41 protein-coding genes and 1 pseudogene (1 of these 42 running past the window's edge) are annotated in these 57671 nt (G+C 72.1%); 23 read left to right on the forward strand and 19 right to left on the reverse strand.

What is annotated here, in order from left to right; genetic code table 11:
• Window positions 1-99 precede the first annotated feature (99 nt).
• Window positions 100-1278 carry a M20 metallopeptidase family protein gene (locus Dsi01nite_RS25445; protein WP_203848771.1) on the reverse strand — a complete coding sequence of 393 codons (1179 nt, stop codon included), beginning with the start codon at window positions 1276-1278 and terminating at the stop codon, window positions 100-102.
• Window positions 1279-1384: 106 nt separating this feature from the next.
• Here Dsi01nite_RS25445 and Dsi01nite_RS25450 point away from each other — a divergent pair, with 106 nt between their 5' ends.
• Both Dsi01nite_RS25450 and Dsi01nite_RS25455 read left to right on the forward strand, forming a co-directional pair.
• Window positions 1385-3709 (forward strand): MMPL family transporter, encoded by a 2325-nt coding sequence (locus tag Dsi01nite_RS25450; protein WP_203848772.1) that lies wholly within the window; start codon window positions 1385-1387, stop codon window positions 3707-3709.
• A gap of 65 nt (window positions 3710-3774) precedes the next feature.
• Window positions 3775-4956 carry an MFS transporter gene (locus Dsi01nite_RS25455; protein ID WP_203848773.1) on the forward strand — a complete coding sequence of 394 codons (1182 nt, stop codon included), beginning with the start codon at window positions 3775-3777 and terminating at the stop codon, window positions 4954-4956.
• On the opposite strand, the gene Dsi01nite_RS25460 is transcribed toward Dsi01nite_RS25455, so the two are convergent.
• Complete coding sequence (locus Dsi01nite_RS25460) at window positions 4946-5515, reverse strand: TetR/AcrR family transcriptional regulator (protein ID WP_203848774.1); 570 nt, start codon at window positions 5513-5515, stop codon at window positions 4946-4948. The genes Dsi01nite_RS25455 and Dsi01nite_RS25460 overlap by 11 nt on opposite strands.
• Before the next feature lie 117 nt (window positions 5516-5632).
• On the opposite strand from Dsi01nite_RS25460, the gene Dsi01nite_RS25465 reads away from it, so the two are divergent.
• Window positions 5633-6601 carry an SDR family NAD(P)-dependent oxidoreductase gene (locus Dsi01nite_RS25465; RefSeq protein WP_203848775.1) on the forward strand — a complete coding sequence of 323 codons (969 nt, stop codon included), beginning with the start codon at window positions 5633-5635 and terminating at the stop codon, window positions 6599-6601.
• 114 nt (window positions 6602-6715) lie between these two features.
• Entirely contained in the window at window positions 6716-8098 is a 1383-nt protein-coding gene (locus Dsi01nite_RS25470) for an AAA family ATPase (RefSeq protein WP_203848776.1), read from the forward strand.
• 46 nt (window positions 8099-8144) lie between these two features.
• Here Dsi01nite_RS25470 and Dsi01nite_RS25475 read toward each other — a convergent pair whose 3' ends face one another.
• On the reverse strand, window positions 8145-9032 hold the full coding sequence (locus tag Dsi01nite_RS25475; protein WP_203848777.1) for a GNAT family N-acetyltransferase: 888 nt from the start codon (window positions 9030-9032) through the stop codon (window positions 8145-8147).
• 333 nt (window positions 9033-9365) lie between these two features.
• Between Dsi01nite_RS25475 and Dsi01nite_RS25480 the strand changes: the two genes are divergently transcribed.
• A complete protein-coding gene (locus Dsi01nite_RS25480; RefSeq protein WP_203848778.1) occupies window positions 9366-9806 on the forward strand; it encodes a hypothetical protein in 441 nt (146 codons plus the stop codon).
• A gap of 7 nt (window positions 9807-9813) precedes the next feature.
• Here the strand turns inward: Dsi01nite_RS25480 and Dsi01nite_RS25485 are convergent.
• Window positions 9814-10504: pseudogene (locus Dsi01nite_RS25485) on the reverse strand (response regulator transcription factor).
• Complete coding sequence (locus Dsi01nite_RS25490; RefSeq protein ID WP_203848779.1) at window positions 10501-11940, reverse strand: sensor histidine kinase; 1440 nt, start codon at window positions 11938-11940, stop codon at window positions 10501-10503. Before Dsi01nite_RS25490 ends, Dsi01nite_RS25485 begins: the two are co-directional and overlap by 4 nt.
• A 109-nt stretch (window positions 11941-12049) precedes the next feature.
• On the opposite strand from Dsi01nite_RS25490, the gene Dsi01nite_RS25495 reads away from it, so the two are divergent.
• The 4 genes from Dsi01nite_RS25495 (at window position 12050) to Dsi01nite_RS25510 (ending at window position 20959) form a co-directional block, all read left to right on the forward strand.
• The gene (locus tag Dsi01nite_RS25495; RefSeq protein ID WP_203848780.1) at window positions 12050-12760 is read left to right on the forward strand and encodes an ABC transporter ATP-binding protein; all 711 of its coding nucleotides are present in this window, start codon (window positions 12050-12052) and stop codon (window positions 12758-12760) included.
• Between the two features lie 4 nt (window positions 12761-12764).
• Window positions 12765-13424 (forward strand): ABC transporter permease subunit, encoded by a 660-nt coding sequence (locus Dsi01nite_RS25500; protein WP_203848781.1) that lies wholly within the window; start codon window positions 12765-12767, stop codon window positions 13422-13424.
• Between the two features lie 231 nt (window positions 13425-13655).
• Window positions 13656-20081, forward strand: a complete 6426-nt coding sequence (locus tag Dsi01nite_RS25505; protein WP_203848782.1) for an RHS repeat-associated core domain-containing protein — start codon at window positions 13656-13658, stop codon at window positions 20079-20081.
• The gene (locus Dsi01nite_RS25510) at window positions 20081-20959 is read left to right on the forward strand and encodes a WD40 repeat domain-containing protein (RefSeq protein WP_203848783.1); all 879 of its coding nucleotides are present in this window, start codon (window positions 20081-20083) and stop codon (window positions 20957-20959) included. Before Dsi01nite_RS25505 ends, Dsi01nite_RS25510 begins: the two co-directional genes overlap by 1 nt.
• A gap of 75 nt (window positions 20960-21034) precedes the next feature.
• Here the strand turns inward: Dsi01nite_RS25510 and Dsi01nite_RS25515 are convergent, their stop codons facing one another.
• The 3 genes from Dsi01nite_RS25515 to Dsi01nite_RS25525 are packed head-to-tail and all read right to left on the reverse strand — an operon-like array spanning window position 21035 to window position 26038.
• Window positions 21035-23458 carry an Hsp70 family protein gene (locus Dsi01nite_RS25515; RefSeq protein WP_203848784.1) on the reverse strand — a complete coding sequence of 808 codons (2424 nt, stop codon included), beginning with the start codon at window positions 23456-23458 and terminating at the stop codon, window positions 21035-21037.
• 1 nt (window position 23459) lies between these two features.
• A complete protein-coding gene (locus Dsi01nite_RS25520) occupies window positions 23460-25358 on the reverse strand; it encodes a sensor histidine kinase (protein WP_203848785.1) in 1899 nt (632 codons plus the stop codon).
• Complete coding sequence (locus Dsi01nite_RS25525) at window positions 25355-26038, reverse strand: response regulator (protein WP_203848786.1); 684 nt, start codon at window positions 26036-26038, stop codon at window positions 25355-25357. Before Dsi01nite_RS25525 ends, Dsi01nite_RS25520 begins: the two co-directional genes overlap by 4 nt.
• A gap of 158 nt (window positions 26039-26196) precedes the next feature.
• Between Dsi01nite_RS25525 and Dsi01nite_RS25530 the strand changes: the two genes are divergently transcribed.
• Together Dsi01nite_RS25530 and Dsi01nite_RS25535 are read left to right on the forward strand one after the other, a co-directional pair.
• Window positions 26197-26577, forward strand: a complete 381-nt coding sequence (locus tag Dsi01nite_RS25530; protein WP_203848787.1) for a hypothetical protein — start codon at window positions 26197-26199, stop codon at window positions 26575-26577.
• Window positions 26578-26719: 142 nt separating this feature from the next.
• Entirely contained in the window at window positions 26720-27658 is a 939-nt protein-coding gene (locus tag Dsi01nite_RS25535) for a peptidoglycan-binding domain-containing protein (RefSeq protein ID WP_203848788.1), read from the forward strand.
• Window positions 27659-27668: 10 nt separating this feature from the next.
• Here Dsi01nite_RS25535 and Dsi01nite_RS25540 read toward each other — a convergent pair whose 3' ends face one another.
• Both Dsi01nite_RS25540 and Dsi01nite_RS25545 read right to left on the reverse strand, forming a co-directional pair.
• A complete protein-coding gene (locus Dsi01nite_RS25540; protein WP_203848789.1) occupies window positions 27669-30104 on the reverse strand; it encodes an Hsp70 family protein in 2436 nt (811 codons plus the stop codon).
• 42 nt (window positions 30105-30146) lie between these two features.
• Window positions 30147-31886, reverse strand: a complete 1740-nt coding sequence (locus Dsi01nite_RS25545; RefSeq protein ID WP_203848790.1) for an RICIN domain-containing protein — start codon at window positions 31884-31886, stop codon at window positions 30147-30149.
• 241 nt (window positions 31887-32127) lie between these two features.
• Here Dsi01nite_RS25545 and Dsi01nite_RS25550 point away from each other — a divergent pair, with 241 nt between their 5' ends.
• The 3 genes from Dsi01nite_RS25550 to Dsi01nite_RS25560 all read left to right on the forward strand — a co-directional run bounded on the left by Dsi01nite_RS25550 (window position 32128) and on the right by Dsi01nite_RS25560 (window position 37093).
• A complete protein-coding gene (locus Dsi01nite_RS25550) occupies window positions 32128-34449 on the forward strand; it encodes a rhamnogalacturonan lyase family protein (RefSeq protein ID WP_275423415.1) in 2322 nt (773 codons plus the stop codon).
• A 376-nt stretch (window positions 34450-34825) separates the two neighbouring features.
• Window positions 34826-36055: an enolase C-terminal domain-like protein gene (locus Dsi01nite_RS25555; RefSeq protein WP_239136163.1), complete on the forward strand. Its 1230-nt coding sequence runs from the start codon at window positions 34826-34828 to the stop codon at window positions 36053-36055.
• 48 nt (window positions 36056-36103) lie between these two features.
• Window positions 36104-37093 carry a LacI family DNA-binding transcriptional regulator gene (locus Dsi01nite_RS25560; RefSeq protein WP_239136164.1) on the forward strand — a complete coding sequence of 330 codons (990 nt, stop codon included), beginning with the start codon at window positions 36104-36106 and terminating at the stop codon, window positions 37091-37093.
• Between the two features lie 23 nt (window positions 37094-37116).
• Here the strand turns inward: Dsi01nite_RS25560 and Dsi01nite_RS25565 are convergent, their stop codons facing one another.
• The 3 genes from Dsi01nite_RS25565 to Dsi01nite_RS25575 all read right to left on the reverse strand — a co-directional run bounded on the left by Dsi01nite_RS25565 (window position 37117) and on the right by Dsi01nite_RS25575 (window position 40234).
• Complete coding sequence (locus Dsi01nite_RS25565; RefSeq protein ID WP_239136165.1) at window positions 37117-38115, reverse strand: zinc-binding dehydrogenase; 999 nt, start codon at window positions 38113-38115, stop codon at window positions 37117-37119.
• 29 nt (window positions 38116-38144) lie between these two features.
• Window positions 38145-39401 carry a glycoside hydrolase family 27 protein gene (locus Dsi01nite_RS25570; RefSeq protein ID WP_239136166.1) on the reverse strand — a complete coding sequence of 419 codons (1257 nt, stop codon included), beginning with the start codon at window positions 39399-39401 and terminating at the stop codon, window positions 38145-38147.
• A 77-nt stretch (window positions 39402-39478) separates the two neighbouring features.
• Window positions 39479-40234, reverse strand: coding sequence for a FadR/GntR family transcriptional regulator (locus tag Dsi01nite_RS25575; protein WP_203848793.1), 756 nt, complete (start codon window positions 40232-40234; stop codon window positions 39479-39481).
• 167 nt (window positions 40235-40401) lie between these two features.
• Between Dsi01nite_RS25575 and Dsi01nite_RS25580 the strand changes: the two genes are divergently transcribed.
• From Dsi01nite_RS25580 to Dsi01nite_RS25600, 5 genes are all read left to right on the forward strand, one after another.
• A complete protein-coding gene (locus tag Dsi01nite_RS25580) occupies window positions 40402-42720 on the forward strand; it encodes a glycoside hydrolase family 95 protein (protein ID WP_203848794.1) in 2319 nt (772 codons plus the stop codon).
• Window positions 42721-42724: 4 nt separating this feature from the next.
• Window positions 42725-44245: an arabinosylfuranosidase ArfA gene (gene arfA, locus Dsi01nite_RS25585; RefSeq protein ID WP_203848795.1), complete on the forward strand. Its 1521-nt coding sequence runs from the start codon at window positions 42725-42727 to the stop codon at window positions 44243-44245.
• Between the two features lie 301 nt (window positions 44246-44546).
• On the forward strand, window positions 44547-45857 hold the full coding sequence (locus Dsi01nite_RS25590; RefSeq protein ID WP_203848796.1) for an ABC transporter substrate-binding protein: 1311 nt from the start codon (window positions 44547-44549) through the stop codon (window positions 45855-45857).
• 2 nt (window positions 45858-45859) lie between these two features.
• Window positions 45860-46849 carry a carbohydrate ABC transporter permease gene (locus tag Dsi01nite_RS25595; protein ID WP_203848797.1) on the forward strand — a complete coding sequence of 330 codons (990 nt, stop codon included), beginning with the start codon at window positions 45860-45862 and terminating at the stop codon, window positions 46847-46849.
• A complete protein-coding gene (locus Dsi01nite_RS25600; RefSeq protein ID WP_203848798.1) occupies window positions 46846-47748 on the forward strand; it encodes a carbohydrate ABC transporter permease in 903 nt (300 codons plus the stop codon). Before Dsi01nite_RS25595 ends, Dsi01nite_RS25600 begins: the two co-directional genes overlap by 4 nt.
• A 32-nt stretch (window positions 47749-47780) precedes the next feature.
• On the opposite strand, the gene Dsi01nite_RS25605 is transcribed toward Dsi01nite_RS25600, so the two are convergent.
• Entirely contained in the window at window positions 47781-48464 is a 684-nt protein-coding gene (locus Dsi01nite_RS25605; protein WP_203848799.1) for a FadR/GntR family transcriptional regulator, read from the reverse strand.
• Between the two features lie 123 nt (window positions 48465-48587).
• Here Dsi01nite_RS25605 and Dsi01nite_RS25610 point away from each other — a divergent pair, with 123 nt between their 5' ends.
• The 4 genes from Dsi01nite_RS25610 (at window position 48588) to Dsi01nite_RS25625 (ending at window position 51705) form a co-directional block, all read left to right on the forward strand.
• On the forward strand, window positions 48588-49517 hold the full coding sequence (locus tag Dsi01nite_RS25610; protein ID WP_203848800.1) for an aldo/keto reductase: 930 nt from the start codon (window positions 48588-48590) through the stop codon (window positions 49515-49517).
• Window position 49518: 1 nt separating this feature from the next.
• The gene (locus tag Dsi01nite_RS25615; RefSeq protein ID WP_203848801.1) at window positions 49519-49848 is read left to right on the forward strand and encodes an L-rhamnose mutarotase; all 330 of its coding nucleotides are present in this window, start codon (window positions 49519-49521) and stop codon (window positions 49846-49848) included.
• A gap of 85 nt (window positions 49849-49933) precedes the next feature.
• On the forward strand, window positions 49934-50959 hold the full coding sequence (locus Dsi01nite_RS25620) for a zinc-dependent alcohol dehydrogenase (RefSeq protein WP_203848802.1): 1026 nt from the start codon (window positions 49934-49936) through the stop codon (window positions 50957-50959).
• Window positions 50956-51705, forward strand: a complete 750-nt coding sequence (locus Dsi01nite_RS25625; RefSeq protein ID WP_203848803.1) for an SDR family oxidoreductase — start codon at window positions 50956-50958, stop codon at window positions 51703-51705. Before Dsi01nite_RS25620 ends, Dsi01nite_RS25625 begins: the two co-directional genes overlap by 4 nt.
• 57 nt (window positions 51706-51762) lie before the next feature.
• On the opposite strand, the gene Dsi01nite_RS25630 is transcribed toward Dsi01nite_RS25625, so the two are convergent.
• The 5 genes from Dsi01nite_RS25630 to Dsi01nite_RS25650 form a co-directional block, all read right to left on the reverse strand.
• A complete protein-coding gene (locus Dsi01nite_RS25630; protein WP_203848804.1) occupies window positions 51763-53190 on the reverse strand; it encodes an RICIN domain-containing protein in 1428 nt (475 codons plus the stop codon).
• A gap of 23 nt (window positions 53191-53213) precedes the next feature.
• Window positions 53214-54593 (reverse strand): family 43 glycosylhydrolase, encoded by a 1380-nt coding sequence (locus tag Dsi01nite_RS25635; protein ID WP_203848805.1) that lies wholly within the window; start codon window positions 54591-54593, stop codon window positions 53214-53216.
• Between the two features lie 607 nt (window positions 54594-55200).
• Complete coding sequence (locus Dsi01nite_RS25640) at window positions 55201-56142, reverse strand: sugar ABC transporter substrate-binding protein (RefSeq protein ID WP_203848806.1); 942 nt, start codon at window positions 56140-56142, stop codon at window positions 55201-55203.
• 57 nt (window positions 56143-56199) lie between these two features.
• Complete coding sequence (locus Dsi01nite_RS25645; protein ID WP_203848807.1) at window positions 56200-56961, reverse strand: ATP-binding cassette domain-containing protein; 762 nt, start codon at window positions 56959-56961, stop codon at window positions 56200-56202.
• On the reverse strand, window positions 56958-57671 hold the 3' portion of the coding sequence (locus Dsi01nite_RS25650; RefSeq protein WP_203848808.1) for an ABC transporter permease. Its footprint extends 324 nt past the window's final position; 714 of the gene's 1038 nt are visible here — the last part of the coding sequence; its start codon lies off the right edge, out of view — the gene reads right to left on this strand; the stop codon is at window positions 56958-56960. Before Dsi01nite_RS25650 ends, Dsi01nite_RS25645 begins: the two co-directional genes overlap by 4 nt.

Consider the following 57671-nt stretch of genomic DNA (forward strand, 5'->3'; position numbering starts at 1 on the left):
GGGCCATTCGGCCCGCGCCGCCGCCGTGACTCGTAGGGTGGGTGGCGGATGACCCGCGCCCGGGAAAGGCGCTGCTCGAAGACGCGCCGCGGATCTCCGTCACGACGCTGCGGTGACGTCCCGCGCCAGGCGCCGCTCGGCCAGGGCGGCGAGCAGCACGGCACCGTCGTGCAGGACGTCGTCGTCGAAGACCACGCGCGGCGAGTGGTTGTGGTGCACCACCGGCTGGTCGCCGCCCGCGGCGCCGAGGAAGAGATAGGCGCCCGGCACCCGCTGCAACACGAGGGAGAAGTCCTCCGAGCCAGGGTCGGGGTGCTCCATGTGGTGGAACCGTTCGGCGCCGAAGAGGTCGGCGGCGGTGTCGGCGACGAACGCGAACTCGGCGTCGTCGTTGACGGTCACCGGGTATTCGGTCTCGAACCGCACGTCGGCGTGCAGCCCGTGTGCGGCCGCGATGCCCTCGCACAGCCGGACCGAGTCCTCGGCGATCTGCTTCGCGGCGGATGCGCTGAACGTGCGCACCGTGGCCTCGAAGACCGCCTCGTCCGGGATGACGTTGCGCAAGGTGCCGGCGTGGAAGGCGCCGACCGTCACGACCACCGGCTCGAACGGGCTGAACCGGCGCCCGACCATGGTCTGCAGCGCCAGCACCATCTCGCAGGCGGCCGGGATCGGGTCGCGGGCGTCGTGCGGCGCCGAACCGTGCCCGCCCAGGCCGACGACCCGCACGAACAGCCCCGCCGCGGCGGACATCAGCGGACCGGGCCGGCCCGCGAACACCCCTCGCGGGAAGTCGGTCACCACGTGCAGCCCGTAAGCGGCGTCGGCCGGCCGCCCGGCGGCCTCCAGCACCCCCTCGTCGATCATCAACCCGGCGCCGTTGTGCCCCTCCTCGCCCGGCTGGAACATGAACACGACGTCGCCGGCGAGCCCCTCGCGCCGCGCGGCGAGCAGGTGCGCCGCACCGACCAGCCCGGCGGTGTGCAGGTCATGACCGCAGGCGTGCATGACCCCGGGGACCGTGGACGCGAACGGCACGTCGGCCAGCTCGGCGACCGGCAGGGCGTCCATGTCACCGCGCAGCAGCACGACCGGCCCGGGCCGCCCGCCGCGCAGCACCGCCGTGACCGACGACAGCGCCCGGCCGGTGCTCACCTCCAGCGGTAGGCCCTCCAGCGCCGCGAGGACCCGCCGCTGGGTGCGCGGCAGGTCCAGGCCGATCTCGGGGTGGCGGTGCAGGTCGCGGCGCAGCTCGATGAGGTCTTCACGCAGTCCCATCCCGGTACGGTACCGACTCGGGCCGCGTCCATCAGGGGCATCCGTTTCCGTCCGTCCCGCGCAGGGTACCCGCGTGCACACGCGACGGACGATCGGAGCACGACCGGTGACCGAGCCCAGCACGCCCAGCACGCCCCGCAGCCGGTGGTATCCGAGCCGGCTGCTGCAGTGGTATGCCCGGGCCGTCGTCGCGCTGCGCTGGCCGATCGTCGCGTTCTGGGTGGCCGCGGTCGCCGCGACGGTCGCCTGGTTCCCGGCCTACGGCAACAGCGGCAACGACCTGGAGCAGCTGATCGCGGTCGACAACCCCGCGGTCCGCAGCGAGCTGCAGTCGCTCGACAAGTTCGGGTTCCCGGTGCTGAGCCGGGTCGCCGTGGTGCAGCGCAACCCGGCCGGGCTGTCGACCGCGACGCAGACGAAGGCGGTCGCGCGGGCCAAGGCGGTCACCGACGGCGCCTACCCGGACGCCAAGCCGATCGTCGCCGCGGTGCCGGTCATGAACACCCTCGGGCTGTTCCCCGGCTCGGCCGAGGACGGCACGACCATCGTGACGCTGCTGTTCACCGACCCGAGCGTCACGTTCGTCGGCCAGCACGAGGCGGCCGAAGCGTTCGTGGCGAACCACTTCGACGCCGACGAGGGCGTGGTCGGCATCACCGGCTCCGTGCCGGCCCGGGTCGAGCAGACCCGGCTCGTGCTGTCGTCCCTGCCGAGGCTCGAACTGATCACCGTCATCGCCGTGTTCCTGATCATCGCGTTCGTGTTCCGCTCGTTCGTCACGCCCGTGCTCGCCCTGGCGGTGGCCGGCGTGGCGATCATCCTCACGCTGCACCTCGGCGGCGCGCTCGCCGACCGGCTGGGGGTGCCGGTCCCGCAGGAGACCCAGCCGCTCCTGGTCGCCCTGCTGCTCGGCGTCGTGACCGACTATGTCGTCTTCTATTTCGCCGGTGTACGGACACAGCTGGCCGAAGGCGCGTCCCGGCTCGACGCGGCCCGGCAGGCCACCGCCCGGTTCACGCCGATCGTCGCGACCGCCGGGGCGACCGCAGCCGCCGGCACCGCCGCGCTGCTCGTCGCCGACTCACCGGCGTTCCGGGCGTTCGGGCCCGGCATGGCCCTTGCCATCCTTATCGGCATGCTCGTCGCGATCACCCTGGTGCCGGCGCTGCTGGCGATCGCGGGCTCCGCCGCCTTCTGGGCGCCCTTCCGCCGCCGGCGCCCCGTCGCGCCGGTTGCGGAGGGCGCGTCCTCGCCGTTCTCCAAGCCGGTGGAAACGTCGGAACGCCCGCGCAAGGGCTGGTCGTGGCTGCTGACCCGCCGCTGGTTCGCCGCCCCGGCGCTGCTGGTGCTCGTCGCCGCCCTGCTCACCATGGCCTCGCCGGTGCTGCACATGCGGCTCGGCGTGTCGTTCGTCGAGGCGCTGCCGACGAACAACTCCACCCGCCAGGCCGCGACCCAGGCGCAGACCGGCTTCGCCGACGGCATCCTGTCACCCACCGAGCTGCTGGTGCAGGGCAACGGCGTCGCCGGCCGCGCCACCGAACTGGCCGCCCTGCAACAGTCGCTCACCCAGGTGCCCGGGGTCGCCGGCGTGCTCGGACCCGCCACCGATGAGCTCCCACCGGGATTCAACCTGTTCCGGGCCGAGGACGGCACCGCCGTGCGGTTCCTGCTGGTCCTGTCCGACGAGCCGCTCGGCGCCACCGCCGTGCGGACCCTGACCCGGCTGGACCGCGACCTGCCCGGCCTGCTGCGGACCGCCGGCCTCGACGGCACCCAGGCCAGCATGGGCGGCGACACCGCCGTCGCCAAGGTCATCGTCGACCAGACCATGCACGACCTCGGCCGCATCGCCGTCGCGGCCCTCATCGCCAACCTCGTGTTCCTGATGCTGTTCCTGCGCGCCCTCATCGCCCCGATCGGCCTGCTCGCCTGCAGCGTCCTCGCCATCGGCGCGACCCTGGGCCTGACGACCTGGCTCTTCCAGGACGTCTACCACGCCGACGGGCTCACCTTCTACGTCCCGTTCGCCGCGGCCGTCCTGCTGGTCGCACTCGGCTCGGACTACAACATCTTCGGCATCGGACCGGCCTGGCGCGAGGCCCGCGGCCGCCCACTGCGCGAGGCGCTCGCGATCACGCTGCCACAGTCGGCACACGCCATCCGTACCGCCGCCGTCACCCTCGCGGTGAGCCTCGGCCTGCTCGCCCTCGTGCCGTTGCGACCCTTCCGGGAACTCGCCTTCGCCCTCGCGGTCGGCATCCTCATCGACGCCTTCATCGTGCGCTCCCTGCTGGCCCCGATGCTGCTGTCCATGCTGGGCCGCGCGGTCGAGCCCGCGTCCGCCACCGAGCCGCCGCCCGTCGTCCCGGCCGCCCGGGCGCCGGAGCCGGCGGCCCTGCCGACGGAGGCGCCACCCGAACGGGCCTGAACCTTCGACGCCGATCGCTACGCTGTGACCATGGGGGCGGCGGGCGTCGTGTCGCATGATCCGCCATGACGCTCCTGACGCGACGCGTGGCCATGCCTGCCGTGCTGTCCGTCCTGCTGTCCCGCCGCGCGTTCCCCGTCGCCTGCAGTTCCCTGATCGCCAGGCTGCCCAAGGGCATCACGCCGCTGGCGGTCGTCATCCTCATCCACCAGACGACCGGCTCCTACGCGATCGCCGGGGCCATCGCCGCCGGGACCGCGTTCGGCGACGCGCTGACCACCCCGGTCCAGGGCCGCCTGCTCGACCGGTTCGGCCGCGGCGCTGTCCTGATTCCTTCGGCCATGGTGTACGCGGTCGCGCTGGCCCTGTTGCCCCTGCTGGCGCTGCGCCACGCGCCGACCGCCGCCGTGCTCGCCTGCGCCCTGCTCGCCGGATCGGGCTTCCCACCCATCTCCGGCAGCATGAAGGCGCTGTGGCCACGGCTCGTCACGGACACCGTGGCCGTCGGCACCGCGTACGCCGCCGAATCCCTGATCCAGCAGATCCTGCTGCTGATCGCGCCGCTGCTGGCCAGCGCGCTGATCACCTGGTTCGCGCCGGCCGCCGCGCTGTGGGCTGCGGCGGCCGCGACCCTGCTCGGCACGGTGTCGTTCGTGGCCTTCGCCGCCCGCGTCGACGCGGGCACGGCACCGGGCCCGCACCGCCCCGGCAGCGCCCTGCGGGTGCCGGCCATCCGGCTGCTGGTCGCCGCCACGTTGGTGCAGGGCCTGATCTTCGGCGCCCTTCCCGTGGTGCTGTCCGGCCTGGCCGCGCACGCCGGCGCACCCGACGTCGCCGGGCTGCTGCTGGCCGCCTGGATCTGCGGTGGCGTGCTCGGCAGCTTCCGCGCCTCCCGGGCCGCGTTCCCGTCCGCCCTGGCCCGGCTCGCCGCCGCGCTGGCGGCACCGGCGGTCGTGGCGGCGGTCACCGGTGGCCGCCTCGTGCCGGTGGCGCTCGCGTTCGGGGTGGCCGGACTGTTCCTCACCCCGGTCGCCGCGGCCAGCTACGTCATCGTCGACGACACCGCGCCGCCCGGGCGCCGCACCGAGGCGTTCACCTGGCTGTCGACCGCCCTCGCGGTCGGCGGCTCGGCCGGGTCGGCGCTGGCCGGGGCGAGCATCGACGGGCTCGGCATCCTGCCCGCCGTGTTCCTGCCCACGGCCGCCGCGGGCCTCGCGGCCCTGGTCGCCACCCGTCTCAGGAGGTGAGGCCCGGGGCCCGCACACCGTGGAGCAGCAGGTCGATGAGGCGGGTGGCCAGTGCGCGCTGCCCCTCTTCCCCGGCGATCATCGTCACGCCGCCGAGCGCCATCAGCACGTCGTTGGCGTCGACACCGGGCCGGATCACGCCGGCGGCCGCGCCGGCGTCGAGGAGCGTGGCGATCGCGGCGCGCAGCCGGGCGCGGGTGTGCAGCCGGTCCGCCTCGGACAGCAGCACCGGCCGCAGCAGGTCGGCCATGCCGTGCTTGGCGGCCATGAAGTCGACGAACCGCTCCATCCAGCCCCGCAGCGCGTCCGCCGGGCCGAGCGCCCGCAGCAGCTCGGCGGCGGCGTCGCACAGCACGGTGACCTCGTGCTCGTAGACCGCCTCGACCAGTGCCTCGCGGGTCGGGAAGTGCCGGTAGAGGGTGCCAACCCCCACGCCGGCCTCCTTGGCGACGGCCTTGAGCGACGTCTGGGTCCCGTCCCGGGCGAACGCCACCGCGGCGACCGAAAGCAGTCGCTCCTGGTTGCCGCGCGCGTCGGCCCGCAGCGGCCGTTCGGTCATCGCATCCTCCGTCGAGCTCCACCGGGTGGTAAACGGACGCGGGTCCGGTTATGCTCGAAGTAACCGGACGCGGGTCCGTTTCTAGCGTAACTCCCCACGGAGCACGGAGGTGCTGCCATGCCCATCCCATTCGGTGCCACATCCACGGCGGCCGAGGTCCTTGCCGGCGTCGACCTCAGCGGCAAACGCGTGATCGTGACCGGCGCGTCGTCCGGCCTCGGCGCCGAGACCGCCCGTGCCCTCGCCGCCGTCGGTGCCGAGGTCACCCTCGCCGTCCGGGACGTCGCCGCCGGTTCGCGGGCCGCCGCCGCCATGGCCGGCCGGGTGTTCGTCGCCCCACTCGACCTCGCCGACCCCGGTTCGGTGGCCGCGTTCGTCGCCGGCTGGTCCGGCCCGCTGCACGCGCTGGTCAACAACGCCGGGATCATGGCGACCCCGTTGCTGCGCACCCCACAGGGCTGGGAGCTGCAGTTCGCCGTCAACCACCTCGGGCACTTCGCGCTCGCGACCGGGCTGTGCGCCGCCCTCGCCGCCGCCGGCCGGTCCCGGGTCGTCGTCGTCAGCTCGGTCGGCCACGTCAACGCCGGTGTCGACTTCGACGACGTCAACTTCGACCACCGCCCGTACGACCCGTGGCTGGCCTACGGCCAGTCCAAGACGGCCAACGTCCTCTTCGCGGTGGAAGCGGCCCGGCGGTGGGCCGGCGACGGCATCGCGGTCAACGCGCTCAACCCCGGCCGGATCACGGCGACCAACCTCGGCCGGCACGTCGGCGACCTCGGCAACGCACCGGCGTCGTTCGACCCCACCAGCTCCGACGTGTCCTGGAAGAGCATCGAACAGGGCGCGGCCACCTCGGTCCTGCTGGCCGGCTCCCCACTGGTGGACGGCGTCACCGGCCGCTACTTCGAGGACTGCCAGGAAGCCGGCCCGCACCAGCCGGGCATCCGCCGCGGCGTGGCGGCCTATGCCATGGACCCTTCCGCGGCCGCCCGGCTGTGGCAGCTCTCGATCGACCTGCAGCTGCACCTCGACGCCCATTTCCGTGAGCGCGACGGCCTCCAGATCCACCGGGTCGGACCGTAGGGCGGCCCGTGCCCAACGGCAACCATCAATCCGTGCGGGCGGGCGCGGCGGCACCACGGGGCGGCGGCGATGGGGGATGATGCGGGAGGCTCGCGACACACTCGGGGGAGCGTCATGGATGAGCGTGCGTCGGACTTCGTCACCACCTTCAAGGCCTTCCTGGAGGAGGTCATCAGCACGCACCGGGCTCCGCAGGACAGCGACGGCCCGGCGCTCCTGCCGGTCCTCAGCGGGCACCTCGGCGCCGATCCGCGGCGGCTGCCCGTCGTCACCGAGGACGTCCCGCCGCACCAGTTCGTCGACCTCGACATCGCGCTCGACGAGGTGCAGCGGCGGGCCGAGGTGCACGAGACCATCGGGATTGGTGGCGGGGATCAGCGCCGGCACCAGTCGTTGAGCGAGATCCTGCACCACGCGGGGCAGTACGGGCAGTATCCGGTCGGCGCGGTGGACTACGCCAGCATCGCCACCGGGCCGGACACGTCGCGCCAGGCCGTGTCGTTCGGTTTGCGGTTGTTCCGGCACGACGGTGCCGCCGTCGCCGTGCTGCAACGCACAGCGGAGCCCCGATTCGGTCAGGCCACCGCGCGGATGGAGATCGTCACCACGGTCGACGGCGTCGCGGCGGGGCTGATCGAGACCGTCCGGGCGCTGATGCTGGAGCGCTCGGTGCTGCGCGGGCAGGTGCTGTCGCTGGGCGTTTCGGCCTACGAGCGCGGCGTCGGCCAGATCACGTTCCACCGCCGTCCCGCCGTGGTGCGCGCCGACATCATCCTGCCGGAGGGCGTCCTGGAGCGGGTGCACCGCCACGTCGCCGGCATCGCCGAGCACCGCGACCGGCTGCGCTCCGCCGGGCAGCACCTCAAGCGCGGGCTGCTGCTGTACGGGCCGCCCGGCACCGGCAAGACGCACACCGTGCGGTACCTGCTGTCGAACCTTCCGGACGTCACCGTGATCCTGCTGGCCGGGCCGGCGATCGCCTTCGTCGCGGAGGCGGCCAAGATGGCGCGGGCGCTGCAGCCGGCCCTCGTCGTGCTCGAGGACTGCGACCTCGTCGCCGAGAGCCGCGACCTGCAGCACGGGCCGCAGCCGCTGCTGTTCGCGGTCCTGGAGACCCTCGACGGCCTCGGCGACGACGCGGACGTCGCGTTCCTGCTCACCACCAACCGGATCGGTGTGCTGGAGCCCGCCCTGGCGCAGCGCCCCGGCCGGGTCGACCTGGCGGTCGAGATCCCACTGCCCGACGAGGACGCCCGCCGCCGCCTCATGCGCCTGTACGCCCGCGACCTGCCGTTCACGCCGGCCGCCCTGGACCGCGCCGCCGGACGGGCGGTGGGCGTCACCGCGTCGTTCGTGAAGGAGCTCCTGCGCCGCTCGGTGCTCATCGCCGCGGAGGCCGGCCACGACCCGGACGACGGTGACCTGGCCGCGGCCCTGGACGAGATGCTGTCGCAGGCCGAGTCGATCACCCGCTCCCTGCTCGGCACCACCGCCTGACCATCGCCGAAGAGCTACTCGTCCAGCCGGCCCGGTCAGGTGTGGTTCACAGGACGTCGGCATGCGGCAGGTACGGTGCGAGGGGGCCGGTGTCGCCCTGGCGGCACAGCGGTCCCATCGGGGCGAGGTTCAGCCCCGCGCGGAGCGCCACGTCGATCGCCCACTGCTGATCGGCCCGGAGGATCTCCACCGTCACGGCATGCTCACCGCTCTCGGCCAGCGCCGCCCACAGCAGTTCCACGGCGGCGGTGGTGCTCGTGGCAGCCACCGTCTTCGGCGTACCGGCGTCGATGAGGGCGTAACCGCGCTCCCGGCGGTCGTCCAGCACCAGCAACCGCGCTCCAGCCCCGAGAAGCACCTCCAGGTCAGGGCCGTGCGCCGCGCCGCGAACGCGGCGGTCGACCTCGGCGGCGAGCTCCAGGTCGCCGGCGCCGCCGGCGCGGGCCCGACCCGCGGCCGGCAGCGCGGCACGACGCACCATGCCGGCCGCCTGCAGCGCCGGTTCGAGCGCGAACCCGGCCCGCTGGTAGCACCGCATCGCCTGCGGATCCAGCGATGAGTGCAGCAGCCGGCCGCGCGCGTCGGGGCCGTAGCGCAACGCCGCCCCGAGCAGCCGCCGGCCGACGCCCCGGCCCTGCTGACCCGGCCGGACGTGCAGGTGCGCCAGATACCACAGTCCCTCGCGCAGTCCCGCCATCGCCGCACCGCACACCTGGCCGTCCACCGTGGCGACCCACGCGCCGGCAGCGTCCAGGTCGAGCAGCTGACCCACGATGGCGGCGCCGCTGTTGGAGCTCGGCGCGGCCGGCCCGCCATCGGGCTCCGCGGGCGCACCGAGGCGCCGCTGCAGGTCATCGATCGCGGCCCGCGTCGACGCGCGCATGCCCGGCCGGTCCGCCGCGGTCATGGGCCGGATGATCAGGTCGTCGTCCATCGCAGGACATTCCCGTGTGCCCGCTCCACCTCAGCGTCCACAGTGGACGCCTCCTCCACCCGTGAGCAGACTGTGTCGTGCATGTCGGCCAGCGTAGTCGCAGTGGCCGTGTCCCGGTCGGCGGCACGGAGGCCGGCGCGTAGCTGCCGCCGCACTTCGCGTGTGGCGAGCTCTCACCCTGCCGGGCCAGGCCGGCCCAGCAGGCGCCGTTACCCCACCGATCTCGCGGGCATTGTCGCCCGCGCTGATACCCGACAGTGCCGTTCGTCCTCGCGGTGTCGGATTGTCGCCGTGGCCAGTGACGGCCCGCCGTGCCGGCATCACGCTGCGGACATGACCGAATACTCCGACGTGTTCGACGAGCACGCTCACCACACCGTCCTCGACAGCGTCGTGGGTGACGAGACCACGACCATCGACCAGGACGTGCCCCACCTGCCGACCCACGACGACCCGGACGTGCTCTACGACGACCGCGACGGTGACGGCGTCGCCGACACGATCTACCGGGACCTCGACCACGACGGCCGCATCGACGACGTCATCTACAACCCGACCGAGCCGGGCACCCTGCCGGTCATCCACACGGAGACCGGCGCCTTCGGCGAGGAGGTCGACGGCCTCGGCGACGCGATCGACCTCGACGGCGACGGCGACATGGACAAGGTCGTGATGGACCCGGTCGGCGGGCGCTCGCTGGTCCTCGTGGACACCGACGGCGACCACGACGCGGACCGCAAGTATCACGTCAGCAGCGAAATCCACGACGTCTGACCACCCTTTACACCAGACCGGTCTCGTACGCGGCGACGACCAGCTGGGCGCGGTCATGCGCGCCGAGCTTCATCATCGCGCGGTTGACGTGGGTCTTCACGGTGTGCGGACTGACGACCAGGTGCGCGGCGATCTCGTCGTTCGAGCGGCCGGTGGCGACGAGGGCGACGACCTCGCGCTCCCGCTCGGTCAGGCCGGCGAGGCGGTCACCGTCGAAGGTGTGCGTCCGGTCCGGGCGGGCCAGGAACCGGGCGATCAGCCCGCGTAACGCCGCCGGTGACAGCAGCGCGTCGCCGCGGTGGATCGTGCGGATGGCGGCCAGCAGCTCGGCGGGTTCGGTGCTCTTGCCGAGGAAGCCGCTGGCGCCCGCGCGCAGCGCCTGGAAGACGTAGTCGTCGATCTCGAACGTGGTCAGGATCAACACCCGCTGGTGAGCGGGCCGCGGATCGGTGGTGATCATGCGAGTGGCGGCGAGGCCATCGAGGCCAGGCATGCGGATGTCCATCAGCACCACGTCGGCCCGGGTGCTCCGCGACCGCCTCCCGCCCGTTGGACGCCTCCCCGACGACCGTGATGTCGGCCGCCGCGTCCACGAACACCCGGAACCCGCTGCGGATCAACGGCTGATCGTCGGCCAGCAGGACCCGGATCGGCCCGCCGTCCCCGGCCGATTCCTCATCGCCGTCGCGGGAGCTCATCGCGCCGTCCTGGGAAGCACCGCGGTGACCCGGAACCCTCCGCCGGGGTTCGACCCGGCCCGGAGTGTGCCGCCCAGCGCCGCCACCCGCTCGCGCATCCCGATCAGCCCGAGCCCGCCTTGCACCGGATCGTCGTCCCCGCCGGACATCGGCTCGTCGGCACCGCGTGGCTCGCGCACTCCGAGAAGCCCGAGCCCGCCGGACACCGGACCCCCGCCGCCGGACACCGAACCCCCGCCGCCGGACACCGAACCGCCGGTGGCGGACACCGCATCGGCGTCCGGTCGCGCCGACCCACGCACCGAGTCCTGCGCCGACTTTCGTGCCGACCCACGCGCCGACTCCCGCGCTGAGTCACGCGCTGAGTCACGCGCCGAGCCGCGCACTGAGTCACGCGCCGAGCCGCGCACTGAGTCACGCGCCGAGCCGCGCACTGAGTCACGCGCCGAGCCGCGCGACGGGGCGGCGGAGTTGTCGACGACGATGTGTAACGCGTCGTCGCGGAAGCGCAGCGTCACACGGACGGGGACCGGGCCCGCGTGCTTCCGCACGTTCGTCAGCGCCTCCTGCACGACCCGATACGCCGTGAGGTCGACCGGCACGGTCACCGTGCGGTCGTCGCCCGACACCGACGCCTCCACCATCAGCCCCGAACGGCGGAACGTGGCGAGCAGGTCGGGCAGGCCGGCCAGCCCGGTCACCGGCTGGGTCGGCGTGAGCTGCTCGCCCGGGCGGCGGAGCAGGCCGATCGTGTCGCGCAGCTCGCCGAGGGCGGTCTGGCTCGCGTGCCGGACGTGGCCCAGCGCCTCGCGGGCACCGACCGGTGACGCGTCGAGCAGGTGCGCGGCCACGCCCGCCTGCACGTGGATCAGCGCCAGCTGATGACCGACCACGTCGTGCAGGTCGCGGGCGATGCGCAGCCGCTCGTCGGTGACCCGGCGGGCGGCCTCGGCGTCGCGGTCGTGCTCGGCCTGCCGGGCCCGCGCCTCGACCTCGGCGAGATACTCGCGGCGGCTGCGGGCGCCGTCGCCGGCCGCGACCGCGAGACCGCCCAGCGCGGCCAGGGCCAGATTCTCCGCGCCGAGCCACGACGACGGCTTCACGAGCATGTGCAGCCCGGCGAACGCCAGGACCGCCAGCACGCCGATCGTCAGCGCGCGGCGCCGGCTGCCGGACTCGGCGAGGGTGTAGAGCGCGATCAGCGGGGCGGCGAGGATGAGCACACCACCGTTGCCGTGGTGCACGACCAGGTAGACCTCGGCGGCGACGGAGCTGACCAGGAACACGGTGAACGGCGTGCGCCGCCGGGCGACGAGCGCGCCGCAGGCGACGGCGGCGGGCACGAGACCGGCCGCCGGCACACCGCGGGTCGTCACCAGCGCCACGACGCACACGACCGCCGCGATGGCGAGGTCGGTGACGAATGGACGGCGCATGCAGACACCGTAGACCGGGCGTACGACAGAAAACGTCGCCCAGCCGCGGTATCCGACATCCCGCAGCGGGGCGACGACGCCGGCCCGGAAACCCGGCAGCCTGTGGCGCATGGCAGACGGCGTCGACGTGCGAATACACGCACTCAGCAAACACTTCAAGCAGGTCAGAGCGGTTGACAACCTCACCTTCGACGTCCCGCCCGGGACGGTCACCGGGTTCCTGGGACCGAACGGATCGGGCAAGACCACGACGCTGCGGATGCTGCTCGGTCTGGTCAGGCCGACCGCCGGCAGCGCGCTCATCGGCGGCCGTGCCTATGCCGACCTCCCCGACCCCCGCCGGACCGTCGGCGCGGTCCTCGAGACCGCCGGTTTCCATCCTGGCCGCCGCGGCCGCGACCACCTGCGGATCGTCGCGCAGGCCGCCAGGATCCCGCAGCGGCGGGTCGACGAGGTCCTCGGCGAGGTCGGCCTCGACGACGCCGCGGACCGCCGGGTGGGCGGCTACTCCCTCGGCATGCGCCAACGGCTGGCCCTGGCGGGCGCCCTACTGGGGGAAGGCGGAGGGCGGCCCCGGCTCCTGGTGCTCGACGAACCCAGCAACGGCCTCGACCCGGGCGGCATGGCCTGGCTCCGGGACCTGATCACCGCCAAGGCCGCCGCCGGCCACACCGTCGTGATCTCCAGCCACGTGCTGGCCGAGGTGTCCCGGATCGCCGACCACATCGTCATCGTGCGCGACGGCCGGCTGCGGTACGCCGGTCCGGCCGCCGCGATGACCAAGACCCTTGAGGAGACGTTCGCCGATGCTACGAGCTGAGCTCATGAAACTCACCACCACGAGGGCGCCGTGGCTGCTGCTCGCCGCCGCCCAGCTCGTGGTGATCGTCGGGGTGAGCGGCGCCGACGACGCGGTGAAGGGCGTCGCGCACGTCGGCCTCGCCAGCATGTTCCCGCTGATGCTCGGCATCATGGCGGTCGCCGGGGAGTACCGCCACCAGACCGTCACCGACACGTACCTGACCACGCCGCACCGCGGGCGGGTCATCGCCGCCAAGCTCGTCGTGCACACCGGCGCCGGGCTGGGCTTCGGCCTGGTCGGCGCGGCGGTCGCGCTGGGCACCACCGCGGCGCTGCAACGCTTCGAGCTGACCGCCGAGCTGACCCGGACCGTCGTCGGCGCCGTCTGCTGGAACACCGTGTTCGCCGCCATCGGCGTCGGGGTCGGCGCGATGATCCGCAACCAGGTCGCCGCGATCGCCGCCGCGCTCGCCTGGCTGGCGCTCGTCGAGGGTGTCGTCGCGGAGCTCGTCGGCCGGGACGCCGCGCGGTGGTTGCCGTTCACCGCCGGCACCGCACTCGGCAACCTGCCCCTGGACGTCGATCTGTCCCAAGCGGCTGCGGCGTCGGTACTGACGAGCTACGCAATCGCACTCACCGTCCTTGCGGTCGCCACGACCGTACGCCGGGACGCGTTGCCCTGAGGGTCCAGAAGGGCCGGTTGGCGAAGATTACGCTCAGTAGTTGTTTTCGGGGGTGTATCGAGGCTGGTTCCGGTCGTCGCGCTCACGGGCGGGCCGCAGGGCGTTTCGGCACATTGCGCTTCGTGATGCGGCCCCGCGCCTGGTTGCGCAACCCGCGGCAAATTCCGTAGCTTGCTCATCGCCGCAGGCCAGAGGGTCTGCGGCGATGTGCTGCTACGGGGGAATGTCTGCATGTCCGCAACTGTGTTCGGGTTGGTCGGCGGGCACCGCCGTTCGCCGGTCGGCTGGCGGGTGTTCTGCGCGGCCGTGGCGGGCGCGGTCGCGTCGTCACTCTTCGTGGTGGCCCCCGGGTTCGCTGCCCCGGCCGCGCCCGCCACGGCCGCCGCCGCGCCGGCGACGTCCGTCCCGGTGCGGTCGGCGAGCGCGCGAGCGGCGTCGAAGGCGGGTTCCCAGACGAGTCCCGCGTGGACCGCCGGCGCGCAGGCGTGGCCGGCCGGTGGTGACGCCGTCATAGCGGTCAACACCGGCGCTGCCGGGGCGGCGACGGCACGCTCGGCCCTGGCATCGTCCGCCAGCGGCAAGGCCGGCGGGCTCGGACTGGCCGTGCGGGGCAGCGGCGGGAATCCGCTCAACGAGCGTGCGCTGGTGCACGGCGCCGTCACGGCGGCGGGCCCGGGGTCGGTGCGGGTGTCAGTGGCGGACCGCGCGACGACCGACGCCGCCGGTGTCCGGGGCGTGCTGTTCACCGTGGTGCGGGCCGACGGTGCCGCCGGCACCGGCCAGGTCGCGCTGGACCTCGACTATGCCGGGTTCGCCAACGCCTACGGCGGCGACTACGGCGGCAGGTTGCGGCTCGTCCGGCTGCCCAGCTGCGTGCTGACGACGCCGTCGCTGCCGCAGTGCCGGATCCAGACACCCGTGTCCGGGGTGGTCAACACGACCGCGGACCAGGTCCTGTCCGCGGAGGCGGTCGACGTCGGCGACGGCACCCGGGCCACGACGTTCGCCGGGAAGCCCGCCAGCGCGGCGACGACCCCGGCGGCGGGCGCGTGGGGGCCCAGCGAGACCGACGTCCGCAAGCACTCCGGCGGTGCCGCGGACGCCCGTTCGACGAACGGCACGCCGCAGACGACGGCCGCGTCGATGAGCGACCAGCCGGTCTACGCGATGGCCGCCAGCGCGTCCTCCGTGTCCGGCAGCTACGCACACACGACGCTGTCGCAGACCGCCACCTGGGGTGCCGGCACGCAGGGCGGCGAGTTCGCCTACACCGTGCCGTTGACGATGCCGGCGGTGTCCGCCGGGCCGACGCCGAAGCTGACGCTGGCCTATTCGTCGAACTCGGTGGACGGCAAGACGACGTCGACGAACAACCAGGCGTCGTGGGTCGGTGAGGGCTGGGACCTGCAGACGGGCTTCATCGAGCGCTCCTACCGGGCCTGCACCGACGACGGCGGCACGACCGGGGACCTGTGCTGGTTCACCGACAAGGTGATCACGATGGTGCTCAACGGCAGGTCGACCCGGCTCATCAAGGACGACAACACCGGCGTGTGGAAGCCCGAGGCCGACGACGGCTCGAAGGTCGAGCTGCTCATCAACGACGTCGCCAACGGTGACTACTTCAAGGAGTACTGGAAGGTCACCACGCAGGACGGCACGCAGTACTACTTCGGCAAGCACAAGCGGTACACGACGGATCCCGACGCGACGAACTCGGTGCAGAAGGTGCTCGTGTACGGCAACAACGCCGGCGAGCCGTGCAACGTGGCGGGGCAGCCGTGGAACTCCGGGTGTGACCGCGCGTACCGGTGGAACCTCGACTACGTCGTGGACCCCGCCGGCAACTCGATGACGTACTTCTACGAGCGCTACCAGGGCAAGTACGGCAACTTCAACGGCGCCAACAACTGGGTGTACGACCTGACGTCGCGGCTCAAGCGCATCGACTACGGCGCCCGCGCCGGCAGCGAGGGCACCTCGGCGCCGGTCGCCCGGGTCAACCTCGTGGAGAACCCCCGCTGCGACCCGACCTCCAGCGGCTGCAGCTCGTACCCCGACGTGCCGTGGGACCAGTACTGCCCGACGACGCAGACCGCGCCGTGCTCGCAGTACACGCCGACGTACTGGACGCCGTGGCAGCTGGCGATGATCTACTCCGAGGTGTACGACGCGGCGACGAGCACCTACCGGCAGGTCGACTCGTACTACCTGACCAAGACGTTCCCGAGCCCGCTGGACGGCACTGCGGCGGCGCTGTGGTTCAGCGCCCTGCAGCACACCGGCAAGGCCGGCGGCACGGGCAACGACATCACGTTGCCGACCATGACGTTCACCGGTGAGGCGAAGGCGAACCGGGTCAACAACGGCACCAGCAACCACTACCGGATGACGCTGGTCTCGACCGGCACCGGCGAGGAGGTCGAGGTCACCTACGCGCCGACGGAGTGCACCGCGGCGACCGTCGGCACCTACTCGGTGGACCAGAACACCCACCTGTGCTTCCCGGGCGACGGCTCCTGGTTCCACAAGTACGTCGTCGCGAAGGTCACCGACCGGGACCTCATCAACGCGACGGAGGAGGTGACCTCGTACACGTACTCCACGGCCGGCAGCACCGTTCCCGCGCTGTGGCGGCTGGACAGCAACGAGGCCGCGCCGTCGCACTCGTACACCGACTTCGCCGGCTACCCGACCGTCACCACGAAACGCGGTCCGACCGGCGGCCAGCAGAGCATCACCGAGAAGCTGTACTTCCGCAGCCTCGCCGGCGACAAGCTCACCAACGGCACCGAGCGGCAGGTGTGGGTCGTCGACTCGACCGGCACCCAGACCTACGACTACGGGCAGATCCGCGGGTCGGTCCGGGAGGAGCGCACCTACGACGGCTCGACGATGACCGGCAAGACCCTGCACTCGCTGCGGTTCGCCGGGCCGAACGGCTACGACAACCCGACCGCGACCCGCACCGGCACCTGGTCCGGCGCGGTGCCGGCGAAGGCCTACCAGACCGTCGAGTACGAGACGCTGACCCGGACGCTGCTCCCCGGCGGGACGTGGCGGTGGACGCGACAGGCCCGCGACTTCGACATCTACGGCCTGCCGGTGAAGGTCACCGACTACGCCGACGCGGGCACCGCCGCCACCGCGGACAACGCCGGCAAGACCGCCGACGACACCTGCACCATGATCAGTTACGCGGCCCGCACCACGGCCAGGTGGATGGTGAGCTACCCGTCGCAGAGCATCACCACGGACTGCGCGGCCAGCCCGTCCGGCGCCAACTACCTGTCCGGCAGCCAGACGCTGTACGACGGTGGCGCCGTGGGCGTGGCACCGACGAAGGGCCTGGTCACCAGCAGCAACACCCTCGCTACGGTGTCCGGCACGACGCTGACCTGGGCGCAGGCGGGCCGCACCGACTACGACGCGCTCGGCCGGGTCACCGGCGACTACGACGCGCTGGGCCACGGCACCACCACGGCCTACACGCCGGCGGGCGGCGGACCGGTCACCTCCATGACGGTGACCAACGCGCTCGGCCACGCCAGCACCGCGACGATCGACCCGGCCCGCGGCGACGTGACCCGGATCGTGGACGCCAACAGCAAGGCCACCGTCATGCAGTACGACTCGCTGGGCCGGCGCACGAAGGTGTGGCTGGCGGGCCGGGCGACCAACCTCACGCCCGACCTGGAGTACGGCTACACGCTGCGCAACACCGCCGCCAACGCGGTGAGCACGAAGAAGCTCGGCCCGAACGGCAACGTGGTCACCAGCTACGAGCTGTACGACGGCCGGCTGCGACTGCGGCAGACGCAGGCACCGGCGCCCCAGGCCGTCGGCGGCCGCGCGATCACCGACACCACGTACGACGCGCGTGGCCTGACCGCGAAGACGTCCAGCTTCTGGAACAACGCCGCACCGGCCGACACGATCGCCGCGTTCAACGACACCGACGTGCTCAACCAGCACCGGTACTCCTACGACAACCTCGAACGGCAGACCACCGACGCGCTGTACTCCGCGAACGCGCTGAAATGGCAGACGAGCACCCTCTACCAGGGCGACCGCACGTCGGTGACGCCCCCGGCCGGTGGCGTCACCACGCAGAAGGTGTTCGACGCCCGGGGCAACACCACGGAGCTGCGCCAGTACACCAGCACCAACCTGAGCGGCACGTACACGTCGACCGGATACACGTACGACCGGCTGAACCGGCTGACGAAGGTCACCGACGCCGCCGGCAACGAGTGGGGCACCACCTACGACGTGCGCGGACGGGTCACCCAGAGCACCGATCCCGACAAGGGCGCGACCGGCTTCACATATGACGCGGCGGGCCGGATGCAGACGTCCACCGACGCCCGGCCGGTCACGCTCACCTACGAGTACGACAACCTCGACCGCAAGACGGCCGTGTACGACGGGCCGAACACCAGCGGGTTCAAGCGCGCCAAGTGGGTGTACGACACCATCGCCAAGGGGCAGCTGACCTCGTCGACCCGATACGTCGGCACGGACAGCTTCACCACGACGGTCACCGGCTACGACGACGGCTACCGCGCGCTCGGCTCCACCACGACGATCGCGTCCAGCACCGCCAACCCGGGGCTGCCGGACGGCACGTACACGACCGGCACCACGTACAACGTCGACGGGTCGGTGGCGACCGTCACCTACCCGGCAGCCGGCGCGCTGACCGCGGAGACGGTGACCACGACGTACGACACCACCGGGCACGTCCTGACCGTGGCGAGCCCAGCCACGACCTACGTGTCCAGCTCCAGCTACTACTGGTTCGGCGCCATCTACCAGCAGGTGCTGGGCAGCGGCACGAAGCAGGTCCGGCGCACGACCAGCATGGACGAGGCGACCAACCGGCTGGTGTCCAACGCCACCGAGACCCAGAACCAGACCACGAGCACCAACTGGGACCTGAAGCTCAAGGAGCAGTACGGCTACGACCCGGCCGGCAACGTCAAGAGCATCAACGAGGTCAACGCCGCCGGCGGCACCGTCGCCAACCAGTGCTTCACCTACAACGTGCAGCGGCAGTTCGCCGAGGCGTGGACGACGGCGAGCAGCACCTGCCAGGCGAGCCCTTCCACCGCGGTGATGGGCGGCACCGACCCGTACTGGACGACCTTCACGTACGACACCACGAGCGCGAACCGGACGAAGGAGGTCCGGCACACGACCGCCGGCACCCAGACCACCCGGACCTACGCCTACCCGTCGACCGGGAAGCGGCACACGCTGACCAGCGTCACCGCCACGGGCGACACCACCGGCACCGACAGCTACCTGTACGACAACGCGGGCAACACCAGGAGCCGCACCATCAGCGGCAAGCCGGCCCAGACGTTGACCTGGGACAACGAGGGGCACCTCGGCACCGTCGCCGACAGCGCCGGCACCACCACCTACATCTACGACGCCGACGGCAACCGGCTGATCGCCCGGGAACCCGCGGGAGCCACCGTCTACCTGCCCGGGTTCGAGGTGCGCAAGGCCGGCGGCACGGTGACCTGCACCCGCTACTACGGCACCGTCGCGAGCCGCACCGCGACCGGCGTGACCTGGCTCGGCACCGATCACCACAACACGGGGCAGGTCGCCGTCGACGCCGGTACCCTCGCCACCACCCGCCGAAAGACGGACCCGTTCGGCAACCCGCGCGGCGCCGACCCCACGTGGCCCAACTCCCGCGGCTTCGTCGACGGCACCCGCGACGGCACCGGCCTCACCCACCTCGGGGCGCGCGAGTACGAACCCGGCACCGGCCGGTTCATCTCCGACGACACCGTCGCCGACTACACCGACCCGCAGCAGATCAACGGCTACTCGTACGCGAACGGCAACCCGGTCACCTCGTCGGACCCGAGCGGTCTGTGGAACGACCACGACCCCAAGGACACGCCCGCCTACGAGCCGCCGTGCACCATCTACAACACGGAGAACTGCGGCCCGCCGAACTACGGCGGGGGCACCCCGCCCAAGGGCGGGCCGTCCAAGCCGTGCACGAAGGCGAGCTGCGACCCGTGCAAGAACCAGGGCCGCAACCCGACCTGCGCAACGCCGGGGCAGCTCGAGGTGAAGGCCGAGCAGGACGCGAAGGTCCTGCGGATGAAGCTCGGCTGCCTGGCCCTCTTCGGCGTCGCCTGCGCGTTCCTCATCAACCCGAAGATGAAGAGCTCCTACGAGCAGGCGTGGTGCTACGAGGTGGGGATGGTGAAGTGCAAACGCGGCATCGGGGCGATGCAGGAAGCGACCGCCTACGCCGACTCGTTGCAGAACCAGGGCGGCTGGTCGGGCGCGGATGCGAACGCCGTGAAGCACGCGTACTGGATGGCGCTCATGGCCAGCGACGGGTTCACCGCCAGCGAGGCCGAGAACCTCGGCGTAGCGCATGAGCTGGGCGCGATCCAGTCCCGGACCCAGGAGGGCGAGAAGGGCGGCAACCCGAACATCGACTACGGCGAAGGCGAGTCGGACCTCGACCTGCACAACAACAAGGTCGGCTTCCAGGTCGGTGCGTCCGGTAAGACCGGTGACGAGTTGAAGGCCGCCGTGACTGCTACGGTCTACGAGAGAGGCGGTGCCAGCTGCATGCAGGCCGGTATCTGCACGTACTCGTGGGATGCGAAGCATTAGTGAGGCTCTTGCGCAGCGGCGCGCCGCGGCTGCTCGGTGTGCTTGCCCTCGCGCTGTCCGCGGTGACAGCGTGCGGGCAGCCACCGCTGCAGCCGGGCGCCGCCGGGTTCGTCTGGATGGGCGACGACCACATCTACTCCGTGGCGAAGAACCAGGCGAACGAGGCGGGCCACCTGCGGCGCACCGATCGCGGCCTGCACACGCAGAACGTGCGGCTGCCCGACGGGTGCTGGATCGACCTCAACGCCGGCGCGATCGGCCGGGTCGACGACCACCGGTTCGCCGTCGTGCTGGCCTGCGGGTCGCCAGCGCTGTACGTGTACGACACGGCGAGCCGGCAGTTCGAGCGGCGGCCGGCACCGTCGATCGGTGACCCGCTGATCGCCCTCGAGCCGGGCATGACGACGGGATTCCAGGCCGACGCCTGCTCGGTGCGGCGGCTGCGGTGGGACGGCCACGAGTACACCGGTGCGCCGGTGGACCTGGGGCCGACCTGCGTGCACGGCAACGGCGTGACCTCCCTCGCGCTGGTCACCCTCGACGGGCGGCAGCAGCTGCTGTTCACGGCGGTCACCGGCCGCGACGAGGACCGCTGGACGATCCTCGCCCTCGACGTGCGGACCGGCCAGAGCCGCGTGCTCCGCGACAACGTCGCCGGCACGAGCCGCGCGGTCTGGGCGGTCGCCTCAACCGACGGCGGCACCCTGTTCGTGACCAGCTCGGAGGGCATCGCACGGGTCGACGTCAGGTCCGGCCGCACGGAGCAGGTCCGCGCCGGCGCCTTCTACCGGCTCGGCCTGTCCCCGGACGGCAGGACGCTGTTCGCCCAGCGCTTCGACGGCGACACGGCGGCATACGAGTTCATTGCCGTCAGCTGACCGGATGGCCCGGAGAGCACGCAACCGTCCTCGCGGTCGCCACGACCCTCCGCCGGCACGCGCTGCCCCGAGGATTCACGAGGGGCGGTAGGCGAAGTCGGTGAACGACGCGGTGGCGCCGACGTTGCGCCACGTCGTCAGCAGGCTGATGAACGCCGTCGAGGCCCGCCCGGCCGGCGACGACACGGTCCGGCTGTCACCGGCCCGGTTGTTCACGGTCACCGTGACGGAGGAGGCGGTGACGACCACGGTGACGGCGTAGAACCCCGAACCGGGCGTCACCTGGTCCGTCCAGTGGTCGTTCTCGAGCACCGTGTTGTCGTTGACCTTCACCAGCTCGATCCAGCCGTCGCCGCAGACGTTGACGTATTCGTACGCCGTGCCGTCTCCGGTGGTGTGCACGGCCACCCCGCCGCAGCCACTGCGGTTGCTGGTCGTCTCCGGTCCAGCCATCCGGCCGACGGCGAACGACACCGTGTACGCCTCGGGCAGCCGCTGCCCCGACAGCGACATCCGCAGCTCGGCGTACGAGCGCAGGAACCCGTCGTCCCAGCCGACCTGCTTCTTCAAGGCCGTGGCGTCCGCCGCGCAGGTGACGTCGCCACGCACGGCCCGCCACTGCACGCGCGAGTCGGTCTCCTGGCAGCCCGGAGTGCCGCGTTCGACGGAGACCACCGGCCGGGCCGTCGAGCCGCCCGTCGGCGAGACGACGACCACCGGATTGGTGGCGGACGAGCTCGCGACGGTCGGGCCGGGCGTGGTCGGGGCCGCGGTGGTGGGGTCGGCCGATGCGGGCACGGAGATCGCCGGCCCGGCGCCGCTGCCCGTCTCCGCCTCGCCCCGAGGACCGCGCTGCTGCGACCAGAACAGCAGACCGGTGGCGATCAGGACCAGCAGGACGAGCGCTCCGGCGAGCAGCGGTGCGGAACGTCGCCGGGCGGGGACGGCGGGCACCGCCGGAGGAGATGCGGTCGGCCGAGACGGCCCGCCCGGGCGAGTCGGCCCGGTCAGGCGAGACGGCCCGGCCGGACGAGACGTGGTCGCCGTCGTCGGCCGGGTCGTCGCGGGCGGCGCCGGCGTCACAGCCGGCACGCCGGTCAGCGGCGCCTTGACCGGCGTCGCCGCCACGATTGGCACCCCCGTCGGTGGCGAGGAGACGGGCGGTGTGACGACCGGCGGTGCCGAGGCCGGCCGTGCCGAGACAGGCGGTGTGGAGGCCGGCCGTGCGGAGACGGGTGGTGCCGGCGCTGGCCGTGCGGAGACGGGTGGTGCCGGCGCTGGCCGTGCGGAGAAGGGTGGTGCCGAGGTCGGTGGTGTGGAGACGGGCGGTGCGGGGGCGGGCGGTGTGGAGACCGGTGGTGCGGAGGTCGGCGATGCCATCGCCGGTGCCGAGGCCGGCGGACGGGAAGGGGCCGCGGGGAGCGCGGATGTCGGCAGCTCCGTCGTGGCGTGCAGGCTGCCGTACGCCACCACGAGCTCCGGCTGCTCGATCACCGTCGGCGCCACCCCCAACGCCCGGTGCAGCAGTTGCGCCGCCAGCGGGATCCGGCTGGAACCGCCGACGAGCAGCACCCCGGCGAGTTCGTCCGCCGGCACGCCCGCGGCCTGCACGGTGGCCAGGGTCAGCGCGACGGTCCGGTCCAGATGGCCCCGCGCGGCCTGCTCGAACTCCTCGCGGGTGACGTGCGCGTCGACCTCCACCAGGGGAATGTGGACGTCGGCCGAAGCGTGCCGGCTCAGCTGTTCCTTCGTCGCCCTGGCGTCCAGCCACAGGAACCGCCGGGCGCGCTGGTCGGCGGTCGTCACCGGGTGGTCGAGCCGGTGCCACGCCTCGGGCGCCGAACCGGCGGTCGCGTCGCGCAACCGGGCGACGACCACGGCGTCGAGGTCGTCGCCGCCGACGTCGGCCAGTCCGTCAGCGGCGAGGACCTCCACCCCGTCGGCCGCCTGCCGCACGACGCTGACGTCGAACGTGCCGGCGCCGAAGTCGTACACCACCAGGCACTTCCCGGGAGGGAACGTCGCGCCGAGGACGGACGCGAAGTAGCCGGCGGCGGCGACCGGTTCGCGGATCAGCTTCACGTCGCCCAGCCCGGCCCCGCGCGCCGCCGAAGCGAGGACCGCGAGCCTCGTCCGGCTCCACGCGGCCGGGCAGGTCAGCACCGTTTCCGCGGGGTCGTCACCGCCCACCCGGCGGGCCTCCTCCAGCACCCGCCGCAGGACGGCGGTGAGCAGCTCGACGACCGGCACGGCACGGTCGCCGAGCCAGACGGTGTCGTCGTCGATGCGCTGCTTGGGGCTGGGTTCGAACGCGGCAGGATGGACGCCGGCCGAGCGCGCCGCGTCCGCTCCCGTCAACAGCTGCCCGCCGGCGCCCGCGAACACGGCCGACGGCAGCAGCGGGGACGCGTCGAACAGCAGCGCGCTGACCGGCCCGTCGCCGCGGCGCAGGCAGCCGACGGTGGTGGACGTGCCCAGGTCGATGCCGAGTCGGAGCATGTCAAAGCCTTTCGCCGGGGACGAACGGGATGTCGGCGACGACGGTGGTTCCCGACGGTCCGATGTGGATCTGCAGCACGCCGCCGAGGTGCTCGACGCGTTCCCGCATCGTGGTAAGCCCGACGCCGGACACCCATGGCCGGCGCGGTTCGCCGCCGTCGTCGACCGTGATCCGCAGCAGCGGCCCGGCGAGCACCCGGAGGTCGACGGCGGCGGTGGTGACGCCGGCGTGTCGGGCCACGTTGGTGACCGCCTCGACGATGACCCGGTAGGCGGCGACCTCGGCCGCGGCGGGCAGCGCGGGCAGCGGCCGGGGCGTGGTGACGTCGACCCGCAGCGCGTCGCCGTCGGCGTTGCGCAGGTGGGCGATCTGCTGCCGGACGGCGTTGACGAGGCCGAGCTCGTCGAGGGCGGCGGGCCGCATGCCATACACGATCCGGCGGATCTCGGTGATCGCATCGGTGGCGTCGCAGCGCAGCTGCCGCAGGATCTTCTCGGCCTGATCCGGTTCGGCGTGCAGGAGATTGGCGGCGGCGTCGGCGTTGTAGACGATGCCGGTCAGCGTGGGGCCCAGCCCGTCGTGCAGGTCGCGGCGCATGCGGCGGCGGTCGTCCTCCAGGGCGTGCACGACCTGTCCCCGTGAGGTGCGCAGCTGCTCGGCGAGCCGGTTCGCGCGCAGCAGCTGCGCCAGCGGCCCGGCGACCAGATCGAGCGCCGCGGTCGTGGTCGCCGGGAGCCGGGTCAGCTCGCCCGGCAACGCGACGACGAGGTCACCGACGTGCTCGGTGTCCGCGGTGAGCGCGGTGACGACGCCGGCCCGGGGCCCGAGGTGCCCGGCGGCCGCGATGACCTCGTCGCCCTGGCGTAGGACGACACCCGGCACGGCGAGGGCCGCGCGCAGCGTCTCCAGCCACTGCGTCGGCGTCGACCCGGCGGCCAGGTGGGTGCCCAGCTGCCCGAGCGCGCCGATCGGGTCGGCGCGTCCGCCGAAGAGCATCTCGTCCATGCTCGTGCGGACCCACCGCATGAGCGGGTGGAAGCTCGTGGCGACGGCGAGCGCCAGCACCAGCCGGACGCCGCGACCGGCCGGTGCGCCGGTGATCGTCTCGACGGTGGCCTCGCCGCCCTCGTAGCCGGCCGCGACCGTCGCCAGCGTGACCGTCAGGACCGCGCTGCGGTGGATGACCTCACGGACGTCGACCACCCGGGGATCGACCGAGGCGACCGCAACGGTCAGCGGCAGGCTGAGCGACAGCACCGCCATCACGACCGCGAGCGTCAGGGATCCCGCGTCGTTGAGGGCGACCGCCAGCAGCGCGCCGCCGGCCACGGCGACCGTGAGCCCGAGGATCAGCCACAGGAGTTGTCGGCGCTGGTCGCCGGAGGTCAGTTCGAACAGGATCCAGCCCTCGCCCAGCAGCAGCGCGGCCGCAGCGGTCGCGGCGAGCAGGGCGGTGCGGGTCGCGCCGGCGGTCACGGCGACCGCGGACACCGTCCCGGCGGCGAGCATGGTGCGGCCGAGGACGCGCATGAGCCGCGGCGACGGCTTCGGGTCGATGACGGCGAGCAGCGCCGACGGGACGACGACGAGGACCGCGGCGACCCAGACGCCGTCGGCCAGGTGGGGCCGGCCGGCCGCGTGCAGCAGCACCACGGCGAACATCGCCGCCGCGGCGAGCACCATCCACCGTCCCGGTCGCGACGACCGGTCCAGGGCCGTCACCACGCATCCGGCGGAGGCGAAGCCGATGCCCGCCACCAGTTGCCAGATCACCGCCCAGACCCGTCCGGGCGCCGCCGGGGCATACCAGAGCGCACCGAGCGCGGCGACGGCAAGCAGCCCGGTCCCGCCGATCGTCGATGCCGGCGCCCAGAGGACGCGGGCGGCGGTGGCGTTCATGAGACCGCCGGGGTGGGCCGGTCGTCGGCGCGACCCAGACCTTCCCGGCGGGCCCGCTCGATGGCCTCGGCGCGGCTGGCGACCCGCAGCTTCGCGAAGATCGTCGAGACGTGGTTCGAGACCGTCTTGGGAGTGACACCGAGGTCGGCGGCGATCGCGGCGTTGCCGTGGCCCTGCGCGACCCGGTCCAGGATGTCCCGCTCGCGTGGGGTCAGGTCCGGCAGGCCCGTGCCGGCCGGCTGCGCGGCGCTGAGGAAGCCGATCAGGCGGCCGGCGATCCCCGGACCGATCACCACGTGCCCGGTCACGACCGAGCGGACGGCGGAGAGCAGCTCGTCCTGGTGCGACCCCTTCAACAGGTAACCCCGGGCGCCGGCGCGCATCGCCGCCAGGACGCTGTCATCGTCCTCGAACATGGTCAGCACCAGCACCGCGACATCGGGGAGCAGCACCCCGAGCCGCCGGGTCGCCTCGATGCCGTTGAGGTCCGGCATCTGCAGATCCATGATGACGACGTCGGGGCGGGTCAGCTGCGCCTCGCGCAACGCCTGCGTGCCGGTGCTCGCCTCCGCCACGACCTCGATCCCGGGCAGCGACGTCAGCAGCGCGGTGATGCCCCGACGGACCACCAGGTGATCGTCTGCGATGAGGACGCGGATCGGCGCTGCATCGGCGGTCATGAGCTGATGATGGCGGCCGCACCGATGCGGTGGGACCCCCGCCGACCCGGGAATGTCCGGGAACCTTTCCCGGTCCGCCCGGGACGCCGCCCGATGCGGCCCGATCGTCGGATGCTCCAAGCTGTGTCACATCACGCACCGCTGGTAAGGAGCTGACCGTGGAGACCACCGTCAAGAACAAGATCGGCCTGACCCTGGCGGCACTGCTGGCGATCGGCGACGTCGTCACCCCGTTCACACCTCCGCTTGCCGCCGACGAGGCGACCAACGGCCCGCCGTTCGCGGTGATCGTCGCGGGAGCGGTCCTCGGCGTGATCACGCTTGTCTGCGCGGTCCACATGTGGCGCACCGGCAACCGGATCAGCGCGCGGCTCATCGCCGGCACCCGCATCCTGTCAGCCCTGTCCGCGATGCCCGCGTTCATCGTGTCCGGCATCCCGCCGATCGTCGTGGCGCTCGTTGCGGCCGGGGTACTGCTGACGGTCCTCAGCGTGGTGCTCGTCCTGTCCCGGCCCACCGGGGTGACCGCCGAGAGCTGAACCCGGCCGAGAGCTGAACTGTCCACCGAGAGCTGAACCCGGCCGAGAGCTGCACCGGCCGCACACCAACTGAAGTCATGCCACCGGGCCGCCTGCCGTCGCGCGGTTGCCCGGCATACCACCACGCCTTCGGGAGGCAACGATGCGGCTATTGCGGACCGTGCTGGCCACCGTGGCCCTGTTCGGCCTGTTCGGGGTGGTCTTCGGCGCCGACGACGGCGACGCGGACGAGGACCAGGTCGCCGTCGAGCTGGACGGGCTGCGCGGCTGCGGCGCGATGCGATCCGGCGACGGCCGCCGGGACTGCGTGCGGCACCTGCAACGGGTGCTGCAGGTGCGCGGCGCGCCGCTCGAACCGAGCGGCAACTACCTGGACGACACGACCAGATACGTGACCGAGTTCCAGACGGGGCAAGGGCTGCGGGCCGACGGCGCCGTCGACCGGCGGACCCTCGACGCCCTGACCGACCTGCCCGGCGACGGCCGCGGCTGGGACCTGCGTCGCGACTGCGTCTCATTGCGTGGCCCGGCCGGCACCGCGCCGGGTTCCGCCGGGGGCTGCGTCGTGACGTTGCGGGACCGGCTGGCCGGCCGCGGTGTCCCGGCCGGCCGCGGCGCCGACTTCGACGACGCCGCCACCGCGGCCGTGCGGACGTTTCAGCAGCGGGCCGGTCTGCCCGTCGTCGGCGTCGCCGGCCCGCAGACCCGCCTGGCGCTGTCCCTGCCACAACCGGCGTCCGGCGCCGTGGCATCGGGCTGCACCCCGCGCGGTTGCCTGATCGTCATCGGCCGCGCCTACACCCGTGACGCCGCCGCCGTGATCCCCGAGGACCCGTTCCTGCGCGGCGTGCTCGCGGACGTGATCAGCGGCATCGCCTGTGCCCAGGTCCGCGCCGTGCCCGCCGTCGCGGTCGGGTGCCAGGCGGTCGGCAGCTACATCGTCGACACCCTCGCCGAGGCGCTGAAGACCGCCGCCACCCGCGGTGCCTGCGTGCAGGTCAAGGTCGGCTACCCGGCCGGGCGGGACACGTGGTCACCGTTGAGCATCGCGCCCTACAACGGCGCCAACTGCCGGGACTGAGGCAGTGCGGTCACAACAGGCCGGCCATGTCCCACACGCGGGTCGAGCTGTCCAGGCCCCCGGTGATGAGGCGCGTGCCGTCCGCGGTCACGGTCAGGCAGTAGACGGAGGTGAACGTCGATGTCGCCAGCAGCTGGTAGGTTGTCGCGTCCCACAACCGCATCGCGTTGTCCGGATCCGTGGTGGTCACGATCCCCGCGCCGTTCGGGCCGAAGAGCACCTCCTTGACCTTCTTCTGGCCCGAGGCGACGGCCTTCAGTTCGGTGCCGGCGACGACGTCCCAGACGCGGAACATGCCGTCGGAGCCTCCGGAGACCAGCTTCGTCGCGTCAGGGCTGAACGAGACGCCCCGTGCGCCGTCGGTGTGGGCCTGCACGGTCCTGTTGAGGGCGCCGTTGGCGACGTTCCAGATCCAGACCTTGCCACTGTCCGCGGCGGCGGCGAGCAGCGTGCCGGACTTGTCGAAGGTGATGCCGCGCATGCCGTCACCGTTGGTGCCGAGGGTCAGCCGCTCCTTACGGGTGGCGACGTCCCACAGCACCACCCCGCCGTTTTCGCGCCCGACGGCGAGCAGGGTGCTGTCGGGGCTGAACTTGACCGTCGCGCCCGACCCGGCGTACCCGCCGCCGATCCTGCCGATCTGAGCCTTCGACCCGACCTCCTTGACGGTGACGCCGGCCTCGGCGGCGAACGCCACGACCTGGCCGTTCGGGCTGAGCGCGACGGTGTCGATCGTCTGCAGGGCGTTCCTGGTGTCGTGCAGGACCACGCCGTCCGTCTTGCCCTGCTGGCGCAGCCGGACGGTGCCGTCGAGGCTGCTGGTGGCGTACAGCGATCCGTCGGGCGTGACGCTGACCCCGGTCACGTAGCTGGCGTTGGCGTCGGTGATCTCGAGCTGCCGGAACTCCGGGATCCGCGGGGTCGGTGAGGCGGATCGGGTGGGGGAGGAGCCGCCGTCGTTCGGAGTGTTCCCGCCGTTGCCGGCGCCGGGGAGATAGATGGCGGCCGCGACGACCGCCGCGAGCACCACGACGGCGATCGCCACCCGGCGGCCCGGACGGTTCGGGGGCGGCCCCGGTAGCGCAGGCACAACGGCCGGTGACCGCACCGCCGTGCCGGCCGGTGCCGGCACCGCAGCGACACCTGGCTCCTCCGCGGAAGCGGCATCCGGCACGGCAGCGGGAGCGGCATCCGGTTCCGCAGCCGGATCGGCATCCGGCACCGCAACGGGAGCGGCGGCTGGCACGGCAGCGGGAGCCGGCTCCGGCACAGGTTCGGGCGGCGTCGCCGACGCCGGGGAGCCGAGCGTCACGTCCGACGGCACGAGCTGCACTGAAGGCTCCGCGACCGGGAGCCGCGGCGCCGGGTAGACGACGGGCAACGCCATCGATGCCGGCGCCGGAGCGACGCGCAGGCTGCCCTCGGCGACGACCAGCTCGGGCCGTTCCCGGACGACCGGCGCGACACCCAGGGCCTGGTGCAGCAGCGTCGCCGCGAGGGGGATGCGGGACGACCCGCCAACCAGGAACACGGCCCGCTCGGGTGCTTTCCCGGCGGCCCGGACGACGGCGCGGGTCGCGGTGACGGTGCGGTCCAGGATCGGCCGGGCGAGCTGCTCCAGCTGGTCCCGTCCGAGCGGCACGTCGGTGGCGAACAACGGCACGTGGATGAGCGTCGAGGCGGTCCGCGACAGCATCTCCTTGCCGGTCCGCACGTCGTCCCACAGCATCCGGGCCAGCCGCCGGTCCTCGCCGGTGACCGGCTGCGCCAGCCTGGCCCACCGCTCCGGGTCCCGCGACGCGAAGACGGTCCCGAGGTACGCGACGACGGCCGCGTCCACGTCGAGCCCGCCGGTGTCCTCCAGCCCCCGTTCGGCGAGCACCTCGAACCCGTCGGCGGTGCGGCGCACTACGGATGCGTCGAAGGTGCCGGCGCCGAAGTCGTACACCACCACCTGCGAACCGACGGCAAGACCCGCGGCGAACGCGTGGGCGGCGGCGACGGGCTCCGCGACCAGCGTGACGGTCCCGAGCCCGGCGGCGGCCGCGGCCTCAGCCAGCAGCCCGCGGCGGGCCGTTCCCCACCCGGCCGGGCAGGTGACCGTCACGTCCTCGACCGCCTCCCCGGCGACCCTGGAAGCCTCCACGGCAACCCGTCGGAACACGGCCGCGACCAGGACCACCGAGGAGACCTCGGCCCCGCCGAGCAGGACGGTGCCCTCGTCGATGACCCGTTTCGGGTTCGGCTCGAACGCCTCCGGCAGCGCCCGCGCCGCGTGCAGCGCGTCCCGCCCGACCAGCAGCTCCCCGTCCGCGGTCCGGCACACCGCCGACGGGAGCAGCTCCGAGCCGTCGAACAGCAGCGGCCTGGCCTGCTCCCCGCCGGTGGCGAGCACCGCGACGGTGTTGAAGGTGCCGAAGTCGATGCCGAGCCGGGTGCCTGCCACCCCGGAACTATATGGGGTCGGACGCACCCGGCTCGGCAACCATCAGGACAGTTGGATGGTCCACTGCTGGTTGGTGCCGCCGCCGTACGGCCACTGGATGACCTTGGCGCCGTCGGCGGTGGAGGCGGCGTTGACGTCGGCGGACTTGCCGCTGTGGCGGGCGGTGAGCCGGTAGTAGCCGCTGCCGGCGTCGGCGATGGTCCACTGCTGGTTCGCGGAGCTGCTGTAGGTCCACTGGATGAGCGGGGCGCCGTCGGCGGTGGAGGCCTGGTCGACGTCGAGGGCCTTGCCGCTGCCGGCGTTGATCACCTTGTAGTAGCCGCTACCGGCGTCCTGCAGGTACCAGCGCTGGTTGGCGGCGCCGGTGTAGGTGCGCTGGTCGATGGTGGTGCCGTCGGTGGTGCCGGCCGGGTAGACCTCCAGCGCCTTGCCGCTCTTGCGGTTGAGGAGTTGATACGTCCTGGTCGGGTCGAACGTGGCTGCGCTGCCGCCCGCGGTGATGACCACGTTGTACGCGTTGGCGGCGGCCAGGTTCGGCACGGTCACGGTGATCTGGCCGTTGGCGACGGTCGCCGTGGTGCGGGACAGCTGGGTGGGGCCGTTGGAAACACCCGCGCCCGAGTTCGCGAGGGCGGAGACGGTGACGGTGACGGTGCTGCCGAAGGACGCCGAGGCGAAGCCCTTGACGACGACGTCGGTGCTGCCGGCCGCGCCGCCGAGGATGACGCTCGCCTGCTGCTTGCCGTCGTCGAGCGAGGCGAGGGCCTGCAGGGCGCCGGTCTGGTTGGGCAGCGTCGTGCGGACCGTGCTGCCGGTCATGTTGCCGTACCAGTTGTAGAGGTACCAGGCGCTGGCCTTCTGGGTGCCGCCCGGGGTGAGCAGCTCGTTGAGGGTGCCGGCCGGGGTCCAGTACGCGAGGCAGCCGTACACCTTGCTGGTCTCGAAGCGGGACAGGTACTGCACCAGGTTGCCGGGGATGCCCATGTCGACGTTCTGCCGGCCGTACTCGTTGATGTTCACCGGCAGCCGGCCGATGCCCAGGTCGGACTCGATGCGGCGGTAGTCGTCGTAGTTGGTGTACCAGTTGGCCAGGGCCGCGTTGTCCAGCGCGTGCCAGGTGGTCATCTGCGGCACGACGTTGTTGTTCTTCGCGAAGGTGTAGAACGTGCGCATCGCCGCGCTGTTGTAGCTCAGGAAGTTCGGGCCGGCGATGACCGCGGTCGGGTCGATGGAGCGGATCCGTTGGTACGCGGCCTTCCAGTCGTTGAGCAGCTGGGTCAGCTTGGTGCCGCTGTTGGCGTACCAGATCCAGTCCGGCTCGTTGAACGGCACGTAGATGAACCTGCTGCGGTTCGGGTTGGCCACGACCTTGTTGGTGATAGCGGTGACGTGGTTGAGGTATTCGCTGATGCCGTTGTTCGGGTACGGCCACTGGGCGTAGTCGTCCTGCATGTAGATCATGACGGCCTTCCCGCCGGCCTGCAGGAAGTCGGGCGCCACGTCGAAGGCGTCACCCTCGGCGTGCTGCAGGCCGCCCGGCGGCTTCTGCCCGGTGTACTGGGGCTTGAGGCCGGCCAGCATCGACGGGCCGGGCTGGTTGTCGAAGGCGAGGCCGTAGAGCCAGCCGGTGGCGCCGTGCATGACCGCGCCGGTGCCGGCGGACAGGTCCACGGTGACGACCGGGTTGGCGGCGAGGCCGGGCACCGGCTGGACGACCAGCCCGAGCACGGTGGCGGTCACGCCCGTTACGAGGGCGCGCAGGAGGAAGGAACGTCGCCGCATCGAGCGGCTCCTTTCAAGCATGAAACCGGGCGTGGCGGGCGCGGTATCGAAGTCGGTGTGACGGAAGTGTGAGCGGTCACATCTGATGTGTCAAGCGACCATACATGAGATGAATCCGAGCGACGGACCGTGAAAGTTTCAGGTCTGTAGTGGTCTGTCCGGATTGATTCGTTGCTACATCGAGCCAGACGTCATATGTTCCCCGCGTTGGAACCCGCCAGTCCACAGTGGAGGAAACATCGTGAAACCCACCCGGCCGCGCCGTGCGCGTGGCTTCCTGGCGCTCGGCGCGGCGACCGTGCTCGCGGGCGTCGGCGCCGTCGTCATCCTGCCGGCCGCCGACGCCGCCACCGTCGACACCGGCGCCTACTACCAGCTCGTTTCCCGTTCCAGCGGCAAGGCCGTCCAGGTGACCGGCGGCTCCACCGCCGACAACGCCGCCGTGACCCAGGGCGACGCCGACACCGCGGCGGCCTATCAGCAGTTCCAGTTCGTCGACGCCGGCGGTGGGTACTACCGGCTGCGCGCCCGGCACAGCGGCAAGGTGCTCGACGTCGCGGCCCGGTCCACGGTGGACGGTGCCGACGTCGTGCAGTACACCGACAACAACGGGACCAACCAGCAGTTCCGGCTCGCCGACTCGGCGGACGGGGCGGTGCGCCTGGTGAACCGCAACAGCGGCAAGGTCCTCGACGTCTGGGAGAACTCGTCGGCCGCCGGCGCGCGGATCTCGCAGTACACCGACAACGACTCGGCGAACCAGCAGTGGCGGCTGGTCAAGCTCGGCACCGTGGACCCCGGGCCACCCGCGGGCGCGCGGCAGGTGGAGCGGCTGGACCGGGGCGTCACCAGCGTCCGGTCCGGCTCCGGGAACCTCGTCAGCTGGCGCCTGCTGGGCACCGACCCGGCGGCCGTCGCGTTCAACCTGTACCGCGGCTCGACGAGGCTCAACGCCGCACCGCTGACCGCGTCGACGAACTACCTCGACCAGGGCGCCGCCACCGACGCGTCCTACACCGTGCGGGCCGTCGTCAACGGCGCCGAGCAGGCCGCCTCGCCCGCCTCACTGCGCTTCACCGGCGGCGGCTACCTCGACGTGCCGCTGCAGGTGCCGGCCGGCGGCACCACGCCGAGCGGTGAGGCGTACACCTACTCGGCCAACGACACCAGCGTCGGCGACGTGGACGGCGACGGCCGCTACGAGTTCATCGTGAAGTGGGAGCCGTCCAACGCCAAGGACAACTCGCAGTCCGGGTACACCGGCAACGTCTACCTCGACGCGTACCGCCTCGACGGGACCCGGCTGTGGCGGATCGACCTGGGCCGCAACATCCGGGCCGGGGCGCATTACACGCAGTTCCAGGTGTACGACTATGACGGCGACGGCCGGGCCGAGGTCGCGGCGAAGACCGCCGACGGGACCCGCGACGGCCGCGGCACGGTCATCGGCAGCGCGTCCGCCGACCACCGCACGTCCGGCGGCTACATCCTGTCCGGCCCCGAGTACCTCACCGTCTTCAACGGGCTCACCGGCGCCGCGATGTCCACAGTGGACTACGTGCCGGCGCGCGGGACCGTGTCGGCGTGGGGTGACTCCTACGGCAACCGGGTCGACCGCTTCCTGGCCGGCACCGCGTACCTCGACGGGAAACGGCCGAGCCTCATCATGTCGCGCGGCTACTACACCCGGACGGTCATCACCGCGTGGGACTTCCGCAACGGCGCGCTGACCCGGCGGTGGACCTTCGACAGCAACACCGCCGGCAGCCAGTACGCCGGGCAGGGCAACCACCAGCTGGCCGTCGCCGACGTCGACGCCGACGGCAAGGACGAGATCGTCTTCGGCGCCATGTGCGTCGACGACAACGGCGCGGCGCTGTGGAACACCCGCAACGGCCACGGCGACGCCCTGCACGTCGGGGACCTCGACCCGGCCCGGCCGGGCCTGGAGGTGTTCAAGGTGTCCGAGGACGCGTCGAAGCCGAGCTCCTGGTTCGCCGACGCCCGAACCGGGCAGATCCTGTGGTCCACCCCCGCCGCCGGCGACAACGGCCGCGGCGTCTCCGACGACATCTGGGCCGGCAGCCCCGGCGCGGAGTCCTGGTCCGCCGCCGGCGGCGACGGCATCCGCAACACCAGGGGCACGATCGTTGGCCGCAAGCCGTCGTCGATGAACTTCACCGTCTGGTGGGACGCCGACCCGGTCCGGGAACTGCTCGACGGGACCAGGATCGACAAGTACGGCACGTCCGGGGAGACCCGGCTGCTGACGGCCGCCGGGGTCTCGTCGAACAACAGCACCAAGTCGACCCCGAACCTGTCCGGCGACCTGTTCGGCGACTGGCGGGAGGAGGTCGTCTGGCGCACCTCGGACAGCCGGGCCCTGCGCGTCTACAGCACCACCAGCCTGACCGACCGGCGGATCCCGACGCTCATGCACGACGTGCAGTACCGCACCGCGATCGCCTGGCAGAACACCGCCTACAACCAGCCGCCGCACCCGAGCTTCTTCATCGGCAACGGCATGACCACGCCGCCGCAGCCGTCGGTCTACACCCCGTGAACCCGTTCTGAACCGTCTGCTCGGATGGCCCGCGGCGCCCGCCGCGGGCCATCCGCCGTTTCCGGAGACCGTCAGCGTCATTCATCCGACTTTTGGGGGATGCCGCCGTGGTCCGGGTTTCGTCACAGCGCGCAAACTCGTTGTTTCCCAAGCAGCGGGAGATGGCTCTGGACGTCCGGGTTGCGGTCAGGGTACAAATACATCAGATGTTCGTCGTGAGTGATGCGGTTCGCGCCCTCACGTCCCCCCGAACGACGCGTGCCGCGAGGCGGCGCCGATCAACATTCCAGGAGCACCGGTGACTGAGCGCATCTCGTCTGTGGACACCTTTGACGTGCGGTTTCCCACATCACGTCACCGGGACGGTTCGGATGCGATGAACCCGTTCCCGGACTACTCCGCGGCCTACGTGGTGCTGCGCACGACGGCCGGCGCGGAGGGCTTTGGTCTGATCTTCACGGTGGGCCGCGGCACGGAGATCGAGGTCGCCGCGGTGCGGTCGCTCGCCGGGATGGTGGTCGGCGCATCGGTCGAGGAGCTGATCGCCGACCCCGGCGCCCTGGCGCGGCGGATGATCGGCGACAGCCAGATCCGCTGGCTCGGCCCGGAGAAAGGCGTCGTGCACATGGCCGCCGGTGGGCTCGTCAACGCGGTCTGGGACCTGGCCGCCCGGCGGGCCGGGAAGCCGCTGTGGCAGCTGCTGGCCGGCATGACACCGGAGGCGCTCGTCGCTCAGATCGACTTCCGGTACCTGCGTGACGCGCTCACCGAGCACGAGGCCGTCGCGTTGCTCCGCGGTGGTGTGTCCGGGCGCGAGGAGCGCACGCGGTTGCTGCTCGAGGAGGGGTATCCGGCGTATACCACCACGCCCGGCTGGCTCGGCTACGACGACGACAAGCTGGCCCGGCTGTGCAAGGAAGCGGTCGACGACGGCTACGAGCTGATCAAGCTGAAGGTCGGCGGCGACCTGGCCGACGACGTGCGCCGGATGGGGATCGCCCGGCAGGCGGTGGGGCCGAAGATCCGCATCGCGGTGGACGCGAACCAGATCTGGGGCGTCGGCGAGGCGATCGCGTGGATGCGAGAGCTGCGGGTGTTCGACCCGTACTGGATCGAGGAGCCGACGTCCCCGGACGACATCCTGGGCCACGCGGCGGTGCGGCAGGGCGTCGCGCCGGTCCTGGTGGCGACGGGCGAGCACGTGCACAACGCCGTGATGTTCAAGCAGTTGCTGCAGGCCGGCGCGCTGGACGTGGTGCAGATCGACGCCTGCCGGGTCGGCGGGGTGAACGAGAACCTGGCGATCCTGTTGCTGGCGGCCAAGTTCGGCGTGCCGGTGTGCCCGCACGCCGGCGGGGTCGGGCTGTGCGAGCTGGTGCAGCACCTGGCGATGTTCGACTTCGTGGCGGTGTCCGGGTCGACCGACAACCGGGCGATCGAATACGTCGACCACCTGCACGAGCACTTCGTCGACCCGGTCCGGGTCAGCGCCGGCCGGTATCTGGCGCCGACGGCACCGGGGATGAGCGCGGAGATGGTCGCCGGTTCGGTGGCGGCGTACCGGTTCCCCGACGGCCCGGAGTGGGCCGCGGCGACGGCCGCCTGAAACCCCGGTATGCGACCGAGGCGCGGGCCACGATTGCGCCCCGCGACCATGGACGACGTGGCAAGGCTCGCCGGAGTGTCGCATCAGACCGTCTCGCGCGTCCTCAACGAACACGTGAGAGTCGCACCGGAGACGCGCGCCCGGGTGCTGGCCGCGATCCACACGCTGGACTACCGGCCGAACACCCTCGCCCGGGCGCTCGTCACCGGGCGCTCGGGCGCCCTGGGCGTGGTCAGCTTCGACACCACGCTCTACGGGCCCGCCTCGACCCTGCAGGGCATCGAGCGGGCCGCGCACGAGGCCGGCTACTTCCTGTCGATCGCCACCACCCGGGAGTCCAGCGAACGGTCGCTGTCCGACGCGATCGAGCGGCTGCGCCGCCAGTCGGTGGAGGGCATCGTGGTGATCACCCCGGAGGCCTCCGCGGTCCGTGCCCTGCAGCGGCTGCCGGACCTGCCGATCGTGGCGGTGGAGGGCATGCCGGACGTCGCGGCGCCGATCGTCACGGTCGACCAGGTCGCCGGCGCGGCCGCGGCCACCCGCCACCTGCTGGACCTCGGGCATCCGACGGTGTGGCACATCAGCGGCCCACCGGACTGGTTCGAGGCCCGCGGTCGCGAACGCGGTTGGCGCACCGCGTTGCGGGAGGCCGGGGTGCCGGTCAACCCGCCGCTGGTCGGTGACTGGAGCGCGCGGTCCGGATATCTGCACGGCCGCGTCATCGCCCAGGTGCCGCACCTGTCGGCGGTGTTCGCCGCCAACGACCAGATGGCCCTCGGGCTGCTGCGGGCCCTGCGCGAGGCCGGCCGGGACGTCCCGGGCGACGTGAGCGTCATCGGCTTCGACGACATCCCCGAGGCGACGTTCTTCGCGCCGCCGCTCACCACGGTCCGGCAGGACTTCGCCGAGGTCGGCCGGCGCAGCCTCGGGCTGCTCCTGGCCCAGCTGGACGGCGCGCCCCGGCAGGCGCAGGCCGTCGTCGTGCCGGTCGAGCTGGTGGTGCGCGACAGCACCGCACCACGAAGGGGAGCACCGTGAGGCGCTCCCCTTGCCGGGCATGATCAGGACGTGATCAGTACCTTGAGGCCGGCGCGGCCGGCCGCCGTCTGGAACGCCTCCGCCGAGTCGAGCAGCGTGAAGCGGTGCGTGACGAGTGAGCCGACGTCGATCCGGCCACTGCGGACCAGGTCGATCGCGCGCGGGTACACCTCGTGCATCCGGCGGGACAGCGCCAGCGTCAAACCCTTGCGCCGGGCCGGTCCCGCGGGAAACGTGGTCTGATCCTCGTCCGGGATCCCGACGAGCACGACCCGGCCCCCGGGACGGGCCGCCCGCACCGAGGTGCGCACCGCGTCGTCGTTGCCGGCCACCTCGAACGCCACGTCGACGTCGGCGCCGTCGAGGACGTCCGCACCGGTGTCGAGCATCGCCTGGTCCGCGCCGTAGCGGCGCGCCGCCGCGACCCGGTGTTCCAGGCGGTCCACGGCCAGCACCCGGGTGGCCCCGGCGACCCGGGCCAGCTGCACGAGCAGCAGCCCGATCGGGCCGCAGCCGACGACCGCGACCGACCCGCCGAGGCGCAGATGCCCGAGGCCGACGGCGTGGATCGCCACGCCCAGGGGCTCGAGCATCGCGCCGTCGGCGTCGGACAGGCCGTCGGGCAGCGGGTGCAGCAGTTCGGTCGGCCAGGCGATCCACTCCCGCAGCGCCCCGTCGAGCTCGCCGTGCCCGGCGAAGCGGACCTGCGGGCACAGGTTGCCGTGCCCGGCACGGCAGTGCTCACAGCGCGTGCACGGGATCGCCGGGTCGACCGCGACCCGCCGGCCGTGCAGCGGACCGCCTTCCACGACGCCGGCGAACTCGTGCCCGGGGACGACCGGCTGCCGCAGCTGCGCGTCGCCGATCCCGCCGTGGGAGAACCAGTGCAGGTCCGAGCCGCAGATGCCGACCGCGGTGACCCGCACCAGGCTCATCCCGTCGCCGGGCACGGGCCGGGGCTCGGCGGCGCACCGCAGGTCCCCGACACCGTGCAACCGCATCGCCAACCCCTGATCGGTCATGCCGGCTCCTCCGTTGGGCTGCGTTCCGGTCATGTGCCCATCATCCGGAACAGGGCACTGCCGTGCGCGGGCAGGTCCACCGGCAGCTCGGCCGGCAGCGCGCCGAGGTCCTGCCCGGTCCACAGCTCGACGGCCCGGGTGCCGGGCGGGCAGCCCAGCGAGCCCAGCGCGACGGACCCGGTCAGCGGCCCGTCGCCGGTGGCGAAGACCGCGACGTAGCGGCTGCCGCCGTCGCCGTCGGCGGTCCACACCGCGAGGTCGCCCTCGCGGAGGACCTGCCGGTTGCCGGTGCTGCGCTTGAGCACGGCCAGCACCGCGTCGTTCGTCAGCAGCTCGAGCGTCCGCGGGTCGCTGCGCGGCAGGTCACCGCCGAACATCAGCGGGGAGCGGGCGATGCACCACAGTGTCATGAGGGTGCGCTGCTCGTCCCAGGTCAGCAGCGAGTCGCGGTCGACGCCGCGTTCCGCGCGGATGCCGACCCGCCCGAGGGGCAGCATGTCGGCGTCCGGCCAGGAGCCCGGGCCGGCGAGGTGGGCCCACCGCGCGCACCGGTCGAACTGGTCGTAGACGTCCTCCCAGCGGTCCCACAGGTCGTCGGAGACGCGCCACATGTCGGCGTTGGCCCGCAGGTGCGCGTCGTGTTCCAGGGACAGGTCCCGGCCCGGGGACAGGCTGAGGACCATGTCCCGGCCGCAGCCGCGCAACGCCGTGGAGAACGCGGCGATCTCCCGGTCGTGGTACGGGCCGAGCATGTCGTCGACCTTGACGAAGTCGACGCCCCACGCCGCGAACATCGCCAGGAGCGAGTCGTAGTAGGCCTGCGCGCCGGGGTGGTCGTGGTTCAGCCCGACGTTGTCGGTGTTCCAGTCGCAGGTTGAGGTCCCGTCGGCGACGTCGCGCGCGCCGTAGGGGGTGCCGAGCACCGGCAGGTTGTCCCGGACGGCGAGCCGGGGGATGCCGCGCATGATGTGCACGCCGAACTTGAGGCCCAGCTCGTGGATCCGCCCGGCCAGGGGGCCGAATCCCTGTCCCCCGGCCGCGGACGGGAAGCGGTGTTCGACCGGCTGCGGCCGGCCGTGGCCGTCGAGCACCAGCGGCGCGTCGTCGTTGTAGCCGCCGGCGCGGGCGGTCGGCTCGTACCACTGGATGTCCACGACGACGGTGTCCCAGCCGTGCGGCAGCAGCTTCGCGGCCATGAACTCGGCGTTGGCGAGCACCTCGGCCTCGGTGACGGTGGTGCCGTAACAGTCCCAGCTGTTCCAGCCCATGGGCGGTGTGGTGGTCAACGTCGCTCCTTGTCGGGTTGCGGGGTGTGAGCGCTCACATATTGGCGGGCAAAGAGGAGCCGGGCGCGAAGGCCGGGTCAGCCGCGGGCGCGCCGCCGGCCCGTCGCGCCGGTCGTCGGGACGACCGGGTGTGCGGTGCGGCCCGACGCCATCTGGGACCGCACGAAGTCCTCGACGCCGGCGACGTGCACGGCGGCGCGGATGCGGGCCAGCTCGGGGTCCCGTGCGGTGAGCGCGGCCAGGATGGCGCGGTGCTCGCCGAGGGTCCGCCGCGCCGCGCCCTCGTCGGCGAGCTCCCGCCAGAGCCGCGCGCGCATGGTCTGCCCCGACAGTGACTCGGTCAGGGACGCGAGCACCGGGTTGCCGGCGACGCGCACGATCAGCCGGTGGAAGGCCTGGTCGTGCTCCAGCAGCGCGTCATGGTCGACGTCGGCGGCCACGAGCAGGTGCTCCGCGGCGTCGAGGATCTGCCCCAGCTCGGCCAGCTCGGCCGGTTGGATGCGCACCGCGGCCTGGCTCGTCGCGTGTGATTCCAGGGCCCGCCGGGTCTCCAGCAGGAACAGCTCGGCGCTGTCCTGATGCAGGTCCATCGTGATGGACAGCGAGCCGAGCAGCTGGTGCGGCTCGAGGCTGGTGACATAGGTGCCGTCGCCCTGCCGGGTGTCCAGGACGCCGATCAGGGTCAGCGCCCGGACCGCCTCGCGGAGGGTGCCCCTGGACAGGCCGAGCTCGGCGGCGAGGTCCTTCTCCACCGGCAGCCGATCACCGGCCCGGAGGCGACCGTCGAGGATCATCGCCTTGATGCCCCCGACGGCGTCGTCGCTCAGCGCCACCGCGCACCAGCCTTCCGGAATTCATTCGATGACTGTCGGACCCGAGCGTAGAGATCCGCGAAGTTGCGTGTCAAGATGGCTGCCCTGAGCCCCGGTGGCATGATCACTGGCGTTGGTAGATCGCGAGTGGTTGGATGAATTCACCGGCCTACGACGAAGGAAGCGCAATGCCATACCCCTCTGAGACGCACCGGCGGTTGTGGTACGACCGGCCCGCCCGAACCTGGATGGAGGCCCTGCCACTGGGCAACGGCCGGCTCGGCGCGATGGTGTTCGGCGGCGTGGACACCGAACGCGTCGCGCTCAACGTCGACAGCCTGTGGTCCGGCGTGCCCCGCGACGCGGGCGTCACCGGCGGCCCGGCCGCCCTGGCCGCGGTCCGCGGCCACCTGCGCGACGGGGACCGGGTCGCGGCCGGCGCCGCCTCGATCGACCTGCAGGGGCCCAACAGCGAGTCGTTCCAGCCGCTGGGCGACCTGATCGTGCGCCACGAGCGGCCGCGGACCGGCGACTACCGCCGCGACCTCGACCTGGGCCGGGCCCTGGCGACGGTCACCGCCGGATCCGGCTACCGCAGCGTGGCGTACTGCTCCGCGCCGGACGGTGTCACCGTCGTGCGGCTGCGGGCCGATCACGACGACCCCCTGGACTTCACGGTGTCGCTGCGCCACCCGCACACCGACGACCCGCCGCCCGGGACGCCCGGCCCGGCGACGCTGCTGCTCGGCGGACGGGCCCCGGCGCACGTGTCGCCGCCGCACGCGGGCCGTGCGGACCCGGTGCGCTACGAGCCCGGCATCGGCACGCGGTTCGTGTTCGGGGTCAGGGTGGTGCCCGCCGACGGCAGCGTCGAACCGGCCGGTGCCGGGCTGCGGGTGCGCGGCGCCACCGACGTCACGCTGCTGGTGGCGGCCGAGACCGGGTACGTCGACTGGGACGTGCCACCGCACGAGGACGCGGCCCGGCTCGCCGCGGCCGTGACCACGACCCTGGACCGGGCGGCCGCGATCCCCGCCGACGAACTGCGGGAGCGCCACGAGGCCGACCACGGCGCGCTCTTCGACCGGGTGGCGTTGCGCGTGCCCGGTGGCGACGCGGACCGCCTGCCCACCGACGAGCGGCTGCGCCGCCTCCGAGACGGCGCGCCGGACACCGACCTCGCCGCGCTGCTCTTCGACTACGGCCGCTACCTGCTCATCGCCTCGTCCCGCCCGGGCACGCTGCCGGCGAACCTGCAGGGCGTGTGGAACGAGGAGGTGCAGCCGTCGTGGAGCAGCAACTTCACCAGCAACATCAACGTCCAGATGAACTACTGGCCGGCGGAGACGACCAACCTGGCCGAGTGCCACGAGCCGCTGTTCGACCTCGTCGAGCGGCTGGCGGTCTCCGGTGCCCGCACGGTGCGGTCGCTGTACGACTGCGCCGGCTGGACCGTGCACCACAACGTCGACATCTGGTGCACCTCCTGGCCGGTCGGCGAGGGTGAGGGCGACCCAATGTATGCCATGTGGCCGATGGGCGGCCCGTGGCTGGTCCGGCACCTGGTCGACCACGCGGAGTTCGCCGGCGCTGACAAGGGCGCCGCGCGGGACTGGCCGCTGCTGCGCGGCGCCACCGAGTTCGTCCTGGACTTCCTGCACGAGGACGGCCACGGCCGGCTCGTCAGCAGTCCGTCCACGTCACCGGAGAACACCTTCCTCGACCCGGCCGGCCGTCAGGTCTCGCTCGACGTCATGACCACCATGGACATCTGGCTCGTCCGGGACCTGTTCCGCTGCACCCTTGCGGCGCAACAGTGCACCGGGGACCTCCGCGACCGGATCCAGCAGGCCCTGGCGCGACTGCCGGAGCCTCGCATCGGCGCCGACGGCCGGTTGCTGGAGTGGTCCGGGCCGTTCCCGGAGTTCGAGCCCGGGCACCGACACGTGTCGCACCTCTACGCGCTGTACCCGGGCGAGGAGATCGACGTCGAGGACACCCCGGAGCTGGCCGGCGCGGCCCGCCGGTCGCTGCTGGGCAGGCTGGACGCCGACGGCGGCAGCACCGGCTGGAGCCGGGCCTGGGCGATCTGCCTGTGGGCCAGGCTCGGCGACGGCGCCGCGGCGGAGCGGAGCATCACCACGCTGCTGCAGCGGTACACGGCCGCCAACATGTACGACGTGCACCCGGTGGACATCTTCCAGATCGACGGCACGTTCGGCGCGACGGCCGGCATCGCCGAGATGCTGGTGCAGAGCCACCGCGGCCGGATCCGGCTGCTGCCCGCTCTGCCCCCGGCCTGGCCCGACGGATCGGTGCGCGGCCTGCGGGCCCGCGGGCCGGTGCTCGTCGACCTGGAGTGGCGCGACGGTCTGCTCACCCAGGCGACGCTGACCGCCGACCGGGACCGGCAGGTGGCGCTCGGGCTGCCCGACGGGGTCAAGGGCCCGGCCGAACTGACCCTGCGTGCCGGCGTTCCTGAAACGGTGATCTTCAATGTCTCGTGAGGACATGCGAACGGTCCTGCACTGCCATCCGGCGTTCCCGGTGGGTCCCGTCCGGCCGCGGCTCTTCGGGTCGTTCGTGGAGCACTTCGGCCGCTGCGTCTACGGCGGCATCTACGAGCCCGGGCATCCCAAGGCCGACGAGGAGGGCCTGCGCGGCGACGTGCTCGACCTGGTCCGGGAGCTGGGCGTCACCGTGGTGCGCTACCCGGGCGGCAACTTCGTCTCCGGGTACCGCTGGGAGGACGGCGTCGGCCCGGTGCGGGACCGCCCGGTCCGGCTGGACGGGTCCTGGCGCAGCGTCGAGACCAACCGGTTCGGGCTCGGCGAGTTCGCCGGCTGGGCGGCGAAGGCCGGCGTCGAGACGATGCTGGCGGTCAACCTCGGCACCCGCGGCGTGCAGGAGGCCCTGGACCTTCTGGAGTACGCGAACCATCCGGGCGGCACCCGGCTGTCCGACCAGCGGGTCGCCGACGGCACCGGGGACCCACTCGGCATCCGGATGTGGTGCCTGGGCAACGAGATGGACGGGCCCTGGCAGACGGGGCACAAGACCGCCACCGAATACGGGCGGCTGGCCGCGGAGACGGCCCGGGCGATGCGCATGCTCGACCCGGGCCTGGAGCTCGTCGCCTGCGGCAGCAGCGGCTCCGGCATGCCGACGTTCGGCGAATGGGAGCACACCGTCCTCGAGCTCGCCTACGACCTGGTCGATCACGTGTCGGCGCACGCGTACTACGAGGCGACCCCGGAGGATCCCGGCAGCTTCCTTGCCTCCGCCGTCGACATGGACCGGATGATCGAAGCGGTCGTGGCGACCGCCGACGCGGTCGGTGCGAAGCTCAAGAGCCGCAAGCGCATCATGGTCTCGTTCGACGAGTGGAACGTCTGGTATCAGTCCCGGCTCGGCGACTGCCTGCCGAAGGACTGGACGGTCGCACCGAGGATCAGCGAGGACGCCTACACCGTGTCCGACGCGGTGGTGGTCGGCAACCTGCTCATCTCACTGCTGCGGCACGCCGACCGGGTCGCGGCCGCCTGCCAGGCGCAACTGGTCAACGCGATCGCCCCGATCCGGGCCGAGCCCGGCGGGCCGGCGTGGCGGCAGACGATCTTTCATCCCTTCGCGCAGGCCGCACGGCACGCCCGGGGCACGGTCCTGCAGACGCGGCTGTCCGGGCCGACGTACGAGACGGCCCGCTACGGCGAGGTGCCGGTGGTGGACGCGACCGCGGTCCACGACGCCGACGCCGGCCTGCTGACCGTGTTCGCGGTGAGCCGGCACCGCACCGAGCCGGTGCCGCTGCGGCTGGACCTGGCCGCCCTGCCCGGCTACGACCTGGTCGAGCACTCGGTGCTGGCCGACCCGGATCCCCTGGCCGTCAACAGCCGGGCCGAACCCGAGCGGGTCACTCCGGGCGATGCGACCGGGGCGGCGAGGCGGACGGAGACGGCGCTGGACGTGACGCTGCCGCCGACGTCGTGGAACGTGCTCCGGCTGCGCACGAACGAGGGAGTCATTCGATGATTCGGTTGCAGACGTCAGACCTGCGCGGGTGGGGTTCGGCTGGAAGGCCGGCCGTCAAACGGGCAGAAGTGCTGTTCGATAACGGTTTCGTGCATCGAGCTGGTAACGGCGCCTTGACATCGATCGGACTGCGATCTACGGTTCCGGCATCACTCATCAGATGAATGAGCGTTCGCGGTGCCAAGTTTGTTAGCGCTCACACCCCCGCGCCAGGCGCTGCGAACTCTGATCGACACCCTGAGCACCCCCACCGGAAGCGCGAGCCTGTGCGCCGCGCTCCGGCCATCCAGGAAGGACGCAGATGGCTCTCAACGTTGACAGGCGGAGGTTCCTCATCGGGACCCTCGGCGTCGCCGCCGCCGGCGCGCTGTCGGCCTGCGGCTCACCCGGCGACGACGGCGACACCAAGACCGGCGCCGCCGCCGACAAGGACGTCGACAAGCTGGTGTTCCTCACCAACGCCGACGACCCCACCGCGAAGCCGATCAGCGAGAAGTACACCAAGACCAAGGTCGAGGTCCGCCAGACCGACTCGTCGACCTACGCCGACAACTTCCCCCGGATCGCGACCGCCTCGGACGCACCCAACATCGCCGGGTTCTTCATCGACGGCGGGCGGTTCACCGACCTCGCCAAGGGTGGCAAACTGCTGGACCTCACCGACGTGTGGGAGTCCTCCGGGCTGAACAAGGCCGTTCCCGACCTGATCAAGAAGAAGTACCTGGAGTTCACCGGCGACGGCAAGGTCTACGGCGTGCCGACGAACACCAGCCGCTACGGCTGCCTGTTCTACCGCAAGTCGGTGCTGCAGGCGGCGGGCGTGACCCCGCCGGCCAACCACGTCTGGGCCTCCGAGGCGGAGTGGAACGCGGCGTGCGACAAGCTCAAGGCCGCCGGCATCGAGCCGCTCAGTGTCGGCGGCAAGGACGGGTATCCGCTGTCGCACCTGCAGGACGGCCTGCTGTCCTCGGTGATGGCGCCGGACCTCATCAACTCCCCACTGAAGATCGACTACAACTCGCCGGAGTGGAAGGCGCCGGTGCAGAAGCTGCTCGAGTGGAACCAGAAGGGCTACTTCTCCCGCGGCTTCCTGGGCCGCTCCACCGACCAGGGCAACACGCTGTTCGGGCAGAAGAAGGTCGGCTTCTCCACCGGCATGAACGTCTGGCAGCCGCTCGTGGTCAAGGCCGGCACGCCGGTCGAGGACCTCGACTGGTGCCTGCTGCCGCCCATCGGCGCGTTGCCGGCGAAGATGTCGATCTACGCCGGTGGCGGTGTGGTGATCCCGGCCATCGCCGGCGGGCACAAGCAGGCCAAGGAGTTCATGAGCTACCTCGTCTCGCCCGAGGCGGCCCTGGACGGCGCGAAGATCGGTCAGGCGGTCCCGGCCCGCACCGACGTCCCCGGCCTGCAGGACGCGCTCGGCCCGATCGGCGGCTCGATGGTCGAGTTCGCCAACCAGAAGGACCGGTCCCAGTTCGGCTGGGACGACCCGGCGCCGACTGACATGATCGAGTACGACCGGAACAACCTGCAGGCGGTGCTCGCCGGGACGCTGACCGTCGACGCGTTCTGCGCCGAGCTCGAGAAGCTCAAGGCCAAGAAACGCTGACGATGAACCAATCAGACCGGATGCTCACCGCACCCGACGCGCCGCGCCGGCAGCCCACGGCAACGCGCGCCGCAGCCACCGCGGCCCCCCTCGCCGGGGGGCCGCGGCCCCGCCGTGGCCGCAACGTCACCAGAAGCCTCACCCGGGTGCTCGTGTTCGGGGCGCCGGCCGGGCTGCTGATGGCCGTCTTCCTCGTCTACCCGATCGTGCAGAGCTTCCGGTTCAGCGTGTACGACTGGGACGGCATCAGCAAGGCGACCTGGATCGGCCTCGGCAACTACCAGGAACTCGTGCAGGACGCCCTGTTCCGCAAGGTCGTCGGCAACAGCCTGCTCCTCGCGGTCCTCGGCACCATCGGGTCGATGGTCGTCGGGCTGCTGTGGGCCTACGGGATCGAACGCCGGCTGCCGGGCTGGCGCTCCTACCGGTTCCTGCTGTTCATCCCGGTCATCATGCCGATCACCATCTCCGCGCTGCTGTGGGCGCTGCTGCTGGACGTGCAGGGCCCGGTCAACCAGGCGATCGGATGGTTCGGGGTCGACCTGCCGCCGGACTGGCTCGGCGACTACCGCGTCGCCCCGTGGGTGGTCATCTTCGTGTCGATCTGGCAGGCGAGCGGCTTCACGATGCTGCTGATCCTCGGCGCGATGGAGGACGTCCCGGCGGAGCTGCACGACGCGGCGTCGCTGGACGGGGCGAGTGCCCTGCGACGGCTGGTCTCGATCGTCGTCCCGTACATCAGGGGCACCCTCGGGACGCTGACCATCGTGCAGTTCATCGGGCTGCTCAAGGCGTTCGACATCGTGTTCGCCCTCACCGCGGGCGGGCCCGGCAACGCCACCGACGTGCTCGGCACCTACCTGGTGCAGAAGGCCTTCGCCGAGGGCCGCTACGGCTACGGCTCAGCCGTCGCGGTCGGGATGACCGTGATCATGCTGGTGGTCAGCGTCGTGTTCTACCGCAGGCTGCTCGGAAAGGACGAGGAACAGTGACGGTAGCGATCCGGCCGGCGCCGTCCGGTAATGTCCGGCGGCGCCAGTCCGCGGCGGCGGACACGCCACTGGCACGGTTCGGCCGGGCCGTCGGCGTCGTCGGGCTCGTCCTGTGCGCCGCGGCCACCGCGCTGCCGCTGGTGCTGCTCATCTTCAACGCGCTCAAGGGCAGCGGCGAGGTTCTCGCCGACCCGATCGGCCCGCCCGTCCCGCCCCACTTCGGCAACCTCACGGACGCCTGGTCGCAGGGGCCCTCCGGGGCGCCGCTGGCGCAGAACTTCCTCAACAGCGTCATCGTGACCAGCGGCACGGTCGCGCTGGTCACCGTGCTCGCCGCGTTCGCCGGTTACGCGCTGGGCGGCTTCTCGTTCCCCGGCGAGAAGTGGGTCACGCAGGGCATCCTGATCCTGCTGGCGGTGCCGGTGCAGGCCACCCTCATCCCGGTCTTCGACATGCTGGACGGCGCGGGCCTGCGCAACACGTACACCGGCATCATCCTCGTCTACGGTGCGTTCTGGATGCCGTTCAGCGTGCTGCTGCTGCGCGCCGCGTTCCGGGCCTTCCCGCGGGCGTTGCTGGAGGCCGCCCGGGTCGACGGCGCGGGTGAGCTGAGGATCTTCTTCCAGGTCGTGCTGCCGGTGCTGCGCGGCCCCATCGCGGGCGTCGCGATCGTCAACGCGATCGGCATCTGGAGCGAGCTGCTCTTCTCCTACGTGCTGCTGACCGACCCCAGCAAGCAGACGCTCCCCGCGGCGATCATCGCGTATCAGGGCGTCTTCATCACCGACTACCGCCTGCTCTACGCCGGTCTGCTCATCTCGGTGGCGCCGGTGCTGATCTTCTACGCCTTCATGTCGCGGATCATCCGCAAGGGCATGAGCGCGGGCTCCTTCCGCTGACCCGCCGCGCCGTAGGCCTGGTCAACCCGGGCCTACGCCGCGGACAGCACCGTGCGCAGCCACGACTCCGACGTGTTGACGTGCAGCAGTGCGCTGGCCTGGGCGAGCAGCGGATCCCGGGAGCGCAGCGCCAGGTAGATCGCCTCGTGCTCGCTGAGCGTGACGTGCGCCGAGTTGCCCTCGATCAGCCCGCGCCACACCCTGGCCCGCAGGGTCTGCCCGGACAGGCCGTCGAGCAGGGAGGTCAGTGTCTCGTTGCCGGTGGCGGCGATGACGGTGCGGTGGAAGGCCGCGTCGTAGCCGATGAGCCGCTCCGCGTCGTCCTTGGCGGCCCGCATGTCCTCCAGGATCTGGCCGAGCTCGTCGAGCTCCGCGTCCGACATCCGTAGCGCGGCCGCGCCGGTGGCGGCCGGCTCCAGCATCCGGCGGACCTCCATCACCTCCATGAGCGTGTCGTCGCGCAGCAGCTCGACCGCGACGCCCAGCCCTTCCAGCAGCAGCCGCGGCGCGAGGCTGGTGACGTAGGTGCCGTCGCCGCGCCGCACGTCCAGCACGCGGGCGGCCTCGAGGACCTTCACGGCTTCCCGGACGCCGCTGCGGGAGATCCCCATCTGCGTGGAGAGCTGGGCCTCGGTCGGCAGCCGCGAACCCGGTGGCAGTTCGCCGAGCTGGATCATCGTGCGCAGCCGGGTGATGGCGTCGTCGGTCAGTGCCACTCAGTGCTCCTCGTCTCGGGCGACAGACATCATATCTAACCAGTGGTGTTACCGGTCCTATGGACACGTGGGGGGTGCTGGCCTATAAAGACATCAGATGTTTCCTGAGTTTGGAAGGACGTCATGGAGTACCGCCAACTCGGCACCACCGGCCTGCGGGTCTCGATGCTCGGCTACGGCGCCTCGCCGCTCGGCGGGGTCTTCGAAGCCATCGACGAACGGGACGGCATCCGGACCGTCCACACCGCGCTCGACCTCGGCGTCAACATCATCGACGTCTCGCCGTACTACGGCCGGACCGCCGCCGAAACCGTGCTGGGCAAGGCCCTGCGGGGCGTCGACCGGTCCAGCTACGTGCTGGCGACCAAGGCCGGCCGCTACGACACCGACACGTTCGACTTCTCCGCGGCCCGGGTGGTCGCCAGCGTCGAGGAGAGCCTCGCCCGGCTCGGCACCGACCACCTCGACCTGATCCAGTGCCACGACATCGAGTTCGGCGACCTGGACCAGATCGTCTCCGAGACGCTGCCGGCCCTGCGCGTGCTGCAGGACGAGGGCAAGGTGCGCTTCGTCGGCGTCACCGGCTACCCCGTCGCCGCGCTGACCCGCGTCGCCGCCGCGACCGACGTCGACACGGTGCTGTCCTACTGCCGCTACACACTGCTGGACCGGGCCCTGCTCGACGCGGCCCCGGCGCTCGACGCGGCCGGCACCGCGGTCATGAACGCCTCGCCGCTGGGCATGGGGCTGCTGTCGGACCGCGGCGCCCCGGACTGGCACCCCGCCCCGCGGGCGGTGCGCGAGGCGTCGGCCGCCGCCGCCCGGCTGTGCGCCGACCGGGGCGTGGACATCGCCCAGGTCGCGATCCGGTTCGCCGCCGAGCCACCGGTGTTCGCGACCACCTTCGTCGGCACCGCCGACCCCGGCAACATGGCCCGCAACGTGCGCTGGGCCCTCGAGCCGGTCGACCCCGCGCTGATCGCCGAGATCGAGCAGGTGCTGGCCCCGGTGCTCGGCTACACGTGGCCCAGCGGCCGGACGGAGAACAGCTGACATGCGCCGATACGGATCCGTCATCCGCCTCCGGCCCGAGCGGCGCGAGGAGTACCTGCGCCTGCACGCCGAGGTGTGGCCCAGCGTCGAGGCGACGCTGCGGGCCGCGAACATCCGCAACTACACGATCTTCCTGCACGGCGACCTGCTGTTCGGCTACTACGAGTACGTCGGCGACGACCACGACGCCGACCAGGCCCGCATCGCCGCCGACCCGACGACCCAGCAGTGGTGGGCCTTGACCGACCCCTGCCAGGAGCCGGTTGCCGACGGCGAATGGTGGGCCCCGATGCAGGAGGTCTGGCACCTCAACGAGGAGACGAGCACATGACCGGGCCGGAGCGAAGCGGAGTGACCGGGCATCAGGGGCGCAGTCTTGGGTCAGGACGACGCCGGAGCGAAGCGGAGGTGGCGGCATGACCCGCAGCGCCCAGTATCTCGGCGACCGGACCTTCGCGGTCGCCGGCACCGAGCCCGTCCCGCCCGGGCCCGGCGAGGTCCGCGTGGACGTCGCGTACACCGGCATCTGCGGCACCGACCTGCACATCGCGCACGGCGCCATGGACCACCGGGTGAGCGTGCCGGCCGTCATCGGCCACGAGATGTCGGGCCGGATCGCCGAGCTCGGCCCGGGCGTCGACGGCTGGACCGTCGGCGACCACGTCACCGTGATGCCGCTGTCCTGGTGCGGGCAGTGCCCCGCCTGCCTGGCCGGGCACCGGCACATCTGCCACCGGCTCGTCTTCATCGGCATCGACGCTCCGGGGGCCATGCAGAACACGTGGACGGTCCCGGCCGCGGTGCTCGTGCGGCTCCCCGCGGACCTGCCGCTGGACCGGGCGGCGCTGATCGAGCCGACCGCGGTCGCCGTGCACGACGTGCGCCGGTCCCGGCTGCGCGCCGGTGAGCACGCCGTGGTGGTCGGCGCGGGCCCGGTCGGACTGCTCATCGGCAAGGTCGCCCAGGCCACCGGCGCCGAGGTGCTGGTGCTCGAACTGGACCCGCACCGCCGCGAGGTGGCGGCCGGGCTCGGACTGTCCACCGTGGACCCGGCCGCGGTCGACGTGGTGCGGCACGTGCAGGACTGGACCGGCGGTGCGGGCGCGGCCGTCGCGTTCGAGGTCTCCGGCTCGGCCGGCGGCGTCGGTACGGCGTCCGACGTCCTTGCCGTCCGGGGACGGCTCGTCGTCGTCGCCATCCACCCGAAGCCCCGCGAGGTCGACCTGCACCGGGTCTTCTGGCGCGAGCTGGAGCTCCTCGGCGTGCGGGTCTACGACCGCGCCGACTTCGAGGAGGCGGTCCGGCTGGTCGCCGCCGAGGAGGTCCCGGCCGACCGGCTGATCTCCCGCGTCTTCCCCCTGGAGGCCGCGACGGAGGCGTTCACCGCCCTGGAGAGCGGTGGCGTGGTCAAGGTGCTCATCGACTGTGGAGGCGACGCGTGAACCTGTTCGACCTGACCGGACGGACCGCCGTGGTCACCGGCTGCCGCCGCGGCATCGGCCTGGCGATGGCGGACGCCCTCGCCGCGGCCGGCGCCGACATCATCGGTGTCAGCGCCGCCCTCGAGGACGGCGGCAGCGAGGTCGCCCGGCGAGTCGAGGCGCACGGCCGGGCCTTCACCCCGCACCGGGTCGACCTCGCCGACCGGGCCGCGGTGGCCGCGTTCGCCGCCGCCCTGGGCCCGGTGGACATCCTGGTCAACAACGCCGGCACCATCCGCCGGGCACCGGCCGCCGAGCACAGCGACGCCGACTGGGACCTCGTCCTGGAGGTCGACCTCTCCGCGCAGTTCGTCCTGGCCCGTGAGGTCGGCCGGGGCATGCTCCAGCGCGGCCGGGGCCGGATCATCTTCACCGCCTCGATGCTGAGCTTCCAGGGCGGCGTCAACGTCCCCGGCTACGCCGCGGCCAAGTCCGGCATCGCCGGGCTGACCCGGGCCCTGGCCAACGAGTGGGCCGGCCGGGGCGTCAACGTCAACGCCATCGCCCCCGGTTACATCGCCACCGACAACACCCAGGCGCTGCAGGACCAGCCCGAACGCAACAAGGCCATCCTGGACCGGATCCCGGCCGGCCGGTGGGGCCGTCCCGAGGACATCGCTGGGGCCACGGTGTTCCTGGCCTCCGACGCCGCCGCCTACGTGCACGGCACGATCCTCGCGGTGGACGGCGGCTGGCTGGCCCGGTGACCCAGCTGACCCCCGGATGGCGCGGGACCGGTGCGGTCCCGCGCCACCGGTGGTGGTTCAGCTGTTGGGCCAGCCGTCGGAGCCCCAGGTGATCGTGCCGAAGCCGAGGACCGAGCCGCCGCTGTTGGGGTAGTAGTGATAGGAGTAGTAGTCCTTGCCGCCCTCGGTCAGCACGCCGATGTGGCCGGGGCCGTGGCGGGTGCTGGTGGAGGAGATGAACTTGGCGCTGCGTTCGGTGTAGGGACCGGTGACCGATGTCGAGCGGGCCACGTGCACCACGTAGGTGCTGGAGGCGCCGGAGCAGCAGCCGCCGGTGTTCCAGAACAGGTAGTAGTAGCCGCTGTGATACTGCACGTAGGCCGCCTCGCAGCCGCAGCTCTGCACCGTGTGGACCTGGTTGTCCGAGCGCAGGCCGGTGTTCTTGTTCAGTGCGACGATGTTCAGCGCGGTGTCCCGGGTGGAGCCGTAGCCGGAGCCGAACGCCATCCACATGTCGCCGTTGGCGTCGAAGAACGGCGCCGGGTCGATCGCGTTGTAGGTGTTGGCGGTCGGCGTCTTGGCGATGACGACGCCGCGGTCGGTCCACCTGTAGTTCGACGAGGCCGGGTTGAGGGTGGGGCTGGTGGCCAGGCCGATCGCCGAGCGCGTGCCGTTGTCCCAGTTCGCGACGGAGTAGTACAGGCTGAACAGGCCGGTGTTGGGGTTCCAGATGATGTCCGGCGCCCACACGTCGTGGCCGTCGTTGGCCGGCACGGCGTTGCGCACCGACGCGGGGATGCCGTTGGGGAACACGGCCGGGGTCTGCTGCCAGGTGGTGCCGTTGGTGGTGTACCAGCCGGGCAGGTTGCCGCCGGTGGAGTAGAAGAAGTGTGCGTTGCCGTCCCTGATGAGGCGGGACGGGTCGTGGGTGCCGAGGTTGCCCGGGATGCTCGGCGGCGTGCCGCCGGGCGTGGTGCCGTTGACCTTGACCAGCTGCCACTGCTGGTTGGTGCCGCCGCTGTAGGTCCACTGGATGACGTTCGCGCCGTCGGCGGTGGCGCCGCCCTCGACGTCGAGGGCCTTGCCGCTCTTGCGGTTCAGCAGCCGCACGAAGCCGTTGTTGGTGTCGGTGACGGACCACTGCTGGTTGGTGGCGTTGTTGTCGGCCCACTGGATGACGTCGCCGCCGTCGGCGGTGCTGCCCGCGTTGACGTCCAGGACCTTGCCGGAGTGCCGGGCCTTCAGCCGGTACCAGCCGCTGCCGGACGAGACGAACTGGAACTGCTGGTTGGCAGCGGCGCTGTTGGCGGCCCACTGCACGGCGTCGTCGCCGTCGGCGGTGCCGGCCTCGTAGATGTCGAGGGCCTTGCCGGTGCCGCGGTTGAGCAGTTGGTACCAGGCGGCGGTGTCGATGGTCGCGGCGCTGGCGGGCGCCATGGCGAAGGCGGTGACACCACCGACGACGGCGAGCGCCGTGGCCCCATACACGAGATGGTGGATTTTCATGAAACTTCCAGACGTCAGAGGGATCAGCGAGTCGGGTGGACGGTGTTGATGGCGCCGTTGGCGGCGAACGTCAGCCGGTCGACGCACACCTCGCGGTGGGTGCCGTCGCCGCCGGGGATGGCGAAGCGGTGGTAGGCGATGTACCACTCGTCGCGGCCGGGCACCTGGACCACCGAGCTGTGCCCGGTGCCGAGGATGCCCTTGCCGGTGTCCTTGGCCAGCACGGGATTGCCGGCCGCCTTGGTGAACGGACCCAGGGGTGAGCTCGCGGTGGCGTAGCTGACCCGGTAGTCGGCGCTGCGCGTGTCGTCCTCGGAGTACATGAGGTAGTAGGTGCCGTTGCGCTTGAACACGTTGGACGCCTCCCGGTAGCCGGCCGGCGTGACCCGGGTCGGCGCGGTCGCCAGCGCCGTCATGCTGCTGCTCAGCCGGGCGACCTCGGCCCGGCCGGAGCCGAAGTACAGGTACGCGGTGCCGTCGTCGTCGACGAACACGTCGGGGTCGATCTCCTGCTCGCCGTACTGGTTGGTGCGCACGAGCGGCGCGCCGAGCGCGTCGACGAACGGCCCGCCGGGCGAGCTCGAGCGGGCGACGCCGATCTGCTGGCAGGCGCTGAAGTACAGCCAGTAGACGCCGTTGCGGTGGACGATGGTCGGCGCCCATGCCTTCGCGTGGCACCAGCTCACGTCCGCCAGGTCGAGAACGACGCCGTTGTCGGTCCACACGGCCAGGTCGGGAGAGGAGAACGCCCGGAACCTGGTGCCGCTCCAGTCGGCGTAGCCGTCGCTGGTCGGGTAGATCCAGTACCGGCCGGCGAGGTACTCGATCTGCGGGTCGGCGAAGTAGCCCGGGATCACCGGGTTCTTCAGGGCCGTGCCGCCGGTCACCCGCCGCAACTGCCACTGCTGGTTGGTGCCGTTGGTGTCGGTGTACTGGGAGATCACCGCGCCGTCGGCGGTGGAGCGACCCCAGACGTCCAGGGCCTTGCCGCTGTTGCGGTTGACCAGGCGGACGTAGCCGGAGTCCGAGTCGACCAGCCGGAACTGCTGGTTGACGGCCGCGTTGTCGGTGTACTGCACCACGCTCGCACCGTCCGCGGTGGACCGGGCCGCGACGTCGACGACCTTGCCGCTGTGGCGGGCCCGCAGCCGGTGGTAGCCGCCGCCGGCGTCGACGAACTGCCACTGCTGCGACAGCGCGGCGGTGTCCACTGTGTACTGCACGATGCGGGCGTTGTCGCCGGTCGAGGCGTTCTCCACGGCGACGGCCTTGCCGCTGCTGCGCGAGACGAGCTGGTAGTAGGCGGTCGGGTCCACCGTCGCGGCGTCGACGGGCCGGGTGACGACCACGATGGCGCCGACGGTGACCGCGACCGTCAGCAGCGCGCGGGTTGAACCTTTCATCAGATGTTCCGTTCATGATCTGCGGTGCCGCACGACACAGATCCTTGATCGGCGGGGCGGCGGACCCCGGCGGGTGTGGCGATTGTTACCGCTCACATGAGTGGAAGTCAACCGCGGGGACCCTTTGCGGGCCACTGGGCGATGCCGGAAGGAATCTTCCTCACGGGCCGGTGGTCGCGCGTCGCGAGGTTGACACTGTTCAATGATGCGGCTAGACATCTGATCTATCTGCGAGAAGGGGGCCGATCGAGGCTGGTGTTCCTGACCTGGCAACGAGGCTGAAGACCGGCATGGCCGCCGGCAACATCCGGTTCTGAAAGAAGTCCTGATGACAGTCGTGCCTTATCTGGAAGGCAGTCCAACGCTCACTGCCCTGCGCGCCAGCCTCCGGGAGGGCCCTCCGGGACGAGGGCGCCTCGCACAGAATCTCGGACGCCCCGTGCAACCGACGTCACGCTGCTCGCGACCCGCGCGGTTCGAGCTGCGCTTCGGGTGACGGCCGGCCGCCTGCGCTTCGAATGACGGGGGCGGCGGCCTGCGCCTGGGGTGACGGCCGGCGGCGCCGCGACCGCCATCGCGACGCCGCCGGTCCCTACCGGAGGATTGCCTACTTGAACTTTGCCACGTTGTCCTTCGTCACCATCTCCGTGCCGGTGTCGACGGCCGCCTTGACCGTCTCGCCCCTCGCCGCGGCGACCGCGGTCTCGATGCCGAGCGAGCCCATCTTGGCCGGGAACTGCGCCACCGACGCGGCCTGCGTGCCGGCCTCGATCGCCTTGATCTCGTCGGGCGAGGCGTCGAAGCCGACGACGACGGGCTTCTTGCCGGCCGCCTTGACCGCCTGCAGGGCGCCGGTGATCGGCGGGCCGCACGCGCCGTAGATGGCCGCGACGTCCGGGTTGGCGGTCAGGATGTCCTGGGCGGCGTTGAGTCCCTTGGTCTCGTCGCAGTCCGTCGCCGGCTCCGCGACGACCTTGGCCGCGCCGGCCAGGCCCTCCTTCAGGCCCTTGACCCGGTCGTCCAGGGACGGGTTGCCGAGGCGGCCCTGCAGGATCGCGATGGTCGAGCCGGCGGGCAGCTGCTTGGCGAGCCACTGCCCGGCGAGCTTGCCACCGGCGAGGTTGTCCGTGGCCACGACCGACGACTTGCCGGACCAGCCGGGGATGTCGTTGTCGATCAGCACCACCTTGATGCCGGCCTTCACCGCCTTGTCCAGCGCGCCCTGGACGTTGGGGCTGGTCGGGGTGATCGCGATCGCCTTCACGCCCTGCGTGATCATGTTCTCGATGATGGCGATCTCGCCCTCGTCGTCGGTGCCGCTCTTGCCCTGGCCGTAGACGACCTCGACGTCGGCGTGCGCCGCGTCGTACTGCTTCACCGCGTCGACCATCGTGTCGTAGAAGTCGACGGGGAACTTCGTGATCAGGCCGACCTTGATGGCGCCGCCGCCGGCAGCATTGTCACTGCCGCCGCCGCTGTCGCCGCAGCCGGCGAGCGGTAAGGCCAGCGCCACCGCCAGTACGGCCGCCAGTCTCGGAACACGGTCCATGGGGTGTTCGTCCCTTCGCTGGGAATGGTGATGAGGGGTTGTGCGGGTCGGGACGGGTCAGACCCCGCCGACGATCAGGGAGACGATCTTCTGCTGGTTCTCCGGCGTCGGCCGCTCTTCGCCGACCTTGCGGCCCCGGCGCATGACGACCGCCCGGTCGGCGATCTCCATGACGTGGTCCATGGCGTGCGACACGACGATGACCGCGCGGCCCTCGCCGCGCAGCCGCAGGATGAGGTCGAGCACCCGGCGCGACTCGCGCAGCCCGAGCGCGGCCGTGGGCTCGTCGAGGATGACGATGCTGGAGGCGAAGGCGGCGGCCCGGGCCACCGCGATGGCCTGGCGCTGCCCGCCGGACAGCAGCCCCACGCCGGCGCGCTGATCGGGGAGCCCGACCTGCAACCGGCTCAGGACCTCGGCGGTCGATTCCGACATGGCGCGCCGGCGCAGCAGCCGCAGCCCGCGCGGCAGCCAGCGGGGTCCGGCGTCCTCCCGGCCCGCGTAGAAGTTCGCCGCCGGGTCGAGGTTGTCGAAGAGCGCCAGGTCCTGGTAGACGGTCTCGATCCCGGCGCCGCGGGCGTCGGCGGGGGAGCCGAGCGAGACGGCGGTGCCGTCGATCTCCACGGTCCCGGCGTCGAACTGGTGGACGCCGCTGACGCACTTGATGAGCGTCGACTTGCCGGCGCCGTTGTCGCCGAGCAGCGCGAGCACCTCGCCGTGGGCGACCTCGAGGTCGACCGCGTCGAGCGCCACGACGGCGCCGAACCGTTTCGTCGCCCCGGCGATCCGCAGGGCGGGCGGGGCGGTGCCGGCGGTCATGCCGCGACCGCCCGCATCACCTGGAAGCGCCGTTCGAGGGCGCCGCGGATGACGTCGAGCTCGACGGCGATCAGGATGACCACGCCGATGACGATCGGCTGGATGAACGCGTCGACGTTGAGCAGGTTCATCGCGTTGCGGATGACGCCGATCATCAGTGCGCCGACGAGCGCGTTGGCCACCGACCCGCGCCCGCCGAGGAAGCTGGCGCCGCCGATCACCACGGCGGCGATCGCGTCGAGCTCGGCGAGCTCGCCGAAGGTGGGCGAACCGGCGTTGAGCCGGCCGGCGGTGATGATCGCGGCGATGCCGGCGGCGAGGCCGCTCAGCACGTAGACCGAGATGAGCACCCCGTTGACCGGGATCGCCGCGCGCCGGGCGCCGTCCGGGTTGCCGCCGACGGCGTAGATCCACCGTCCCCAGACGAGGCGGGTGGTCAGCAGCAGCACGAGCAGGGCGAGGGCGGCGACGAGCAGGGTCGAATACGGCAGCCAGCCGATCGAGGTGCCGCCGATGAGCTGGACGACGTCGGGCATCCCGCGGTGCGGCTGCCCACCGGCCAGCCAGAGCGCCAGGCCGTGGGCGACGCTCAGCGTGGCGAGGGTGACGATGAACGGGTGCGGCAGCCGCCCCCAGACCAGTGCGACACCGTTGACGGTGCCGACGGCGAGGCCGGTGCCGAGCATCGCGAGCACCACCAGCGTCGCTGA

It is taken from the genome of Dactylosporangium siamense, assembly GCF_016862795.1.
Classification (GTDB): domain Bacteria; phylum Actinomycetota; class Actinomycetes; order Mycobacteriales; family Micromonosporaceae; genus Dactylosporangium; species Dactylosporangium siamense.

What these genes read in the sequence shown, in the direction of transcription:
- Dsi01nite_RS25545 (WP_203848790.1), bottom strand. Translation starts at nt 31,886, where the DNA reads ATGCGGCGACGTTCCTTCCTCCTGCGCGCCCTCGTAACGGGCGTGACC.
- Dsi01nite_RS25580 (WP_203848794.1), top strand. Translation starts at nt 40,402, where the DNA reads ATGCCATACCCCTCTGAGACGCACCGGCGGTTGTGGTACGACCGGCCC.
- Dsi01nite_RS25560 (WP_239136164.1), top strand. Translation starts at nt 36,104, where the DNA reads ATGGACGACGTGGCAAGGCTCGCCGGAGTGTCGCATCAGACCGTCTCG.
- Dsi01nite_RS25515 (WP_203848784.1), bottom strand. Translation starts at nt 23,458, where the DNA reads ATGCTCCGACTCGGCATCGACCTGGGCACGTCCACCACCGTCGGCTGC.
- Dsi01nite_RS25595 (WP_203848797.1), top strand. Translation starts at nt 45,860, where the DNA reads ATGAACCAATCAGACCGGATGCTCACCGCACCCGACGCGCCGCGCCGG.
- Dsi01nite_RS25555 (WP_239136163.1), top strand. Translation starts at nt 34,826, where the DNA reads ATGAACCCGTTCCCGGACTACTCCGCGGCCTACGTGGTGCTGCGCACG.
- Dsi01nite_RS25610 (WP_203848800.1), top strand. Translation starts at nt 48,588, where the DNA reads ATGGAGTACCGCCAACTCGGCACCACCGGCCTGCGGGTCTCGATGCTC.
- Dsi01nite_RS25500 (WP_203848781.1), top strand. Translation starts at nt 12,765, where the DNA reads ATGAAACTCACCACCACGAGGGCGCCGTGGCTGCTGCTCGCCGCCGCC.
- Dsi01nite_RS25470 (WP_203848776.1), top strand. Translation starts at nt 6,716, where the DNA reads ATGGATGAGCGTGCGTCGGACTTCGTCACCACCTTCAAGGCCTTCCTG.
- arfA (WP_203848795.1), top strand. Translation starts at nt 42,725, where the DNA reads ATGCGAACGGTCCTGCACTGCCATCCGGCGTTCCCGGTGGGTCCCGTC.
- Dsi01nite_RS25480 (WP_203848778.1), top strand. Translation starts at nt 9,366, where the DNA reads ATGACCGAATACTCCGACGTGTTCGACGAGCACGCTCACCACACCGTC.
- Dsi01nite_RS25615 (WP_203848801.1), top strand. Translation starts at nt 49,519, where the DNA reads ATGCGCCGATACGGATCCGTCATCCGCCTCCGGCCCGAGCGGCGCGAG.
- Dsi01nite_RS25620 (WP_203848802.1), top strand. Translation starts at nt 49,934, where the DNA reads ATGACCCGCAGCGCCCAGTATCTCGGCGACCGGACCTTCGCGGTCGCC.
- Dsi01nite_RS25505 (WP_203848782.1), top strand. Translation starts at nt 13,656, where the DNA reads ATGTCCGCAACTGTGTTCGGGTTGGTCGGCGGGCACCGCCGTTCGCCG.
- Dsi01nite_RS25495 (WP_203848780.1), top strand. Translation starts at nt 12,050, where the DNA reads ATGGCAGACGGCGTCGACGTGCGAATACACGCACTCAGCAAACACTTC.
- Dsi01nite_RS25525 (WP_203848786.1), bottom strand. Translation starts at nt 26,038, where the DNA reads ATGACCGCCGATGCAGCGCCGATCCGCGTCCTCATCGCAGACGATCAC.
- Dsi01nite_RS25465 (WP_203848775.1), top strand. Translation starts at nt 5,633, where the DNA reads ATGCCCATCCCATTCGGTGCCACATCCACGGCGGCCGAGGTCCTTGCC.
- Dsi01nite_RS25455 (WP_203848773.1), top strand. Translation starts at nt 3,775, where the DNA reads ATGACGCTCCTGACGCGACGCGTGGCCATGCCTGCCGTGCTGTCCGTC.
- Dsi01nite_RS25640 (WP_203848806.1), bottom strand. Translation starts at nt 56,142, where the DNA reads ATGGACCGTGTTCCGAGACTGGCGGCCGTACTGGCGGTGGCGCTGGCC.
- Dsi01nite_RS25460 (WP_203848774.1), bottom strand. Translation starts at nt 5,515, where the DNA reads ATGACCGAACGGCCGCTGCGGGCCGACGCGCGCGGCAACCAGGAGCGA.
- Dsi01nite_RS25630 (WP_203848804.1), bottom strand. Translation starts at nt 53,190, where the DNA reads ATGAAAATCCACCATCTCGTGTATGGGGCCACGGCGCTCGCCGTCGTC.
- Dsi01nite_RS25635 (WP_203848805.1), bottom strand. Translation starts at nt 54,593, where the DNA reads ATGAAAGGTTCAACCCGCGCGCTGCTGACGGTCGCGGTCACCGTCGGC.
- Dsi01nite_RS25590 (WP_203848796.1), top strand. Translation starts at nt 44,547, where the DNA reads ATGGCTCTCAACGTTGACAGGCGGAGGTTCCTCATCGGGACCCTCGGC.
- Dsi01nite_RS25475 (WP_203848777.1), bottom strand. Translation starts at nt 9,032, where the DNA reads ATGGACGACGACCTGATCATCCGGCCCATGACCGCGGCGGACCGGCCG.
- Dsi01nite_RS25645 (WP_203848807.1), bottom strand. Translation starts at nt 56,961, where the DNA reads ATGACCGCCGGCACCGCCCCGCCCGCCCTGCGGATCGCCGGGGCGACG.
- Dsi01nite_RS25445 (WP_203848771.1), bottom strand. Translation starts at nt 1,278, where the DNA reads ATGGGACTGCGTGAAGACCTCATCGAGCTGCGCCGCGACCTGCACCGC.
- Dsi01nite_RS25490 (WP_203848779.1), bottom strand. Translation starts at nt 11,940, where the DNA reads ATGCGCCGTCCATTCGTCACCGACCTCGCCATCGCGGCGGTCGTGTGC.
- Dsi01nite_RS25565 (WP_239136165.1), bottom strand. Translation starts at nt 38,115, where the DNA reads ATGACCGATCAGGGGTTGGCGATGCGGTTGCACGGTGTCGGGGACCTG.
- Dsi01nite_RS25520 (WP_203848785.1), bottom strand. Translation starts at nt 25,358, where the DNA reads ATGAACGCCACCGCCGCCCGCGTCCTCTGGGCGCCGGCATCGACGATC.
- Dsi01nite_RS25535 (WP_203848788.1), top strand. Translation starts at nt 26,720, where the DNA reads ATGCGGCTATTGCGGACCGTGCTGGCCACCGTGGCCCTGTTCGGCCTG.